This is a genomic window from Nonomuraea sp. H19, assembly GCF_052068215.1.
Taxonomy (GTDB): domain Bacteria; phylum Actinomycetota; class Actinomycetes; order Streptosporangiales; family Streptosporangiaceae; genus Nonomuraea.
The window spans coordinates 1-54,092 of the sequence record NZ_JBQHCV010000031.1 but is presented as its reverse complement, the minus strand read 5'-3'; the positions used below and the strand labels follow the sequence as shown (position 1 = coordinate 54,092).

General features: G+C 70.7%; 60 protein-coding genes, 1 tRNA gene and 1 pseudogene (1 of these 62 running past the window's edge). 31 read left to right on the top strand and 31 right to left on the bottom strand.

Annotated features, from left to right (window positions below; all coding sequences use genetic code 11):
- Positions 1–1,198, bottom strand: the 5' portion of a protein-coding gene (locus tag ACTMTI_RS46475) for a cytochrome P450 (RefSeq protein ID WP_441127265.1). The gene continues 44 nt to the left of window position 1, outside the view; only the first 1,198 of its 1,242 coding nucleotides appear in the window; its start codon is at positions 1,196–1,198; its stop codon lies beyond the left edge, outside the window.
- A 231-nt stretch (positions 1,199–1,429) separates the two neighbouring features.
- Here ACTMTI_RS46475 and ACTMTI_RS46470 point away from each other — a divergent pair, with 231 nt between their 5' ends.
- A complete protein-coding gene (locus ACTMTI_RS46470; RefSeq protein WP_441127264.1) occupies positions 1,430–2,584 on the top strand; it encodes a methyltransferase domain-containing protein in 1,155 nt (384 codons plus the stop codon).
- Positions 2,585–2,607: 23 nt separating this feature from the next.
- On the opposite strand, the gene ACTMTI_RS46465 is transcribed toward ACTMTI_RS46470, so the two are convergent.
- Together ACTMTI_RS46465 and ACTMTI_RS46460 are read right to left on the bottom strand one after the other, a co-directional pair.
- Positions 2,608–3,447: an alpha/beta fold hydrolase gene (locus tag ACTMTI_RS46465; protein ID WP_441127263.1), complete on the bottom strand. Its 840-nt coding sequence runs from the start codon at positions 3,445–3,447 to the stop codon at positions 2,608–2,610.
- An 88-nt stretch (positions 3,448–3,535) separates the two neighbouring features.
- Entirely contained in the window at positions 3,536–4,222 is a 687-nt protein-coding gene (locus ACTMTI_RS46460; protein ID WP_441127262.1) for a TetR/AcrR family transcriptional regulator, read from the bottom strand.
- A gap of 49 nt (positions 4,223–4,271) precedes the next feature.
- On the opposite strand from ACTMTI_RS46460, the gene ACTMTI_RS46455 reads away from it, so the two are divergent.
- The gene (locus ACTMTI_RS46455) at positions 4,272–5,738 is read left to right on the top strand and encodes an FAD-dependent oxidoreductase (RefSeq protein WP_441127261.1); all 1,467 of its coding nucleotides are present in this window, start codon (positions 4,272–4,274) and stop codon (positions 5,736–5,738) included.
- On the opposite strand, the gene ACTMTI_RS46450 is transcribed toward ACTMTI_RS46455, so the two are convergent.
- Both ACTMTI_RS46450 and ACTMTI_RS46445 read right to left on the bottom strand, forming a co-directional pair.
- On the bottom strand, positions 5,713–6,966 hold the full coding sequence (locus ACTMTI_RS46450) for a cytochrome P450 (RefSeq protein ID WP_441127260.1): 1,254 nt from the start codon (positions 6,964–6,966) through the stop codon (positions 5,713–5,715). The two genes, ACTMTI_RS46455 and ACTMTI_RS46450, sit on opposite strands and share 26 nt — an antisense overlap.
- Before the next feature lie 28 nt (positions 6,967–6,994).
- Complete coding sequence (locus ACTMTI_RS46445; protein WP_441127259.1) at positions 6,995–8,539, bottom strand: GMC family oxidoreductase; 1,545 nt, start codon at positions 8,537–8,539, stop codon at positions 6,995–6,997.
- Between the two features lie 150 nt (positions 8,540–8,689).
- On the opposite strand from ACTMTI_RS46445, the gene ACTMTI_RS46440 reads away from it, so the two are divergent.
- Positions 8,690–10,225, top strand: coding sequence for a long-chain-fatty-acid--CoA ligase (locus ACTMTI_RS46440; protein WP_441127258.1), 1,536 nt, complete (start codon positions 8,690–8,692; stop codon positions 10,223–10,225).
- Here the strand turns inward: ACTMTI_RS46440 and ACTMTI_RS46435 are convergent.
- Entirely contained in the window at positions 10,222–10,437 is a 216-nt protein-coding gene (locus ACTMTI_RS46435; protein WP_441127257.1) for a hypothetical protein, read from the bottom strand. The genes ACTMTI_RS46440 and ACTMTI_RS46435 overlap by 4 nt on opposite strands.
- Before the next feature lie 5 nt (positions 10,438–10,442).
- Positions 10,443–11,033 (bottom strand): hypothetical protein, encoded by a 591-nt coding sequence (locus ACTMTI_RS46430; RefSeq protein WP_441127256.1) that lies wholly within the window; start codon positions 11,031–11,033, stop codon positions 10,443–10,445.
- A gap of 69 nt (positions 11,034–11,102) precedes the next feature.
- Here ACTMTI_RS46430 and ACTMTI_RS46425 point away from each other — a divergent pair, with 69 nt between their 5' ends.
- From ACTMTI_RS46425 to ACTMTI_RS46405, 5 genes are all read left to right on the top strand, one after another.
- Positions 11,103–11,303 (top strand): AAA family ATPase, encoded by a 201-nt coding sequence (locus ACTMTI_RS46425; RefSeq protein WP_441127312.1) that lies wholly within the window; start codon positions 11,103–11,105, stop codon positions 11,301–11,303.
- 10 nt (positions 11,304–11,313) lie between these two features.
- Positions 11,314–11,979: an HAD family hydrolase gene (locus tag ACTMTI_RS46420; protein WP_441127255.1), complete on the top strand. Its 666-nt coding sequence runs from the start codon at positions 11,314–11,316 to the stop codon at positions 11,977–11,979.
- Positions 11,980–11,989: 10 nt separating this feature from the next.
- Positions 11,990–12,922 (top strand): phosphotransferase, encoded by a 933-nt coding sequence (locus ACTMTI_RS46415; protein ID WP_441127254.1) that lies wholly within the window; start codon positions 11,990–11,992, stop codon positions 12,920–12,922.
- Between the two features lie 138 nt (positions 12,923–13,060).
- A complete protein-coding gene (locus ACTMTI_RS46410) occupies positions 13,061–13,210 on the top strand; it encodes a hypothetical protein (RefSeq protein ID WP_441127253.1) in 150 nt (49 codons plus the stop codon).
- Positions 13,211–13,265: 55 nt separating this feature from the next.
- A complete protein-coding gene (locus ACTMTI_RS46405; RefSeq protein ID WP_441127252.1) occupies positions 13,266–13,391 on the top strand; it encodes a hypothetical protein in 126 nt (41 codons plus the stop codon).
- Between the two features lies 1 nt (position 13,392).
- Here ACTMTI_RS46405 and ACTMTI_RS46400 read toward each other — a convergent pair whose 3' ends face one another.
- Both ACTMTI_RS46400 and ACTMTI_RS46395 read right to left on the bottom strand, forming a co-directional pair.
- Positions 13,393–13,629, bottom strand: a complete 237-nt coding sequence (locus ACTMTI_RS46400; RefSeq protein ID WP_441127251.1) for a hypothetical protein — start codon at positions 13,627–13,629, stop codon at positions 13,393–13,395.
- Positions 13,630–13,639: 10 nt separating this feature from the next.
- Positions 13,640–14,308 carry a TetR/AcrR family transcriptional regulator gene (locus ACTMTI_RS46395; RefSeq protein ID WP_441127250.1) on the bottom strand — a complete coding sequence of 223 codons (669 nt, stop codon included), beginning with the start codon at positions 14,306–14,308 and terminating at the stop codon, positions 13,640–13,642.
- 48 nt (positions 14,309–14,356) lie between these two features.
- Between ACTMTI_RS46395 and ACTMTI_RS46390 the strand changes: the two genes are divergently transcribed.
- Complete coding sequence (locus tag ACTMTI_RS46390; RefSeq protein ID WP_441127249.1) at positions 14,357–15,331, top strand: zinc-binding dehydrogenase; 975 nt, start codon at positions 14,357–14,359, stop codon at positions 15,329–15,331.
- A gap of 65 nt (positions 15,332–15,396) precedes the next feature.
- Here the strand turns inward: ACTMTI_RS46390 and ACTMTI_RS46385 are convergent, their stop codons facing one another.
- The 4 genes from ACTMTI_RS46385 to ACTMTI_RS46370 all read right to left on the bottom strand — a co-directional run bounded on the left by ACTMTI_RS46385 (position 15,397) and on the right by ACTMTI_RS46370 (position 20,652).
- The gene (locus ACTMTI_RS46385) at positions 15,397–16,656 is read right to left on the bottom strand and encodes a class I SAM-dependent methyltransferase (RefSeq protein ID WP_441127248.1); all 1,260 of its coding nucleotides are present in this window, start codon (positions 16,654–16,656) and stop codon (positions 15,397–15,399) included.
- A 9-nt stretch (positions 16,657–16,665) separates the two neighbouring features.
- A complete protein-coding gene (locus ACTMTI_RS46380) occupies positions 16,666–18,024 on the bottom strand; it encodes an FAD-binding oxidoreductase (RefSeq protein ID WP_441127247.1) in 1,359 nt (452 codons plus the stop codon).
- A gap of 130 nt (positions 18,025–18,154) precedes the next feature.
- On the bottom strand, positions 18,155–19,126 hold the full coding sequence (locus tag ACTMTI_RS46375) for an NAD(P)-dependent oxidoreductase (protein ID WP_441127246.1): 972 nt from the start codon (positions 19,124–19,126) through the stop codon (positions 18,155–18,157).
- Positions 19,123–20,652, bottom strand: a complete 1,530-nt coding sequence (locus ACTMTI_RS46370) for a protein kinase domain-containing protein (protein ID WP_441127245.1) — start codon at positions 20,650–20,652, stop codon at positions 19,123–19,125. The genes ACTMTI_RS46375 and ACTMTI_RS46370 overlap by 4 nt, the downstream gene beginning before the upstream one ends.
- A gap of 118 nt (positions 20,653–20,770) precedes the next feature.
- On the opposite strand from ACTMTI_RS46370, the gene ACTMTI_RS46365 reads away from it, so the two are divergent.
- Complete coding sequence (locus ACTMTI_RS46365; protein ID WP_441127244.1) at positions 20,771–21,892, top strand: CaiB/BaiF CoA transferase family protein; 1,122 nt, start codon at positions 20,771–20,773, stop codon at positions 21,890–21,892.
- Entirely contained in the window at positions 21,889–23,040 is a 1,152-nt protein-coding gene (locus ACTMTI_RS46360; RefSeq protein WP_441127243.1) for a cytochrome P450, read from the top strand. The genes ACTMTI_RS46365 and ACTMTI_RS46360 overlap by 4 nt, the downstream gene beginning before the upstream one ends.
- Here the strand turns inward: ACTMTI_RS46360 and ACTMTI_RS46355 are convergent.
- Complete coding sequence (locus ACTMTI_RS46355) at positions 23,018–23,170, bottom strand: hypothetical protein (protein ID WP_441127242.1); 153 nt, start codon at positions 23,168–23,170, stop codon at positions 23,018–23,020. The two genes, ACTMTI_RS46360 and ACTMTI_RS46355, sit on opposite strands and share 23 nt — an antisense overlap.
- Before the next feature lie 130 nt (positions 23,171–23,300).
- A complete protein-coding gene (locus ACTMTI_RS46350) occupies positions 23,301–23,753 on the bottom strand; it encodes a GyrI-like domain-containing protein (protein WP_441127241.1) in 453 nt (150 codons plus the stop codon).
- Between the two features lie 96 nt (positions 23,754–23,849).
- Here ACTMTI_RS46350 and ACTMTI_RS46345 point away from each other — a divergent pair, with 96 nt between their 5' ends.
- On the top strand, positions 23,850–25,289 hold the full coding sequence (locus ACTMTI_RS46345) for a GuaB1 family IMP dehydrogenase-related protein (RefSeq protein WP_441127240.1): 1,440 nt from the start codon (positions 23,850–23,852) through the stop codon (positions 25,287–25,289).
- A gap of 6 nt (positions 25,290–25,295) precedes the next feature.
- Here the strand turns inward: ACTMTI_RS46345 and ACTMTI_RS46340 are convergent, their stop codons facing one another.
- The gene (locus ACTMTI_RS46340; protein WP_441127239.1) at positions 25,296–26,051 is read right to left on the bottom strand and encodes an SDR family NAD(P)-dependent oxidoreductase; all 756 of its coding nucleotides are present in this window, start codon (positions 26,049–26,051) and stop codon (positions 25,296–25,298) included.
- A 75-nt stretch (positions 26,052–26,126) separates the two neighbouring features.
- Here ACTMTI_RS46340 and ACTMTI_RS46335 point away from each other — a divergent pair, with 75 nt between their 5' ends.
- The 3 genes from ACTMTI_RS46335 to ACTMTI_RS46325 all read left to right on the top strand — a co-directional run bounded on the left by ACTMTI_RS46335 (position 26,127) and on the right by ACTMTI_RS46325 (position 29,173).
- Positions 26,127–26,501 (top strand): FKBP-type peptidyl-prolyl cis-trans isomerase, encoded by a 375-nt coding sequence (locus ACTMTI_RS46335; RefSeq protein ID WP_441127238.1) that lies wholly within the window; start codon positions 26,127–26,129, stop codon positions 26,499–26,501.
- A 222-nt stretch (positions 26,502–26,723) separates the two neighbouring features.
- Entirely contained in the window at positions 26,724–28,247 is a 1,524-nt protein-coding gene (locus tag ACTMTI_RS46330) for an ATP-dependent DNA ligase (protein WP_441127237.1), read from the top strand.
- A gap of 242 nt (positions 28,248–28,489) precedes the next feature.
- Positions 28,490–29,173, top strand: a complete 684-nt coding sequence (locus tag ACTMTI_RS46325; RefSeq protein ID WP_441127236.1) for a septal ring lytic transglycosylase RlpA family protein — start codon at positions 28,490–28,492, stop codon at positions 29,171–29,173.
- 129 nt (positions 29,174–29,302) lie between these two features.
- Here ACTMTI_RS46325 and ACTMTI_RS46320 read toward each other — a convergent pair whose 3' ends face one another.
- Positions 29,303–29,896, bottom strand: a complete 594-nt coding sequence (locus ACTMTI_RS46320) for a DUF1707 and DUF4870 domain-containing protein (protein WP_441127235.1) — start codon at positions 29,894–29,896, stop codon at positions 29,303–29,305.
- Between the two features lie 133 nt (positions 29,897–30,029).
- On the opposite strand from ACTMTI_RS46320, the gene ACTMTI_RS46315 reads away from it, so the two are divergent.
- On the top strand, positions 30,030–30,374 hold the full coding sequence (locus ACTMTI_RS46315; protein WP_441127234.1) for a hypothetical protein: 345 nt from the start codon (positions 30,030–30,032) through the stop codon (positions 30,372–30,374).
- 69 nt (positions 30,375–30,443) lie between these two features.
- Here ACTMTI_RS46315 and ACTMTI_RS46310 read toward each other — a convergent pair whose 3' ends face one another.
- The 6 genes from ACTMTI_RS46310 to ACTMTI_RS46285 all read right to left on the bottom strand — a co-directional run bounded on the left by ACTMTI_RS46310 (position 30,444) and on the right by ACTMTI_RS46285 (position 36,316).
- The gene (locus tag ACTMTI_RS46310; protein ID WP_441127233.1) at positions 30,444–31,511 is read right to left on the bottom strand and encodes a DUF4192 domain-containing protein; all 1,068 of its coding nucleotides are present in this window, start codon (positions 31,509–31,511) and stop codon (positions 30,444–30,446) included.
- 125 nt (positions 31,512–31,636) lie between these two features.
- Positions 31,637–32,398 carry an EI24 domain-containing protein gene (locus ACTMTI_RS46305; protein ID WP_441127232.1) on the bottom strand — a complete coding sequence of 254 codons (762 nt, stop codon included), beginning with the start codon at positions 32,396–32,398 and terminating at the stop codon, positions 31,637–31,639.
- 10 nt (positions 32,399–32,408) lie between these two features.
- Positions 32,409–32,990 carry a Maf family protein gene (locus ACTMTI_RS46300; protein WP_441127231.1) on the bottom strand — a complete coding sequence of 194 codons (582 nt, stop codon included), beginning with the start codon at positions 32,988–32,990 and terminating at the stop codon, positions 32,409–32,411.
- A 16-nt stretch (positions 32,991–33,006) separates the two neighbouring features.
- A complete protein-coding gene (locus ACTMTI_RS46295) occupies positions 33,007–33,552 on the bottom strand; it encodes a DUF937 domain-containing protein (protein WP_441127230.1) in 546 nt (181 codons plus the stop codon).
- 68 nt (positions 33,553–33,620) lie between these two features.
- Positions 33,621–35,540 (bottom strand): ATP-dependent zinc metalloprotease FtsH, encoded by a 1,920-nt coding sequence (gene ftsH, locus ACTMTI_RS46290; protein WP_441127229.1) that lies wholly within the window; start codon positions 35,538–35,540, stop codon positions 33,621–33,623.
- Positions 35,541–35,566: 26 nt separating this feature from the next.
- Positions 35,567–36,316, bottom strand: a complete 750-nt coding sequence (locus ACTMTI_RS46285) for a hypothetical protein (RefSeq protein ID WP_441127228.1) — start codon at positions 36,314–36,316, stop codon at positions 35,567–35,569.
- 170 nt (positions 36,317–36,486) lie between these two features.
- Between ACTMTI_RS46285 and ACTMTI_RS46280 the strand changes: the two genes are divergently transcribed.
- Positions 36,487–37,449 (top strand): DUF3616 domain-containing protein, encoded by a 963-nt coding sequence (locus ACTMTI_RS46280; RefSeq protein ID WP_441127227.1) that lies wholly within the window; start codon positions 36,487–36,489, stop codon positions 37,447–37,449.
- Here ACTMTI_RS46280 and ACTMTI_RS46275 read toward each other — a convergent pair.
- Positions 37,439–38,092, bottom strand: a complete 654-nt coding sequence (locus ACTMTI_RS46275; protein ID WP_441127226.1) for a peptidyl-tRNA hydrolase — start codon at positions 38,090–38,092, stop codon at positions 37,439–37,441. The two genes, ACTMTI_RS46280 and ACTMTI_RS46275, sit on opposite strands and share 11 nt — an antisense overlap.
- Positions 38,089–39,399, bottom strand: coding sequence for an MFS transporter (locus ACTMTI_RS46270; protein ID WP_441127225.1), 1,311 nt, complete (start codon positions 39,397–39,399; stop codon positions 38,089–38,091). The genes ACTMTI_RS46275 and ACTMTI_RS46270 overlap by 4 nt, the downstream gene beginning before the upstream one ends.
- Before the next feature lie 71 nt (positions 39,400–39,470).
- On the opposite strand from ACTMTI_RS46270, the gene ACTMTI_RS46265 reads away from it, so the two are divergent.
- Both ACTMTI_RS46265 and ACTMTI_RS46260 read left to right on the top strand, forming a co-directional pair.
- Positions 39,471–40,421 (top strand): GlxA family transcriptional regulator, encoded by a 951-nt coding sequence (locus ACTMTI_RS46265; RefSeq protein WP_441127224.1) that lies wholly within the window; start codon positions 39,471–39,473, stop codon positions 40,419–40,421.
- Between the two features lie 277 nt (positions 40,422–40,698).
- On the top strand, positions 40,699–41,526 hold the full coding sequence (locus ACTMTI_RS46260; RefSeq protein WP_441127223.1) for an SAM-dependent methyltransferase: 828 nt from the start codon (positions 40,699–40,701) through the stop codon (positions 41,524–41,526).
- 1 nt (position 41,527) lies between these two features.
- Here ACTMTI_RS46260 and ACTMTI_RS46255 read toward each other — a convergent pair whose 3' ends face one another.
- On the bottom strand, positions 41,528–41,707 hold the full coding sequence (locus ACTMTI_RS46255; RefSeq protein WP_441127222.1) for a hypothetical protein: 180 nt from the start codon (positions 41,705–41,707) through the stop codon (positions 41,528–41,530).
- Positions 41,708–41,721: 14 nt separating this feature from the next.
- Between ACTMTI_RS46255 and ACTMTI_RS46250 the strand changes: the two are divergent.
- Positions 41,722–41,970, top strand: a pseudogene (locus ACTMTI_RS46250) (TetR family transcriptional regulator C-terminal domain-containing protein); the annotation flags it as partial.
- Here ACTMTI_RS46250 and ACTMTI_RS46245 read toward each other — a convergent pair.
- A complete protein-coding gene (locus tag ACTMTI_RS46245) occupies positions 41,959–42,153 on the bottom strand; it encodes an aromatic-ring hydroxylase C-terminal domain-containing protein (RefSeq protein WP_441127311.1) in 195 nt (64 codons plus the stop codon). The pseudogene ACTMTI_RS46250 and the gene ACTMTI_RS46245 sit on opposite strands and share 12 nt — an antisense overlap.
- Before the next feature lie 12 nt (positions 42,154–42,165).
- Here ACTMTI_RS46245 and ACTMTI_RS46240 point away from each other — a divergent pair, with 12 nt between their 5' ends.
- The 3 genes from ACTMTI_RS46240 (at position 42,166) to ACTMTI_RS46230 (ending at position 44,135) form a co-directional block, all read left to right on the top strand.
- Positions 42,166–42,735 carry a CGNR zinc finger domain-containing protein gene (locus tag ACTMTI_RS46240; protein ID WP_441127221.1) on the top strand — a complete coding sequence of 190 codons (570 nt, stop codon included), beginning with the start codon at positions 42,166–42,168 and terminating at the stop codon, positions 42,733–42,735.
- An 83-nt stretch (positions 42,736–42,818) separates the two neighbouring features.
- A complete protein-coding gene (locus ACTMTI_RS46235; RefSeq protein ID WP_441127220.1) occupies positions 42,819–43,262 on the top strand; it encodes a VOC family protein in 444 nt (147 codons plus the stop codon).
- A gap of 24 nt (positions 43,263–43,286) precedes the next feature.
- Entirely contained in the window at positions 43,287–44,135 is an 849-nt protein-coding gene (locus ACTMTI_RS46230) for a pyridoxamine 5'-phosphate oxidase family protein (protein ID WP_441127219.1), read from the top strand.
- Positions 44,136–44,310: 175 nt separating this feature from the next.
- Here ACTMTI_RS46230 and ACTMTI_RS46225 read toward each other — a convergent pair whose 3' ends face one another.
- A complete protein-coding gene (locus ACTMTI_RS46225; RefSeq protein ID WP_441127218.1) occupies positions 44,311–44,736 on the bottom strand; it encodes an SDR family NAD(P)-dependent oxidoreductase in 426 nt (141 codons plus the stop codon).
- Positions 44,737–44,786: 50 nt separating this feature from the next.
- Between ACTMTI_RS46225 and ACTMTI_RS46220 the strand changes: the two genes are divergently transcribed.
- Positions 44,787–45,221, top strand: coding sequence for a TetR/AcrR family transcriptional regulator (locus ACTMTI_RS46220; RefSeq protein WP_441127217.1), 435 nt, complete (start codon positions 44,787–44,789; stop codon positions 45,219–45,221).
- On the opposite strand, the gene ACTMTI_RS46215 is transcribed toward ACTMTI_RS46220, so the two are convergent.
- Both ACTMTI_RS46215 and ACTMTI_RS46210 read right to left on the bottom strand, forming a co-directional pair.
- Positions 45,218–45,637: a hemerythrin domain-containing protein gene (locus ACTMTI_RS46215; RefSeq protein WP_441127216.1), complete on the bottom strand. Its 420-nt coding sequence runs from the start codon at positions 45,635–45,637 to the stop codon at positions 45,218–45,220. The genes ACTMTI_RS46220 and ACTMTI_RS46215 overlap by 4 nt on opposite strands.
- Complete coding sequence (locus ACTMTI_RS46210; RefSeq protein WP_441127215.1) at positions 45,634–46,962, bottom strand: MFS transporter; 1,329 nt, start codon at positions 46,960–46,962, stop codon at positions 45,634–45,636. The genes ACTMTI_RS46215 and ACTMTI_RS46210 overlap by 4 nt, the downstream gene beginning before the upstream one ends.
- 22 nt (positions 46,963–46,984) lie before the next feature.
- Here ACTMTI_RS46210 and ACTMTI_RS46205 point away from each other — a divergent pair, with 22 nt between their 5' ends.
- The 7 genes from ACTMTI_RS46205 (at position 46,985) to ACTMTI_RS46175 (ending at position 53,086) form a co-directional block, all read left to right on the top strand.
- Positions 46,985–47,623: a TetR/AcrR family transcriptional regulator gene (locus tag ACTMTI_RS46205; RefSeq protein ID WP_441127214.1), complete on the top strand. Its 639-nt coding sequence runs from the start codon at positions 46,985–46,987 to the stop codon at positions 47,621–47,623.
- A gap of 44 nt (positions 47,624–47,667) precedes the next feature.
- Positions 47,668–48,753, top strand: a complete 1,086-nt coding sequence (locus ACTMTI_RS46200) for a methyltransferase (protein ID WP_441127213.1) — start codon at positions 47,668–47,670, stop codon at positions 48,751–48,753.
- 117 nt (positions 48,754–48,870) lie between these two features.
- Positions 48,871–49,869 (top strand): type III polyketide synthase, encoded by a 999-nt coding sequence (locus ACTMTI_RS46195; RefSeq protein WP_441127212.1) that lies wholly within the window; start codon positions 48,871–48,873, stop codon positions 49,867–49,869.
- The gene (locus tag ACTMTI_RS46190) at positions 49,863–50,369 is read left to right on the top strand and encodes an isoprenylcysteine carboxyl methyltransferase family protein (protein WP_441127211.1); all 507 of its coding nucleotides are present in this window, start codon (positions 49,863–49,865) and stop codon (positions 50,367–50,369) included. Before ACTMTI_RS46195 ends, ACTMTI_RS46190 begins: the two co-directional genes overlap by 7 nt.
- Positions 50,370–50,459: 90 nt before the next feature.
- Positions 50,460–51,950 carry a YfbK domain-containing protein gene (locus ACTMTI_RS46185; RefSeq protein ID WP_441127210.1) on the top strand — a complete coding sequence of 497 codons (1,491 nt, stop codon included), beginning with the start codon at positions 50,460–50,462 and terminating at the stop codon, positions 51,948–51,950.
- A 151-nt stretch (positions 51,951–52,101) separates the two neighbouring features.
- Complete coding sequence (locus tag ACTMTI_RS46180) at positions 52,102–52,941, top strand: alpha/beta fold hydrolase (RefSeq protein WP_441127209.1); 840 nt, start codon at positions 52,102–52,104, stop codon at positions 52,939–52,941.
- Positions 52,942–53,013: 72 nt separating this feature from the next.
- A tRNA-Ala gene (locus ACTMTI_RS46175) sits at positions 53,014–53,086 on the top strand.
- Between the two features lie 91 nt (positions 53,087–53,177).
- Here the strand turns inward: ACTMTI_RS46175 and ACTMTI_RS46170 are convergent.
- Positions 53,178–53,804, bottom strand: coding sequence for a DUF6069 family protein (locus ACTMTI_RS46170; protein WP_441127208.1), 627 nt, complete (start codon positions 53,802–53,804; stop codon positions 53,178–53,180).
- Between the last annotated feature and the right edge of the window lie 288 nt (positions 53,805–54,092).

Here is a 54,092-nt window from a genome sequence, read left to right as displayed (position 1 = left end):
ACTGCAGGCGGTCGGGCTTGCCGCCCTCGATCTGGGGGACGCGGCGCAGCAGCTCGCGGAACATCACCGTGATCTCCCGTCTGGCCAGGTGCGCGCCCAGGCAGAAGTGCGGTCCGGGCCCGCCGAACCCGACGTGCGGGTTGGGGTCGCGGGTGATGTCGAAGCGGTACGGGTCGTCGAACACGGCCCCGTCCCTGTTCGCCGCCCAGTAGAACAGGACGGCCTTTTCGCCCTTGCGGTAGAGGTGGCCGTTCATCTCGAAGTCCCGGGTGACCTTGCGGCGCATGAAGTTCACCGGGGACGCCAGGCGGACGATCTCCTCCACGGCCCGGGGGGCGCGGCCGTCGATGTCCTCCAGCCACAGGGCGCGCTGGCCGGGGTTCTTGGTGAGCAGGCGCAGGCCGTAGGAGATGACGTTCCTCGTGGTCTCGTTGCCGGCCACCACCAGCAGGATGAAGAACGAGCCCAGCTCCTGCAGCGTCAGCCGCTCGCCGTCGATGTTGGCGTTGACGAGTGCGGACGTCAGGTCGTCGGTGGGGTTCTCGGCCCGGTGGGCGGCCAGGTCCTGCACCAGTTGCTGCAGCTCCATGCCGGCGTTGAGCAGTCGCGTGGCGTACTGGTCGAGGTCGCCGCCGCTGTATTCGGGGTCGAAGCCGCCGAGGATCTGGTTGGAGCGTTCGTAGACGAACTGGTAGTCGGCCTCGGGGATGCCCATCATGTCGCAGATGATCTTCAAGGGCAGGCGGGCGGCCACCTCGGCCACGAAGTCGCAGCCAGGCCCCTTGGCCAGGAGGTCGTCCACGATGCGGCCGGCCGCGGCCTCCACGTCCGCCTCGAACTTCTTGATCATCTTGGGCGTGAACGCGCGGGAGACGATCCTGCGGAGCCTGGCGTGCCGCGGGTCGTCCATATTGATCATCGAGCCGAAGTATTCGGCGAACTCCGCGGGCATGTCGGGGATGTTCGTGGCGCCGCCGTCACCCGAGCAGAAGATCTCCGCGTTGCGGCTGGCCTCGAGGATGTCGGCGTGCTTGACCAGCGCGTAGTAGCCCGGCCCTTTGGGCGCGAAGCCGACCTCCATCTCCTCGAAGAAGACGGGGGCCGCGCGGGAGCGCAGACGGTCGAACGCCTCCTCGCGTTCTTCCATCGGTCTGGCCCAGAAGTCACGGTCCGACAAGTCGAAGTCGAGGACGCTCATAAGCCCATCATTGGGAAAAGCGCCCTCTCACGTCAATGGTTGTTGCGTACACCGTACGTCCGTGACCGGAAAACTTGTGGCGGCTGATTCCCGCAGGGCTCTAGCATGATCTTCATGACGTTCTTCTACCGACGTTAGCGAGCCGCCGGCGGGTTCGCGGACAACCCACCGCCGGCGATGCGGGACGGCTGAGCGACCGCCGTCCCGGGTCGCGACGTGGGAGAAGGACACGTGCATACTTTTGCCGTGGCCAGGGCGGTGCGTGGCATCGAGCCCCTGGTGGCCACGGAGATTCGGCGTTCCCGGCTGGGCGTGGTCCGCGCGCTGCGGCATCGCGAGGTGTGGTTCGAGGCCACGGATTCGGCCGGGCTCCTGGACTTGCGCACGGCGGACGACGTCCTGCTGGCCGCCGCCGTGGTGGACGGGATCGGCCACGACCGGGCGGCGCTGCGCCGGCTGGCCGGTGCCGTCCGCGAACTGGACGCACGCGGGCTGGCGCGCCTGCGCGGCGGGGTGCCGAACGCGGACGCGCCGGGCCGGCCCGGCGCGGGACGGGGCAAGGGCGGGCCGGACAGCGGGCTGGAGGTGTCGGCGTCGTTCGTCGGGCGGCGTAACTACACCCGCTTCGACATCGAGGATGCCGTCGGCGTGGAGCTCGCCCGGCCGCTGCGCCTGCGCTACCACTCCAGGAGGGATGGCGGGACTCCACCGGCGGGCGCGATGTCGTGGCGGGTCACGATCGAGGGCGATCAGGCCGTCATCGCGTTACGGGTGGCCGGGCGGCCCATGCATCGCAGGCCGTACAAGAGGGCCTCGGTCGCGGGCACGCTGCACCCGCCGCTGGCCGCCGCGATGGCGGTGCTGGCCCGGCTGGACGGCGGGCGCACGGTGCTCGACCCGTGCTGCGGCGCGGGAACGACCCTCATCGAGGCGTACGCGCTGATGACCGGAGCACGAGCGGACAGTGGGGCGCGGGTCCGGCCGGACCGCGCGCCGCGGGCACCGGTGGAGCCCCGGCTGCTCGGCCTGGACCACAACCCGGCGGCGATCGAAGCCGCGGCCGGCAACGCGCGGGCGGCGTGCGCCGTCCGCAGGTCGCCGTTCGGGTGGGCCGTGGCGGACGCCGGGCGGATTCCGGTGCCCACGGGCAGTGTGGACCGGGTGCTGGTGAATCCGCCCTGGGACCGTCAGGTGCCGCCGAGCGGGCTGCTCCGGAGGGACCCCGGCCTGCTGTGGCGCGAGGTACGGCGGGTGCTGGCCGCCGACGGGCTCGCCGTGGCGCTGGTCCACGACGAGATCCCTCGCGGGTTCGCCGTGGAGCGGGCCATCCGGGTGAGCCTGTCAGGCCGCCACCCGCTGATCGCCGTGCTCACCGAAGGCCGCTGAGCCGGCCGGCTCAGCGGCGGCGGTCAGGAGGCGGGGCCGAGCCAGTCAAGGATGAGGCGGTTGACCTCGTCGGGCCGTTCGAGGTGGAGGAAGTGTCCGGCGCCTTCCACCTGTTCGGCCCGCGAGCCCGCCGGCAGGTGACTCCGCACGTCCTTGGCCAGCTCGGCCGCCAGACATCCGTCCTGCGCCCCGTGCAGGTACAGGACCGGGCCCGCCGGCCCGGGGTCGACGTCGGGGTAGCGGCCCGAGGGCGGCGTCGTGCCGAGCATGGCCCGGTAGTAGCCGATGGCCGCGCCCAGGTTGGCGGGCTCGCCGATGCTCCGCCGGACGAACTCCAGGTCCTGGCCAGGGTCGTAGCCCGGCGACCAGTCTCGCCACAGCCCCTGGATGAATTCCGGGCTGGAGGCCGCGGACTCGGCCAGCGGCGTCTGGAAGAGAAAGATGTAGAACGAGCGCTTGAGCTGCTCGTACTCCAGGAACCTGGCCGCGATCCCCTTGACCGGAGGCGCCGCGAGCGCCACGGCCCTGCGGAAGCGGTCGGCCGTGGCGTAGACGGGGAAGGCGCCCCAGTCGTGCCCGATGACGACGGCGTCGTCGCCGCCGCCGAGCTCCTCGTGCAGCGCGCGGACGTCGGCGACCAGCGCGGCGCCCTCGTACGCCCCGTCGGCCGGGATCTCGGTGGGCGCGTAACCGCGCATGAAGGGCGCGACCGCGCGGTAGCCGCGCGCGGCCAGCTCCGGCATCAGGTGCCGCCAGGTGTGCGCGGTGTCGGGGAACCCGTGCAGGCACAGGGCCAGCGGCCCCTCTCCCACGGTCAGATACGCGAACTCCACACCATTGGCGTGGATAGTCCTGATCTCCATGACTGCGAAACCTAGCATTCGACCCGTCCCCGGAGTGCGACTATTCAAAGCCCCCTCATCACGCGGAGAAGGCGCTTCGCCGCCCCGCTCAGCGGACTTGCTCAGCGCACCCCGTCAGCAGGCACGCCAGCCCGAACTCGAACCGATCGCCGAAGCTCAGGTCGTCCGCCTCCACCACCTGCCGGCTGAACTGCGGGTAGGCCCCGCTCGCCACCACCTCGCGGATGTAGGGGCCGACCGCGGCGCGCCACTCATCCTCCGACAGCCCGGTACGGCGCCGCGCCTCCTGCTCGGCCAGTTCCTTCGCCACGGCGCCGAGCACGTAATCGCCGATCATGCCGATCACGGCGGCCGCCCGTGTGATGTCCGCGGTCAGCGCGGCCGCAGCGGCGAGCGCGTGCTCGAGACGCCGCAGCGAGTTGGGCCCCAGTGCGGGCCTGCTCGCCATCAGTCCGGCCAGCCACGGATGGCGCAGCACCATCGCCCGCTGGTCGCGCGCCACCTCTGCCAGGTCGGCCCGCCAGTCGCCGGTCAGCGGCTCGGGCGCTCCCTCGCCCCACACCGCGTCCACCATCAGATCCAGCAGCTCATCGCGGTTTTCCAGGTAGCGATAGAGCGAGGTGGTGCCCGACTTGACCTCGGCCGCCACCCGCCGCATGGACACCGCGTCCAGTCCTTCGGCGTCGGCGACCGCGATGGCCGCGTGCACGATCCGCTCGACGCTCATCGCCTGACGCTTCGGCGCGTACGGCTCGCGGCTCCATACCAGTGACATCGGCAACCCCCTCTGGCCGATATCGTACGCCTTTGGCTACAGTGTTCCCATGACGGCAACAGTGTTCCCGCATGATGTTCTCATCGTCGGAGGCGGCAGCGTCGGCCTGAGCGCCGCCGTGTTCCTGGCCCGCCACGGCGTCCACGCCCTCATGGTCGAGCGGGAGCCGGGCCCCCGGATCCACCCGCGCGCCACCGGCCTCGGCCTGCGTACCGTCGAGCTGCTACGCGAGGCCGGCCTGGAGGAGGCCGTGAACGAGGTGGCCATCGACATGACGGGCGCCACCCTCGGCAAGATCACCGTGGACCGGCTCGCGGGCGCCGACCTCGCCGCCCTGGCCGCGGCCAGGCCCACCCGCGCGCAGACACTCGACGACATCTCCTACAGCCCCGCGAGGTTGCGCGGCGTCTGCCCGCAGAACCGCCTGGACCGGGTGCTCCTCGACGCCGCACGGGAGCGGGGCGCGCGCGTGGCCTACGACACCGAGCTGGTCTCCCTGGAGCAGGACGCGGACGGGGTGACGGCCGTGGTGTCGGGTCCCGGCGGCACGCGCGACCTCCGGGCGCGGTACGTGATCGCCGCCGACGGGGCCCGCGGCTCCGTACGCGACCTGCTGGGGATCGGCCTGTCGGGGCCTGGCACGCTCGGACCCGAGCTGCACAACATCATGTTCCGTGCCGACCTGAGCCACCTGACCGGCCCATACGGCTTCGCGCTCTGCGAGATCACCGGCCCGCAGGCGCCCGGGATGCTCATGGCGATCGACGGCAAGAGCGAGTGGGTCTTCCACACCGCCCAGGAGCCCGGCACCGACCTGATCAGGACCGCGATCGGCGACCCCGCGCTGGAGGTCGAGATCCTGAGCGTGCTGGGCTGGCGAGCCCGCGGCCAGGTCGCCGACCGGTTCTCGCTGGGCCGCGTGTTCCTGGCCGGCGACGCGGCGCACGCCGTCCCGCCGACGGGTGCCTTCGGGCTCAACACCGGCGTCGCCGACGCGCACAACCTGGCGTGGAAACTCGCCTGCGTGCTCTCCGGCAGGTCCGCCCCCGGCCTGCTCGGCACCTACCACGACGAGCGCCGGCCGGTCGCGCTGCTGGCGCTGGAGCAGTCGCTGCTCAGGATGCGGGACCTGCGGCTGCACTTCGACGACGGCCCGGACGCCGCCGAGCTCAGGGCGCGGGCGGGCGCGGTGAACGCGCCGATCGTGCACCTCGGCTACCGCTACGGGGCGACGGTCGAGGACCTGCCCTCGACGGAGGACGTGGCGCTCTGCCTCGACGGCTCGCCGGGATCGCGGGTCCCCCATGTCTGGATCGGCGACCGCTCCACGCTCGACCTGGTCGACGCGGAGTTCTGCGTGTTCGCCGAGCACCCCGTGCCGGGCCTGGACGTGCCGGTGCACGTGATCGACGGCTGGCCCTACGGGACACTGCTGGTGCGGCCCGATGGGTTCGTCGCCTGGCGGGGCGAAGAAGGGCTGGCCGAGGCCCTCAGAACGTATAGCGCAGGCGCTTGACGCCGTTGATGAAGTTGGACAGCAGGAAGTCGGGCTCGCCCACGGACCTGATGCCCGGCAGGCGGGTGTACAGCTCCCGGAACATCACGGTCATCTCCCTGCGCGCCAGGTGCGCGCCCAGGCAGTAGTGCGGTCCGGGCCCGCCGAAGCCGACGTGCGGGTTCGGATCGCGGGTGATGTCGAACGCGTCCGGATCGTCGAAGACCGACTCGTCGCGGTTGGCCGAGTTGTAGAAGAGCAGCACCTTGTCACCCTTCCGGTACGCGGTGCCGTTCAGCTCGTGATCCCGCGTGAGCGTGCGCCGGAACTGGATCACCGGCGTGGCGTAGCGGATGATCTCATCGCAGGCCGGGACGATGTGGCCGTCGAAGTCGCCGAGCAGCAGCTCCCGCTGGTCCGGGTGGTCGGTGAGGAGCTTGAGCCCGTACGCGATCGCGTTGCGGGTGGTCTCGCTGCCGGCCACCACCAGCAGGATGAAGAACGAGCCCAGCTCCTGCGAGCTGAGCCGCTCATCCCCGTTGACCAGCAGGCTGACCAGGTCGCCCGTGGGCCGCTTGCGCCGCTCGTCACCCAGGCGGGCGGCCAGCCGGTTGAGCGAGAATCCGGCGTGGAGCAGCTTGGCCAGGCCGCGGGCGACCTTGGCGCGGCTGAGCTCCTGGCCGACGCCGGTGTATTCGGGGTCGGCGTTGCCGAGGATGACGTTGGTCCGCCGCAACACCATGTCATGAAATTTCGGTGGAATCCCCATCATGTCGCAGATGACCCGTACGGGGAGCCTGGCCGCCACCTGGGCGACGAAGTCCCCCGGCCCCTCCGCGATGGCCTCGTCCACGATCTCCGCGGCCGCCCTCGCCAGGTCCTCCTCCATCTTCGACAGGATGCGCGGCGTGAACACCCTGGAGACGATCCGCCGCAGCCTGGCGTGCCGCGGATCGTCTATGTTGATCATGGAGCCGAAGTAGACGCTCAGCCAGCGCGGCATGTCGGGGATGCTGTTGGAGCACGGCTCGCTGCTGAACACGGCCGCGTTCCTGCTGGCCGCGGTCACGTCGGCGTGGCGTACGAGCGCGTAGTAGCCGGGGCCGCCGCCGACGAACGGCACGGTCTGCTCCGGCACGAACACCGGTTGCTCCAGCTGGCGGAGCTTGCGGAAGGCTTCCATACGCTCGGCCTGCGGCAGCGCCCAGAACGGGAGCTGCGACAGGTCCAGGTCCGCAGTCAACGTCATACCCTTAAAGCCTTGTGCAAGTGGCCACTTACGTCAAGCCCTTGATCAGATCGGCGCCCTTCTCGCCGATCATGATGGCGGGGGCGTGGGTGTGGCCGCGGTTCAGGGTCGGCATGATCGACACATCCACGACCCGGAGCGCCTCGACGCCGCGTACCCGCAGGGAGGGGTCCACGACCGAGGCGTCGTCCACGCCCATCCGGCAGGTGCCGACCGGGTGATAGAGCGTCTCGCCGCGCTCGCGTACCCACTGGGCGAGCTCCTCGTCGCTCTCCGGCGCCCAGTAGGGCGCCATCGGGCCGCCCGCGTACGGCTTCATCGCGGTGCTCGCGACCACCTGCTTGGCCGTCTTGAGCCCGGCGATCAACCGTTTGACGTCGGCCTCCGCGGTCAGGTAGGCGGGGTCGATCAGCACGTCCCTGCCGTTGAGGCCGATCCTGCCGCGGCTTTCCGGCTGCAGCAGCACGACGCCGACGGTGAGCCCGTGGCCGGTCGGCGGGGTGAGGCCGTGGTCGATGAACGGCCCGGGCGCGAAGATCAGCTCGATGTCGGGCGCGGGCTCCTCGGCCGAGGTCCTGATGAACGCGACCGCCTCGCCCACGTTCGTGGTCAGCATGCCGGAGCGCAGCACGATGTAGCGCAGCAGATTGGCGATCGACTCGGCCTTGGTCAGCGTCACCGGCTGCCTGCACTCGACGTACACACCGGTCGAGAGGTGATCCTGCAGGTTCTTGCCGACCTCAGGCAGGTCGTGCACGATCTCGATCCCGGCGTCGCGCAGCTCGTCGGCCGCGCCCACACCCGAGCGCATGAGCAGGTACGGCGAGCCGATCGCGCCCGCGGACAGGACGACCTCGCCCCTGGCCCTGACCTGGGCGCCGCCGCTGTGCTCGATGCCGACCGCGCGCCTGCCGTCGAACAGCACCCGCTCCACGGCGGCCGCAGTGATCACGGTGAGGTTGGGCCGCGCGGCGGCCGGGCGCAGGTAGGCGTCGGCGGAGCTCCACCTGCGGCCGCGGTTCTGGGTGACGGGGGTGGGGCTGTAACCCTCGTTGGAGGGTCCGTTGAGCTCGCCGAGCCGCTCGATGCCGAGCTCCTCGCACGCCTTCAGGAAGGCGGCGGTGGTGACGTTGGGGCTGCGCAGCTCGGAGATGTAGAGCGGCCCCGACGTGCCGTAGACCTCGCCCCGGTTGCTGCCGACGCGGTGCTCCGCCCTGGTGAAGTACGGCAGGACGTCGTCATAGGACCAGCCGGGCACGCCCCACTGGTCGTAGTCCAGGCGGCAGCCGCGCACCCACATCTGGGCGTTGAGCGAGGACGAGCCGCCGATCACGCGGCCGCGCGGCCAGTAGAGCTCGCGGCCGGACATCTCGCTCTGTTTGGCCGTGGTGTAGTTCCAGTCGCAATCGGTCTTGAACAGCTTCGCGAAGCCCGCCGGCATGCGGATCTCGAGCTTGTCGTCCTGCCCGCCCGCTTCGACCAGCGCCACCGTCACACCCGGATCCGCCGACAGCCTGTTGGCCAGCACACAGCCGGCGGATCCCGCGCCGACGATCACGTAGTCGTACTCCATGGCCCCTCCAAGGGGGAAGTAACTTGCTACTTGCTTACTCCAGCGTGGGTAGGCGCGTCCATATCCACTTGTTACTCCGGTTACCTACCGGTCGGTTTGCTCTGTGCTGCAAGATGGCGCTTAAAGCGGACTCAGGAGGAGGAAGTCGTCATGCTCAATCTGTCGATCGTCCTGGAGGACAGCGCCAGGAACGCCCCGGACGGCACGGCCATCGTCTTCGGTGACATGCGGCTGCCATTCTCGATGATCGACACTGTGGCCAACCAGGTCGCGAACCTGCTGGTGACGCGGGGTATCGGCAAGGGGGACAAGGTCGCGCTGGCGTGCCCGAACCTGCCGTACTTCCCGTTCGTCTACTTCGGCATCCTGAAGGCCGGCGCGACGGTGGTGCCGCTCAACGTGCTGCTCCAGTCGCGCGAGATCGCCTACCACCTCGACGACAGTGACGCCAAGGCGCTGTTCTGCTTCGAGGGCACGCCGGAGCTGCCGCTCGGCGAGCGCGGCAAGAGCGGCTTCGAGGCCGCGGCGGGCTGCGAGCACTTCTTCGTGCTCCCGGCCACCCCGCTCGCCACCGAATCCGAGTACGGCGAGTCGATCTGGGCCGCGCTCGGCGGGATGGCGAGCGAGTTCGAGACCGTGCAGACCGCACCCGACGACACCGCCGTGATCCTCTACACCTCCGGCACCACGGGCCAGCCCAAGGGTGCCGAGCTCAGCCACCAGAACATGCTGCTGAACGCCATGGTCAACGACAAGATGTTCCCCAGCTCCGACGGCGGGGACACGTTCCTGGCGGTGCTGCCGCTGTTCCACTCCTTCGGCCAGTCGGTCGTCATGAACACGGGCTTCCTGCGCGGCGCCACCGTCGTGCTGATGCCGCGCTTCGACCCGGGCGAGGCCCTCGCGGTCATGGCCAAGGAGAACGTCACGTTCTTCGCCGGTGTGCCGACGATGTACTGGGGCCTGCTCACCAAGATCCACGCGGAGGGCGCGGAGGTGCCCCGCTCGCTGGCAGTGGCCGTGGCGGGCGGCTCGTCGTCGCCGGTCGAGGTGCTCAAGGACTTCGAGCAGACCTTCGGCCTCGGCATCCTGGAGGGGTACGGGCTGTCGGAGACCTCGCCGGTGGCCAGCTTCAACCAGCCCGGCCGGGTCACCAAGCCCGGCACGATCGGCACCCCGATCTGGGGCGTGCAGATGAAGCTGATCGACGGCGACTGGAAGACCGTCGAGGGCGAGGGCCCCGGCGAGATCGCCATCCGCGGCCACAACGTCATGAAGGGCTACTACGGCCGCGCGGAGGCGACTTCCGAGGTCATGCGGGACGGCTGGTTCCGCACCGGCGACATCGCCACGCGGGACGCGGACGGCTACTACGCCATCATCGACCGGGCTAAGGACATGATCATCCGTGGTGGGTTCAACGTCTATCCGCGGGAGCTCGAAGAGGTCCTGGTGACCCACGAGGCCGTGTCGCTCGCCGCCGTGGTGGGAGTTCCGCACGAATCCCACGGCGAGGAGATCAAGGCGTACATCATCAGGACGCCGGGCGCGACGATCACCGAGGACGAGCTGATCGCCTGGGCCAAGGACAACATGGCGGCCTACAAATACCCCCGGATCGTCGAGTTCCGCGATTCCCTGCCGATGACGGCCACAGGCAAGATCCTCAAGCGCGAGCTCCGCTAGGACAACCACCAGGCGCGGGCGGCACCCGCGCCTGGCGCGGCGTCATAGAGAAGCTGGTACGCGCCAGTGGGGTCGGTGGCAGCGCCGCTGCGGGCCAATTCGAGGTGCCGCTCGGCCTGGACGAGAAGCAGATCAGCGTGTTGGCGGCTGGGAGGCACCCGTTGCAGTTGCCCGGCCGACAGCATCGCTTCGATCTCATCGCGTCCTTGCATCCACCTCATACTTCGCCTTCCTGGATCAAGGGATACAAAGGCTTGCCGCGTACGGACGCGACGAAGGGATCGGGACCATCCTGGCGCCAGGACGCCGAACTGATCCGGTGGATGTTGACCTCACGTCCCAGGGCGCGCTCAGCCGTGCGCGCAGCAGTGTATAGGTCGTCGTCGTCCGCTGTGCCGATCACGAGAACATCGACATCTTTTGGCGGCGGGCCGGGATGATTGGCGAATCTCGCGGCCCAGGATCCATAGATGTACGCCTCCTCGATCCCTGGGATGTCGCGCAGCAGGGGCTCCAGGACGGCGGCGGGACCGTACGTCACGGCCAGCAGATCCGTGAGCGGTTTCGCCATGATGGTGTCCGTGTTGGCACGGAGCAGCCGAAGGTTGCCGCGTCTCCGTTCGATCAGCAATCCCGCTGCCACCAGACGATCCGCCTCGCGACTCAGCGTGGGCTGTGTCGCCCCGAGGAGTTTGACCAACTCAGCGATCGAGTATTCATCATCGGGATGGAGATAGGTCCAGGCCAGGAACTCTCCCACGGTGTTGGAGCGGAAGAGGGGCAGGAGCGAGGGCGCGTTACTCCTCATAAGTGAATTGTATCATTCAGTTATGACATAGATACTGCGTAGCGGGCTGGGCCGTGGCAACCCTGCCTCATATCCGAAGACAACGAGCACGACGTAGCTCTCACCGGAGGGCCGGGCTCCGGGAAGGGCACGCTGGTCGAGCATCTGCGCCGCTCGCTGGGGTTCCATACCCGGCCAGAGGCCGGACCCGCGATCATCCGGGATTGGGTGGCGAGCTCCGGTCGGGCGTTGCCGTGGGTGGTCCCCGGGTTGTTCGCCGAGCGGACATAGACTCCCGATCATGATGCGCCCCCTGGCCCTCTTCGACCTGGACAACACGCTGATCGACCGGCTGGCCGCGTTCGAGCGGTGGGCCGCCGAGTTCGCCGCGGAGCGGGAGCTGGGCGATGGGGCGGCGTCCTGGCTGGTGGAGACGGACGCGGACGGGTCGATGCCCATGGACGCGTTCTTCGGTCTGGTACGCGAGCGGTTCGGGCTGGCCGAATCGGTGGACGAGCTGTGGCGGGCCTACCGTGCGCGGCTGCCGTACCTGGTCACGTGCCGTGATGAGGTGTTGGACGGGCTCGATCGCTTACGGGCGGCCGGGTGGGCGGTCGGGATCGTGACGAACGGGATGACCGACAACCAGACGGGCAAGATTGAGCGTACGGGGCTGGCCGCGCGCGTGGACGGGTGGGCGATCTCCGACGCCGAAGGCGTGCGGAAGCCCGATGTGCGGCTGTTCGAAATCGGCGCCAGGCGGTGTGGCACGTCGTTGCGCGGTGGCGGATGGATGGTCGGGGACGACCCGGTGAAGGACGTCGCAGGTGGGCGGGACGCGGGGCTGCGGACGATCTGGATCGACCGCGGGATGGTCACCGGGGGCGGAGCCGATCACGTCGTGACCGATGTGATCGCGGCTTTCGAGCTGTTAATCCGGATGAGGCGGGCCGATCGGGCTCGATAGCGTGATCGTCATGCGAGATCGACCGGAGGAATTCGACCAAGGACTGCTGCGGCCCGCGCTGCGCGAGTGGGGCATCGACGCGGACCGGCTCGACTACGCGCCGGTGGGGTTCGGCGACTATCACTGGGTCGCCGACGAGCGGTGGTTCGTCACCGTCGCGGACGTGCGGCGCAAGTCGTACGACGAGCTCGGGCGGGCCATGGACACGGCGGCGGCGCTGAGCGAGGAGGCGGGGCTGGACTTCGTCGTGGCGCCGCTGCGCGCGGCCGACGGCGCGACGCTCCGGCGGCTCGACCGCCACCGCTACGCCATGAGCGTCTTCCCGCTCCTCGGCGGCGCCGCCGGCCATTTCGGCGAGGAGCAGGCCCCGGACGAGCGCGCCATCGTCATCGACCTGCTGGCCGAGCTGCATCGTACGCCTGCGCCGCTCTCCACTCCCGTCCGCCCGGTCGAGCTGGCGAATCGGGCCTGGCTGGAGGACGCGATCCAGGAGACGAACCGGCCCTGGCTGGGCGGCCCGTACGCCGAGCCCGCCAGGGAGCTGATCGCGGAGCACGCCGGAGTGCTGCGCCGCCGCCTGGCCGACCTCGACCGGCTGGCAGACAAGACCGGCGAGTCCGTCGTCACGCACGGCGAGCCGCACCCGGGCAACCTGCTGCGGGCGGGCGAACGGCGGCTGCTGGTCGACTGGGACACGGTGGGGCTGGCCGTCCCCGAGCGCGACCTGTGGCTGGTCGCCCGGGATCCCGCCGACCTCGCCCGGTACGCCGACGCCACCGGCCACACCCCGGACCCGACCGCGCTGGAGCTCTACCGGCTGCGGTGGGCCCTGGACGACGTGGCCGAGTTCGTGGCGTGGTTCCGCTCGCCGCACGGGCGCACGCCGGATGCCGAGCAGAGCTGGGACGGACTCTCGGGCACCCTGGAAGGGCTGGCGCGGTAGGGCCGCCTTCGCACGCACCCCTCCGCCGACGTCGGCCGGGACGCCGGACTCGCGGCTCGCGGATGGCGGCGCGCGCCCGCGGCCCCGCACCGCAGCCCGTCACGGCCGACCTCGACGCCACCCCCGCCGATCGTGGTGATGAGCCGCCTCCCCGGCGGGCGCGCCGGCCCGGCACACGTCCACGCGCTGGCCGCCGCCCTCACCCGCCTGCACCGGGCCGTACCGGAAGCAGACCTGCCCGAGCCGGCCTGCTTGACAACTGACCTGCGCGTTCACACCGAGAGCTGACTGATTGTAATCTATCAGTCACGATAAGCGATCAGGTGAGGCAAGAGGAGGTCGCGTGGGCAGGCATGAGAAGCCCCACAGCCCCAAGGACACGCCCGAGGAGCCGCAAGAAGGCCCCAACCGTGACGAGCACCAGGTGAGCCGCGGCAAGCACGCCGCCCCGCCCAAGGACGGGAAGTAGTTCACCTGGTGAAGAGGTAGTTGCGCCGTCGCGTGCTCACCTCTTCCGTCCGGTTCCAGCGGCGCCCGTGCCATACGTGCATGCGGTAGCCGCGCTCGATCAGCGAGCCCGCCACCTCGGCGGAGGTCCTGCCGTACTTGTCGAGGTGGCGGTCCTCGATCTCCAGCAGAGCATCGGGTGGTCCGTGCCCGGTGTAGTGGGCACCCGGACGCCGTACGCATCCTTGAGTGCCCCCCATGTCTCCCACCTTATGGGGTTCGGACCTCGCCCCCGGCCTCGGAAAGAAGGGCCACGGCCATCCCCTGGACGGAACGGGTGAAGCGGCGCGGATCGCCGGGCGGGGTCAGGTGGCGGATGAGGTCGCCGTCGAAGACCGCGAGGATGGCGTGGGCGAGGAACTCGGCGTCGAGGTCGGGGCGTGCGGCGGCGAGCAGGGTGCCGAGGTGGCGGTGCCAGGACAGGTAGCTCGGGTCGGCGTACTTGTCCTCGGCGCAGGCCTGCTCGTGCGCGGCCAGCAGGACGGCGTTGCCCTCGGCGATCGCGCCGAGCCCGTCGAGGAACGCGAGCAGCCGCTCCCGGGCGGGCGCGCCGGGGCCCAGCGGCGGCGGGCCGTGCGTGACGGCGTCGCGCAGCTCGCGCGACCTCTCCTCCAGCAGTGCCTGCAGGAGCCCGGCGCGACTTCCGAAACGGCGGAACACCGTACCTTTCCCCACCCCGGCCAGGGCGGCGACGCGATCGAGCGACACGTGATCGCCACCGCCCTCGGCCAGGAGCTGCTCCGTCGCACGCAGGACGGCCTGGCGGTTGCGAACCGCATCGGCGCGCTCGGTGCGGCGTTCGGTCCGCTGGGTGCTATGGGCGCGCCCCGCCCCTTCGGCGCGCTCCGCCCTTCGGACGCGGTCTGCGCCCTCCGCCATGGCGGTCCTCATTTCCCTGTTGCGGACTGTTGGTCCGAATATGCTAGCGTGCCACACGAAGCGGACCGACAGTCCGGATACTTTTTTCTGCATCCCTGGAGATGGTCATGCACGCTCTGGTCGTCGATCCCGACGCCCCCCGGTTCCCTGCGTCTCACCACGGCCCCCGAGCCCGAGCCCGCGCCCCACCAGCTTGTCCTCGACGTCCGCCATATCTCGCTCAACCGCGGCGAGGTCGCCTTCGCCGGCCGGCGGCCGCCCGGGACCGTGCACGGCTACGACGCCGCGGGAGTCGTGGCACGTGCCGCGGCGGATGGCACCGGACCGGCCGCGGGAACAAGGGTCGCGGCGTTCGGCCCCGGCGCCTGGGCGCAGCGGATGGCGGTGGACACCACAGCCGTGGCGGAGGTCCCCGACCGGGTCGATCTGGCCGACGCCGCCGCCCTGCCGATGGCCGGCATCACCGCGCTCCGCACCCTGCGTTCCCGCTCCATCCTTGGCCGCCGAGTGCTGATCACCGGCGCGGCCGGCGGCGTAGGCCGGTACGCGGTCCAGCTCGCGGCCCTGGGCGGCGCCCACGTCATCGCCTCGGTAGGCTCGCCGGCCCGCGCCGAGGGCCTGGCCGAGCTGGGCGCCCACGAGGTGGTGATCGGCCTGGACAGCATCGATCAGCCGGTCGACCTCATCCTCGACAACGTGGGCGGACCCCAGCTGGCCGCCGCCTGGGAGTTGCTCGCGCCAGGCGGGGGCGTGCAGAACATCGGCTGGGCGTCCGGCGAGCCGGTGGTGTTCGCGCCGTACTCGCTGTTCTCCATCGGCGCCGCGAAGACGATGAGCACGTTCGGCGACGTCCACGAGGTCGGACCCGACCTCGCCACGCTGCTCGGCTTCGTCGCGGCCGGCAAGCTGTCACCGGAGGTGGACTGGCGGGGCCCGTGGGAGCGGGTCGCCGAGGCCGCCCGGGCGCTGATCGATCGCAAAATCGCGGGCAAGGCGGTCGTGGACGTCGGTTGGCTTGCGTGAACCGCAAACTCCATCGCGGTTCACGCAAGCGCACAGGTCCTTGGGAGTCCCTGGAAGGGCTGGGCTCAGGGCCAGTTGAGGGCTGGGCGGAGAGGGACGCTGGAGCGGCCGTTCTGGTCCAGTTTGACGCCGAGCACCTGGTGGAGCTGGATCTTGTTGCGTTCGAAGCCCACGATGCAGCCGGCCATGTAAAGAGCCCACACCCTCGCGGTGCCCATGCCGACCTCCTGGACCGCGTCCTCCCAGTTGGCGTCCAGGTTGTCGCACCAGTGCCTGAGCGTCTTGGCGTAGTGCTCGCGGAGGTTCTCCTCGTGGCGGATCTCGAAGCCCGTGTCCTCCATCTGCCTGACCAGCCAGCCCACCGACTCCAGCTCGCCGTCGGGGAAGACGTACTTGTTGATGAAGCCGCCCTTGTTGAACGTCTTCTCCTTGCCGGTCGGCCTGGTGATGCAGTGGTTCAGCAGCCGGCCGCCGGTCTTCAGCTTGCCGTACAGGAAGGAGAAGTACGACGGGAGGTTCGCCTTGCCGATGTGCTCGGTCAGGCCGATGGAGCTGACCGCGTCGAACCCGGTCTCCTCGACGTCGCGGTAGTCCATGTGGCGCACCTCGGCCAGGTCCTGCAAGCCCGCGTCGGCGATGGCCTTCTGTGCCCATTCCGCCTGCTGCTTGCTCAGGGTCACGCCGAGCGCCTTGACGCCGTAGTGCTTGGCGGCGTGCATGACCATGCCGCCCCAGCCGCAGCCCACGTCGAGCAGGCGCATGCCGGGCTTGAGGTCCAGCTTGCGGGCCACCAGGTCGAACTTGGCGTATTGGGCCTCTTCCAGCGTCGCGTCCTCCCCCGGGAAGACGGCGCAGGTGTAGGCCATGGACGGGCCCAGGACCCACTCGTAGAAGCGGTTGGAGACGTCGTAGTGGTGGTGGATGGCCTCGGCGTCGCGCTGCTTGGCGTGGCGGGAGCCCAGCCTGGCCAGGGTGCTGTGCCGGACTTCCTGCGGGGGTGGGGGCACGCGCATGAGGAGCGGCTTGACGCCCAGCGAGCGGACCGCGGCGATCTTCTCGGAGGTGGTCAGGTCGTTGGTGGTGATGTTCCACATGCGGTCGAGCAACGTGTAGAGGTCACCGTGCACGTCGATGTGACCGGCGATGTACGCCCTGGCCAGGCCCAGCTCCCCCGGGGCTTGGGCCAGGTACGCCACCGCGATCGGGGATTTGACCTCGAGGGCGAGGTCGGCCCCGTCCGGACCTGCCTTACTGCCGTCATAGGCCATGAACGCGATGTTCGCGTCAGCGCCGACGATCTTCTCAAAGATGGTTGCGAGAGCCATCGACTCAACTCACCTTCCCCGCACACATTTGTCGTACAGGTCCAGCAGGCGACCGTTCCGGTCGTATTCCCGCTTTACCGGCCAGTAGGCGTCGCCGTTGTACAGCTGCCAGAACTGCTCGCGAGCGTAGAAAGAGGTGGAGTAGAGCGACTTGTGACCGTCGAGCTCGTGCACCGTACGCTCGATGAGCTGGTTGTAGTAGCCGTCGAACTGTCCGCGTGGCAGCGGCACCATTCCCCAGAAGCCGAAGTTGACGTAGAGCTTGCCAGGCTCCAGCGGGTAGAGCGGCCAGCGGGAGGCGGCCCGCAGCGGGCACATCCACACCGGCGTCATGCCGACTTTGTCGTGGAAGAGCTCCAGGAACTCCGCGCCGCGCTCGATGGGCGTCTCGACGTCCTGGATGACCGACTCCTGCACCGGCTGGCCGCGCCAGCGGTCGATGCGGGCCGTCACGCCGAGCTTCCGATCCAGGGCGACCAGGCGGCGGTAGACGTCGGATCGCATCCAGCGGCGGGGCATGAGCGAGCGGACCACCGGCTGCTGCACGCCGAAGGCGCGCGAGCACCAGAACCAGTCGGTGTCCCAGCGCCACAGGTAGTCGCGGATCGTCAGCCAGTCGCGGTTGCGCTGCCTGATCGACTGGTAGTAAATGCGCATGCCGGTGTAGTCGGAGATGTAGGGGGCGCGGTCGGAGAAGCGGCCGACCGTGATGTACATCTCGCCCGGCTCGAAGAAGACCCCGTCCACGAAGTCGACGCTCTCGCCGTCGTGCACCATGCTGTCGCAGATCTCCTGCATGGCGAGCATGCATTTGGCCGCGTCGGTGAACTTGACGTGCGTGAGGTGCACGTACGGCTGGACCTGGCGCAGCTTGATCTTGATGCGCAGCGCGTAGCCGAGGGTGCCGTAGGAGTTGGGGAAGGCGCGGAAGAGGTCGCGGTGCTCGTTGTCGTCGCGGGCCACGACGACGCGGCCGTCGCCGGTGAGGATCTCGAGCTCCTCCACCGACTCGTGCGGCAGGCCGTCCCTGAAGCTGGTGGACTCGATGCCCAGCCCGGTCACAGCGCCACCCAGAGTGATGGTCTTGAGCTGCGGCACGACGTACGGCATGAGCCCGTGCGGGAGTGTGGCGTCGACCAGGTGCTCGTAGGTGGTCATGCCCTGGACCTCGGCCGTCATGGTCTCGGGGTCGACACTGATGACCTCGTCGAGATCTTTGGCCGAGAGCTTGGCCGTTTTCGCGGAGTCACGGAACCTGAAGAGGTTGGACGTCGATTTGGCCAGCCGGGGCGCGGCATCACCCGGGATCTCGGCGTACGACTGCCGGATCTGCTCTACTGCCCGTTGGTGTGTCGACAGCGTCGTCACGAAAGCACCCCCTTGAGCTGGTAGAGATCGTCCAGAAGACGTTATCTCTCGCGGGCGACCTCGACCAGACCGGGGTCGTTAAAGACACGAAAACTGTTCATAGTGCCAGGTGAAATGCGCATACAACGGGTTATTCCGTAAACTTTCTACAGATAGTGGCAGATGCGCCGTTGAGCACGCCGTCCACTTCGCGGCCCTCGATCGCGGCGGTGAGATTGTCGAGCGTGGCCGCGAGCAACCGGCCCGTGGCCTCCGGGGTGACGCCGGCGACGTGCGGGGACAGCAGGACGTTCGGCAGCTCGCGCAGCGGGTCGTCGGCGGGCGGCGGCTCGATGTCGAACACGTCCAGCGCGGCCCCGGCCAGCTGCCCCTGACGCAACGATGCGACCAGGGCCCGCTGGTTCACGACGCCGCCGCGTGCGGCGTTCACGAGCAGGGCGCCCGGCTTCATGCGGGCCGGGTCGATGAGGTCGCGGGTCTCGTCCGACAACGCGATGACGACCACCACGACGTCACTGTTCGCGACCAGCGTCGCCAGGTCCTCGAAGGCGGGGTCTTCGCGGGGCGTGCGGGTCCAGAACGACACCTGGCAGCCGAGGGCGCGGAACATCTCGGCGCAGGTCACACCGATCGGGCCGTAACCGACGACGCCGACCCGGCGGCCGCGCAGTTCGTGAGGTTGCAGGCCCTGCTGCGGCCATTCGCCCGCGCGTACGGCGGCGTCGGCGGCGACCAGCTTGCGCGACAGCGCCAGCGTGGCGGCCAGGCACCACTCCGCGACCGCGACGGCGCTGACGCCCGGCGTGTTGGCCAGTGGCACCCCGGCCGCGGCCAGGGCGGCGAGGTCGTGCCCGTCCACGCCCACGGAGGGCTGCTGGACGAAGGCCAGCCGGGGCGCGGCCTTGACCGCCTCGGCGTCCAGCGCCAGTGTGCCCGTCCAGTCGCCGAGCACGATCTCCGCCTCCGGCAGCGCCGCGAGCATGGCGTCTTTGTCGCGGGCCGCGGGCACGTGGACGTCCACCCGGTCGCCGAGCGGCGCCAGCAGGTGGCGCATCACGTCCTCGGGGAGCGGCGGCAGCGCGAGCAGGTTCCAGGGGCTCATGTCCCCACAGTAAAGCTGTTGATCACCTGCCGCATCAGTCCTCTGCTACGGAGCCACTGGTTCTCGGCGACCGTCCAGGACAGGATGTACGCGGTGTCGCCGATGGCCAGCGCCCTGCGTACCTCGCGGTAGCGCGTGCCCGGCGTGGCCCACGGCGCGTCGCCGGCCGCGCCGGCGGTCCAGGAGAACTGCCATTCCACGGCTCTGACGCCCTGGTGCGTGACGGTCCTGCGGCCGCGGTTGACGACGTTCTCGGCATTCTGCGAGAGCGTTTCCCCCGAGTCGCGCATGATCTCGTTCGGGTCGAGTTTGGAGTAGATTGCCTGGACTCCGAGATGCGCGTTCCCGTCCCGGCGCGTCCACTCGGTGTAGGCCTCCTGCCGCGCGCCCTTCCAGCCGATCGGCCGCATGATCGACCAGCCGTCGGGCGACGTCCACGCCCGTACGGCGGGAGCCGCCCGCGTCACGCTCGGCGTGGGCGTCGCGCTGGGCGCCGGCGTCTGGGCCGCGCTCGGCGTGAGCGGACTGGTCGCCGCGGCCGGCTGGGCGCTCGCGCGGGGGGTGCCTTCGGCGGGAGAGGCGAACTTGAAGTAGCCCGCCGCGCCAACGGCGACGACCAGCGCCGCCGCCGCGCCCCCGGCGATCAGCGCCCGGCCGCGGCCGCCGCCCTTCTTGTCGGGCACGTCCCGGTCGTCGGCGGCGGGCTTGGTCGCGGCGATGGCCTCGAGCAGCCGGTCGGCCTCCTCGGCGTCCACCCGGTCCTCGGGTTCCTTCCGCAGCAGGCCGCGCAGCACCGGGTGCATGATCGGCGGGATGCGCCGGTAGTCGGGCTCCTCGCTGAGCAGCGCGTTGAGCGTGGCCATGGGGTCGCCCCGCTCGAACGGCGAGCGCCCCACCATGCACGCGTACAGCGTGGCGCCCAGCGACCACAGGTCGGAGGCCGGGCCCGCGTCGGCGGCGCGGACCCGTTCCGGAGCCAGGAAGCTCGGCGAGCCCGTGACCATGCCGGTGCTGGTGAGCGACGAGTCGCCCTCGACGGTGGCGATGCCGAAGTCGGTGAGCACGGCCCGGCCGTCCTCGGTCATGAGGATGTTGCTGGGCTTGACGTCCCGGTGCAGGATCCCCGCCTCGTGGGCGGTCCTCAGCGCCGACAGCACCTGCCTGCCCACGGCGGCCGCCTCGCGCACCGGCAGCGCGCCCGTGCTGAGCACGACCTCCTCGATCGTCGGGCAGCGCAGCAGCTCCATGACGATCCACGGGCGGCCGTCTTCCTCGACGACGTCGTAGATGCCGACGACGGACGGGTGGTTGAGCTTGGCCGCCGTACGGGCCTCGCGGACGGTACGCATGAGATGGCGTTCCTGGTCGCCCGGCGACAGCCCGTCCGGCAGCACCACTTCCTTGATGGCGACCTGCCGGTTGAGCAGCGTGTCCCGGCCTTCCCAGACCACGCCCATTCCCCCGCGGCCCAGCTCGCGCACTAACTCGTAGCGTCTGGCGATGAGCCGGTTGCTTTCCGAAACCATGTCCGTCCCCTGTAGAACACCACGAACAGTGGGCAAGTTTCCCATACCTCGTACAACTTCGTCCGAAGGTCACGAAGCCGGGTTGCCACAGGTCACCGAATGTTGTTCTACTGTGGGCATGTCTGAAGTTCGCCAGGGTCCGCTGGCCGGGGTACGTGTGCTGGAGCTCGCCGGGCTGGCTCCCGGTCCGTTCGCGGGGATGATGCTGGCCGATCACGGCGCCGAGGTGCTGCGGGTGGACCGGGTCAAGGCGGTCTCCGACCGGCCGCGTACCGATGTCATGGACCGCGGCAAGCGCACGATCGGGCTGGATCTGAAGGCGGCTGAGGGCGTGGCGGCGTTCAAGGAGCTGGCGCGGCACGCCGACGTGGTCATCGAGGTGTTCCGGCCGGGCGTGGCCGAACGGCTCGGAATCGGGCCCGACGATCTGCTCGCGGTGAACGAGCGCCTGGTCTACGGGCGGATGACCGGCTGGGGGCAGGACGGGCCGCTGGCGCCCAGGGCCGGGCACGACATCGACTACATCGCGATCTCCGGCATCCTGTCGATGCTGGGCCGCGCGGGGGACAAGCCGACGCCGCCGATCAACATCCTGGGAGACTTCGCCGGCGGCGGGCTCATGCTCGCGTACGGCGTGCTGCTCGCCCTGTTCGAGCGCGAGCGCACCGGGAAGGGCCGGGTGATCGACGCGGCCATGGTGGACGGGGCGGCGATCCTGTTCTCGATGTTCTACCACGCCGTGCAGAGCGGGTTCTGGGGGCCGCGCGGCACGAACCTGCTGGACACCGGGGCTCCGCAGTACGACACGTACGAGACCGCCGACGGGCGGTTCGTCGCGGTGGGAGCGCTGGAGCCACAGTTCTGGGACGCGATGGTGACGCTGATGGGCCTGACCGACCTGCCCGACAGGAACGACAGTAGCCAGTGGCCCGCGCTGAAGGCCCGCCTGGCGGCGGAGTTCAGGACCAGGACGCGGGCCGAGTGGGAGGCGATCTTCGAGGGCTCGGACGCGTGCGTGTCGCCGGTGCTGTCCATGGACGAGGCCGCCGCCCATCCGCACAACGTCGCCCGCGGCTCCTTCACCGAGGTCGGGGACGTCAGGCAGCCGCTGCCCGCGCCCCGCCTGCTGGGCACGCCCGCACCGGACCTCTCCCCCGCCACCCGGCTGACCGACCTGTCCGGCTGGGGCCTGTCCCAAGAGGACGCCGACAAGCTGCGCGACCAGGGGGTGCTCGCATGATCGACTTACTCGACGGCGACCTGTACGCCGGCGACCCGACCCCCGTCTACGCCTGGCTCCGCGAGCACGCCCCCGCCTACCACGACGCGGCCAACGGCCTGTGGGGCATCTCCCGCCACGCCGACATCTCGGCCATCGAACGCGACCAGAGACTGTGGACCAGCACCGTCGGTTACCGCCCCCAGCTGCCGTCCGACCCCTCGATGATCGGCATGGACGATCCCGAGCACGCCGAGCGCCGGCGTCTCGTCTACCGCCGCTTCACGCCCCGCCACGTGCGCGAGCAGTACGCCGCCCGGATCCGCGCGGTCGTCGTCGAGCAGATCGATCGGGCGCTGGAGCGGGGCCGGGTGGACGCGGTGACCGAACTGGCCGCACCGCTGCCGGCCCGCGTGATCGGCTGGCTGCTGGGGTTCCCCGACGAGGAATGGGCGCGGCTCAAGCACTGGTCCGAGACCACGATCGTGGCCGGCGGCGGGCTGCGGTACGTCACGCACGAGGCCGCCGTCGCCGCCGGCGAGTACGGGCAGGCCGTGCTGGACCTGGCCGCCGAGCGCCGCGCCTGCCCGCGCGACGACCTGCTGTCCCTGTGGTGCGCCAGCCCCGACTACGACGACGACCACCTGGCGAACGAGGCGCTGCTGCTGCTCGACGGCGGCGCCGAGACCACCAGGACGGTCATCGCCACCGCGATCGACGCGCTGATCCGCCATCCGGGTCAGTGGCGGCTGCTGCGCGACGAGCGGGGGCTGATGGAGGGGGCGGTGGAGGAGTTCATCCGGTGGACCACGCCGATACTCAACATGTGCCGCGCCGCCACCCGTGACACCGCGCTGCACGGGCAGGCGATCGCGAAGGGGCAGCAGGTGCTGCTCATGTACGGATCGGCGAACCGGGATCCCGAGGTGTTCGCCGACCCGGACGTGTTCGACGTGACCAGGAAGCCGGGCGGGCACATCGCCTTCGGCCTGGGCACCCACTTCTGCCTGGGTGCCGCGCTGGCCCGGCTGGAGCTGCGAATCTTCTTCGAGGAGTGGCTCGACCGGGTGGCGGAGGCGGCCTGGGCGGACGACGCCGGGCCGCGGATCCTGCCCAACGCCTTCGTCCGCGGCGTGACGTCGTTCCCTATCGAACTGCGGCCGCGCTGAAGGCCGAGTAGTCCTTCAGCGCGATCGAGTCGTGCAGGCGCACGCCCTTGCTGCTGATCTTGGCGGCGGCCCTGGTGACCCCGGCCGGCAGGCGGTCGATCAGCCACACCGCCGAGGCGAGCGCCCACAAGTCGAAGCCGGTGCCGGGGACGATGCGCTTGGCCGCGTTGACGGCGCGCGGTGGAATACGCCCACCTGCCGATGGAGCAGGTCAAGCCGGCGGCCACCGAAGCGGCGGCCGCCGCGCTCGGATTTCCTGGTCAGACGGCGATGTAGAGGTCCACGCCCTCCGGGTGGTGCACCTCGAGATCCGTCGTGAACGCGCGGGACGGGGTGCCGCCCGACTCGGTGTGCTTCCGCACCTGCTGCCACGCCTCGGCGAGCGCCTGCGGCAGCTGGCCGCGGGCCTGGACCTTCAGCACCTGCGCGGCCGGCACGCGCACGGCCACCATGCCCTCGGGCAGCCGCGGCACGGTCCGCACGGCGATGCCGACGATCTCCGTGTAAGCGCCGTTGTGGTCGCTCTCGTAGTCGGTCAGCACGGCGTAGAGGTTCTCGTCGACGCGTCCGGGCACGTGCGCGAAGGCCCCCGGCGCCCCCGCCCGCTGCCACAGCGTGGGCAGTTTGGCCCGCGCCGGATCCATTTCATCGGCGTTGGTGGTCCGTATTGCGAAGCCGACCACTGTCAGCTCAGCCCGATCAGCGATGTCCACAGGCCCTCCCTCCCCAAATGTGTCCCGGCCGATCATAAGCCCCCGAGAAACGGGGAAACCCCTTGTTGACCCTGTCCCCACATAAGATGGTTGAACGTGAAGTTTCTTAATGACCTCGAGCCGCACCACGATCTGACCTACAGCGACGTTTTCATGGTGCCGTCGCGCTCCTCGGTCGGTTCGCGGCTCGCGGTCGACCTCTCCACCCATGACGGCACGGGCACCACCATCCCCATCGTCGTCGCCAACATGACCGCGGTCGCGGGCCGTCGCATGGCCGAGACCGTGGCGCGGCGGGGCGGCATCGCCGTCATCCCGCAGGACATACCGCTGGACGTGGTGGCGAACGTGGTCGACTGGGTCAAGAAGCGCGACCTCGTCCACGACACGCCGCTGACGCTGACTCCCCACGAGACCGTCGGTGAGGCCATGCAGCTGCTGCCCAAGCGGGCGCACGGCGCGGTCATCGTCGTCGACTGGGAAAACCGGCCCGTCGGGGTCGTCACCGAGGCCGACTGCCAGGGCGTGGACATGTTCACGCAGCTGTCGCAGGTCATGTCGAGCGAGCTGCTGACGCTGCCGGCCGGGCTCGACCCGCGCACGGCGTTCGACCGGCTGCACGAGGGCCGGCACCGGCTGGCGCCCATTGTGGACGGCGGCGGCCGCCTGGTCGGCATCCTCACCCGTACGGGCGCCCTGCGCGCCACCCTTTACCAGCCCGCGGTCGACGCCCAGCGCCGCCTGCGCATCGCCGCGGCGGTCGGCGTGAACGGCGACGTGGCCGCCAAGGCCAAGGAGCTCCTGGAGGCCGGGATCGACTGCCTGGTCGTGGACACCGCGCACGGCCACCAGGAGAAGATGATCTCGGCTCTGCAGGCCGTCAAGGCGCTGGATCCCGGCGTGCCCGTCGCGGCGGGCAACGTGGTGACCGCGGAGGGCGTACGCGACCTCGTGGCCGCCGGCGCCGACATCCTCAAGGTCGGCGTCGGGCCCGGGGCCATGTGCACCACGCGGATGATGACCGGCGTGGGGCGCCCGCAGTTCTCCGCCGTCCTGGAGTGCGCCGCCGAGGCCCGCCGCCTGGGCCGGCACGCGTGGGCGGACGGCGGCGTGCGGCACCCGCGCGACGTCGCCCTGGCGCTGGCCGCCGGGGCCTCGAACGTGATGATCGGGTCCTGGTTCGCCGGCACGTACGAGTCGCCGGGTGACACCCACACCGACGCCAACGGGCGCAAGTACAAAGAGAACTACGGCATGGCCTCCGCGCGCGCCGTGCGGCTCAGGACGGCCGAGGACTCGGCGTTCGAGCGGGCCAGGAAGGCGCTGTTCGAGGAGGGCATCTCCACGTCCAGGATGTACCTGGATCCGAAGCGGCCCAGCGTGGAGGACCAGATCGACGCGATCGTGGCGGGGCTGCGGTCCGCGTGCACGTACGCGGGGGCGTCGAGCCTGGAGGAGCTCCACCAGCAGGCGGTCGTGGGGATCCAGAGCACGTCCGGCTACACCGAGGGCATGCCGCTGCACCAGAGCTGGTGATCTTCTTCAGGTGCGCCGCCAGCCGCCGGCCGCGTTGATCCCGCCGTCCACGTGCACCGTCGTCCCCGTGACGAACCTGGCCAGATCGCCGGCCAGGAACACGGCCGCGCCTGCCGCCTCCCCTGGGTCGCCGAGACGGCCGAGCGGCGGCACGCGTACCGGCTCATAAGGCAGCGGGCGGGCCAGCATGCGCTCGCGCACGCCCTCCTCGCCCTCGGTCCGGAGGGCGTCGGGCGCGATCGCGTTCACCCTGATGCCCCTCGGCGCCAGCTCCAGGGCCAGCGATCGCGTCAGGCTCTCCAGAGCGGCCTTCATCGCCGCGTACACCGCGAACCCCGGCGCGGCCTGGTGCGCCTCGCTCGAGGTCACGTTGATGATCGAGGACCCGGGCGACATCAACGGCAGCAGCCGCCGGATCATGCCGGTGACCTGCGTGAAGTTCTCCTCGATGAGGACCTGCTCGCCGCGCGGCGAGGTGTCGGCGAACGCGGCGTGGAAGGTGCCGCCCGCATTGTTGACCAGCACGTCGACGCGGCCCCAGCGCTCGCGTACGGCCTGGGCGAACACCTCCACGGCCATCTCGTCGCGCACGTCGAGCGTCATCGCCAGCTCGGCGTCCGGCTTGTCGCGGTCGCAGACCGCGACGTGGGCGCCGAACGCGGCGAACGCCTCCGCGATCGCCAGCCCGATGCCTCGCGCCGCCCCGGTGACGACGGCCACGCGCCCGGTGAGCAGAATCGCGTCGGGAGTAAGGGCGGCCATGAACGATGACGATATCCCGAGAGCATAGAGTCGTCGGGTCAATCTCATCGTCGACAATCGCAATTGGAGCACTTCGTGGCACTCGAGAAGCCCGAGATCGACTTCCCCGAGGGCAACCCGCCCGCCGACCTGGAGATCGTCGACCTGATCGAAGGCGACGGTCCCGAGGCCAAGCCCGGCCACCAGGTTCGCGTCCACTACGTGGGCGTCGCCTTCTCGACCGGGGAGGAGTTCGACGCGTCGTGGAACCGCGGCGACGCGTTCGAATTCCCGCTCGGCGGCGGACGCGTCATCGCGGGCTGGGACCAGGGGGTCGCGGGCATGAAGGTCGGCGGCCGGCGCAAGCTGGTCATCCCGCCGCACCTCGGCTACGGCAGCCGGGGCGCGGGCGCCCGCATCAAGCCGAACGAGACCCTCATCTTCGTGGTCGACCTGCTCGGCGTGCGCTGAGAAGGCGTCGGCACACGTCAGCTGACGGACACCGATCTCGTGGACGTCGGCTGGCGTGTGCCACCTCGCGGGATCCGCGGGCATCCGCGGAACGGGGACATCGGGCGTGCGCCTCCTTCCGGCCTGTGCGTCGGACGGACATCGCCGAAGGCGCGGCACGACCTCGACACACTGCGCTGATATCGGATAGGGAATGTCGGCGGCGTGAGGCACGATAGGCGTGTGCTTCTGATCGACGTGGTCCGAGTTTCCGAGGCGGTGACGCGCACGTCCGCCAGGCTTGGCAAGATCGCCCATCTGGCGGAGCTGCTGGGCCGGGTCGGCCCGGACGAGGCGGAGATCGCGATCTCCTACCTCTCGGGCGAGCTGCCCCAGCGGCAGGTGGGCGTGGGCTGGCGCACGCTGGAGGACATCCCCCAGCCCAAACTGCTCGCCACCGCCACGCTGACCACCGTCGACGAGCTGCTGACCAGGATCAAGTCGGTCGCGGGCCCCGGCTCGCAGGCGGCGCGCAAGGCGCTGGTGGCCGAGCTGTTCGCGGGGCTGACGAGCCAGGAGCAGCAGTTCATGCTCCGGCTGCTGCAGGGCGAGCTGCGCCAGGGCGCGCTCGACGGCGTCATGATCGAAGCGGTGGCCAAGGCGTCCGGCGCGCCGGCGGCGGACGTGCGGCGGGCGCTCACGTTGCGCGGCTGGCTGCCGGCCGTCGGGGCGGCGGCGCTGATCGGCGGGGTGGCGGCGCTGCACGCGTTCCGCCTCGAGGTGGGCCGGGCGGTCTCTCCCATGCTGGCCGGCAGCGCGCCCAATGTCGCCGCGGCCCTGGAGAAGGCCGGCGGGCCGGCGGCGCTGGAGTGGAAGCTCGACGGCGTCCGCGTGCAGGCCCATCGCTCCGGCTCCGAGGTCAGGGTCTTCACTCGTACGCTCGACGACATCACGCCGCAGGTCCCCGAACTGGTCGAGGCCGTCCTGGGGCTGCCGTCCGAGGACCTGGTGCTGGACGGCGAGGTGATCGCGCTTCGCCCGGACGGCCGGCCGCACCCGTTCCAGGTCACGGCGAGCCGGGTGAGCAGCAGGAGCAACGTCGCCCACCTGCGCGAGCAGACGCCGCTGAGCGTGTTCTTCTTCGACGCGCTGCAGGTCGACGGCGAAGACCTGCTCGACCTGCCTTACGCGCGACGCCAGGAGATCCTGGCCCGCGCGGTCCCCCAGGGGCTGCTGACGCCGCGGCTCGTCACGGGTGACGTGGCGGAGGCGGAGAAGTTCTTCACCGACGTGGTGCGGGCCGGGCACGAGGGCCTGGTGGTCAAATCGCTGTCCTCGCCGTACGCGGCGGGCCGCCGGGGCGCCGGCTGGATCAAGGTCAAGCCCCGCCACACCCTCGACCTGGTGGTCCTGGCCGCCGAGTGGGGCCATGGCCGCCGCCAGGGCAAGCTCTCCAACCTGCACCTGGGCGCGCGCGACCCGGAGGGCGGGTTCGTGATGCTCGGCAAGACCTTCAAGGGCCTGACGGACGAGCTGCTGGCCTGGCAGACCGAGCGCTTCCTGGAACTGGCCGAGGGGCCGACCGACGCCTGGACGGTCAACCTGCGGCCCGAGCTCGTCGTGGAGATCGCCTTCGACGGCGTGCAGCGCTCGCCCCGCTATCCCGGCGGCATGGCCCTCCGCTTCGCCCGCGTCCTGCGCTACCGCCTGGACAAGCGGGTCGAGGACGCCGACACGGTGGACACGGTCCGCTCCCTCATGTTCTGACGCTGATCGGATACGTCAGCGGGACGCGGATCCGTCCCAGGTCGTCATGGGCATCTCGTGACCAAAGTGAGATGTATCACCGAATGTCCCATTAAGTTGCCTTTACTTCCCCTTTGTCGCATATGTTCGTCCTCACCGTGCGGGATCCCCCATCCCGTCCCCGGATCGGCCGGCTGCGACTCCTCCAACCCCGTGGCCTGGCCTTTCCCTGCCCTATCCCCTAGCCAGGACCGTGGTTCACCTTGGGTCAGCACTCTCAGAAACCGTCCCCCTCCGGCAGGCGCCGCTGGGCTGCCATCGCGGCGGGCGCCGCCATCATCGCCACCGGCTCGACCGCCGCCTGGGCGGCCATCTCCGGCGACGACTCCCCCAAGAGCGCCGCCGCTCCGAACCCGGCCCCCACCCAGACCACCGCCGCCAAGCCCGCCGAAACCACCGGCCGGCCCGCGACCCCCAACGAGGCCGCCCGGCAGTCCAGCCCGAAAACGCCCTCCCCCGCCCCGAAGCCTCTGGCGGCCGCGCCCGCGAAGACCACCAAGCCTCCGCAGCAGCCTGCCGAGGCCAGGACGGAGACCGCGAAGAAACCGGTCGAAGCCACGAAGCAGCCGGTCGAGGCTAAGAAGTCCAGGGTCCGCGTGCTGTCGTCCGGTGCGTGCGGCGCCTCGTTCTACGACGAACCCCAGATGACGGCCAGCGGTGAGCGCTTCAACCCCTCCGCCATGACCGCCGCGCACAAGACCCTCCCGCTGGGCAGCAAGGTCCGCGTGATCAACCCCAACACCGGCGAATCGGTCACCGTCCGCATCAACGACCGCGGCCCGTACGTCGGCGGCCGCTGCCTCGACCTGTCCGCCGCCGCCTTCTCCGCCATCGGTAACACGAGCGCGGGCGTCATGAGGGTCAAGTATGAGGTTCTCGCCCGCTGAGCCACCGGTCGGCGGGCATTCGCCGCGCGCCTCGCAAAGCCCGGATGACCTCCGAAAACCGCCGCCCCGCGGAGGTCATGGTCTCGGCGCAGGGCGGGGGTGATCTGCCGGGACATCGAGCCTATGGCGTCATTTCACCAGGCGGAGGGTCATGGGATAGCGGAAGCTGCTTTCGGACAGGGCCGAGACGCCGCCGACGACGCCGAGGACGACCGCCGCGACCCAGATGAACGGGATCAGAATGACGCCCACGACGGTGAACGGCAGCAGGATCGTCGCCCCCAGCACCGTGAGCTGGAAATTGAGCGCCTCCACGGCATGCCTGCGAATGTAGGGGGACGTCTTGCCCATCGCCAGGAGCAGAACGAGCGGGCCGGCGATCGGGAAGCCGAGGAGGGTCAGCAGGTGGGCGGCGGCTGCGCCGAGCCGTTCGTTGCTCTCCGGCGCGCGCTCAGAGCGCACCGGCGGCGGCAGCGGAGCGAGCCGGGGCACGGCCTGAGCGCCGTACAGCTCGGTCATGATGGGCATCAGGTCACCGTGGGTGCGCGCCGTCATCGCGCGCTCCAGCCGGTCGTCGAACTCGAGCTTGTCGAAGCGGCCCTCCGCGTAAGCGGCCTTGACGTGCTCGACCACGTGCTCTCGGTCCTGGTTGGTGACGCGCAGTTGAGCTGGCGGCACCTGTCCCGGCCCAGGGGTTGTCGGTACCCCAGCCATAATCGCCATGCCTCTCCTTAGTGAGTCGGGCAGTCACCTCTCATACTGCGTCCTGGAATTCGACGGCGGTATCGGGAGAATCCCCGATCTGTCCCCTAGATCATCCCCGACGCAAGCGCGCCAGACGGTATAAAAAGGATTCATGAGATGGCGAGACCGCTACGGCCTTCGTCGGCGACGCGGCCCTAAAATCGCGAAGTTCGACCGTGAGGCGACAGACGCCGACATCGAAGCGCTTATCGCCTTTGCCCGTTCGCGGCGTGGCGTCGAGTTTTATGTCGAGCCAGAGACTTTTGCCACCGACACGACCGCCGTGGCGGTGGCCGACGACGGCGAATGGACCAGGCGCAGGGTCGGCTCCCCCGCAGTGATTCACAAGGTCGCCCGCGATCTTGCCTTGCCGGTGTACGACGTTCAGCTCACCGGTTATCCCCAACGCATGCGCGCCTACAACGAGCGCCGCCGCCGTGAGGAGGGCAGCCTCTAGCCCGCACCCCCAGGTCATACGTGTCACCCCCCCGCCAGCCCGCTTGGTCGCCGTGCGCCGGCCGGGCGGTCATGCCCGTGGGTCCTCCTCGTCCAGGAGGTTGACCAGGGGCAGCAGCCAGCCACTGTGAGCCGCGCCCATCGCCGCGTCGAGTTCGGCCGGGGTGGGGAGGCGGCCGCGCATGATGGCGGGCGAGAGCAGGTTCTGGAGTGCGTGCATGAGCAGATTGGCCATCGAGTAGCCGGGGTCGATCGACAGGGCGCGTTCGAGGGCGATGGTGGCCTGGACGCTGTCTCCCGCTCGCCAGGCGGCCATGGCCAGCAGGGCCGCGGCGGGTGGCGTGAAGCGGGGCTCCAGCCTGCGGGTCAGGTCCTTCCACAGTGAGACGTGGGACTCGTGCATGAGGGTCCAGCCCTCGTCGCGGACCCTGATGATCGTCAGGTCCAGGCCCAGTCTCGCCGCCTCCGCGTCACTCAGGCGGCCGCCTTCGGTTTGCGTGGTCAGGGCCGAGCGGATCCTGGCCAGGCCTTCGGCCACGAACTGCGCGGCGAAGGCGTCCAGGTCCGTGGCGGCCGCGAGCCGGGCGCGGGTCTCGGCGATCGCGTCGGCCGTGGCGCGGCGCATCGCCATCCGCACGGGGCCGGTGACGGGAGCGATGGTGCCTTCCAGGGCCTCGCGGTCGGGGAGCGCCACCATGCCGCGCACCGTGGCCTCGGCGGCGATCTGGCTGCTGGAAGGGTCGTACGGGGTCCCGTCCGCCGGGCAGCACATCGGCAGGTCGCAGACGTATGACCAGTAGCGGCCCTCGTGGGCCCGCAGCGCCTCGCTGACGCGGACGCCGGCCTCGGCCGCCACGAGCCGGGCCTCGTCGACCGCCGGGGTGACCAACTCGCCCGGCCCATAGCCGATGACGACGGCCTGCGTGACGCCTTCGCGGTCGAACAGGGGCGCCAGCGGGGCGAGGCTCCCCGGCGGGAGCGGCAGGCCCCATCTGACGACCATCTTGGCCTGGCCGCCGTCGAGGCCGATCACGATCAGGCTGCTGTTCGGGTGGAAGCCGACGAGGTAGGGGACGGCGGACAGGATGTCCGCGGGGCTGGTCAGGGTGAGGCAGGACTCGGAGGTGTTGGTCGTCATGGACGGCAAGGGTGCCGGAGGCGGGGGTCGCGCCGCGGGCCAGAAAGCGGTTCTGGGGATGAAGGAGGAGCGCCTGGCCGCGCTTGTGGACAACGTTCCTGCCGGACTCCTTGCCGGCCGGAGCGTCACGCGGGCGGCGGCGGGACCGGCCTGCGGGTGCCGGGGGCGAGGCGGGTGCGTACGAGCAGCGCGGCGCCCGCCACGGCGGCCGGCATGGCGATCACCGCCACGAACGGCACCAAGAACAGCAGGAACACCGCCACCCCGAAGCCCAGCGCACTGCCCTTGTTGGCGCGCAGCAGCGCGAACCGCTCCTTGCGCGCCATCCCCCGCCGCTCCAGCGCCAGGGTGGTCAGCTCTACTGTCAGGAAAAATCCAGACACTGCCGCTCCCAGCACCGGCACGACCGTCTGCCCGACCACGGGCACGAAGCCTAGGAAGAACAGCGGGATGGTGAAAAGGAGCACATAGAACAACGTGACGAGGCTGTCCCTGATCGAGCGCGGCAGCGTACGCCACCACGGCTGCTCATCCGCGTCCTCGAGCACGTCCACCGCCGCCGACAGCTTCTCGTAGAAGGGCTCCCCGATCGCCAGCGTCAGCGCGGCGAACGTCAGCACCGCCACCGCCAGCCCGCCGAGGACCACCGCGATGCCCACCAGCGTGCGGAACAGCTCCCGCCAGCTCCACGAGTCCGCGAACGGCGTCAGGAACTCGGCCAGCTCGGTGGCGTTCGTGACCAGAAAGACCAGCGCCGCCACGTAGACGGCGAACGCGATCAGCGCCGGGATCAGCCCGAACAGCCACCACCGGCCGTTCTTGGCGACCCATCCGACCCCCTGGAAGAAGAACCCGACGCCGGAGGTGAAATCACGCAGTGATCGCATGCCCGGAAGGCTAGCGCCAGAACGCCGTCACCGCGTAGCCCAGCTCCGCGAACAGCTCGCGAAGCAGCGGCAACGAGATGCCGAGCACGTTGCCGTGGTCGCCGTCGATGCCTTCGACGAACCACCCGCCGCGCCCGTCGATGCTGAACGCCCCAGCCAGGCCGAGGGGCTCACCGGTGGCGACGTAGGCGGCGATCTCCTCGTCGGACGGCTGGCCGAAGCGCACCACGGTGGTGGCCGTCTCCGCCACCTGCCGGCCCGTGGGCACGTCGATCAGGCAGTGGCCCGTCACCAGGCGCCCGGTGCGGCCGCGCATGAGCCGCCACCGCTCGGCGGCCTCCTCCTGCGTGGCGGGCTTGCCGTAGGGGCGGCCGTCGAGCTCGAGAATCGAATCGCAGCCGATGACCAGTCCCTCGTCGAGCCCGCTCGCGACCGCCTCCGCCTTCGCCTTGGCCAGCACCAGGCTGAGCGCGGCGGGAGAGTGCGCGGAGTAGGCGTCCTCGTCGACGCCGCTGACGATCACTTTGGGGTCGAGCCCGGCGCTGCGCAGGAGCGTCAGGCGGGCGGAGGAAGCAGAGGCCAGCACGATCACCGCACCAGCCTACCGGTCACCCGGGGGTCTCCTCGCGCGGCTCGAGGGCGCTGTACGCGGTGCCACCGAGCAGCCCCCCGAGCACCTCCCCCAGTTCGCCGGGCACCGCCGTCTGCTCCCTGGCGAGCTCGCCGGCCACGTCGCGGGCGTCCATGTCGTGCCGGGTGGCCCGATCGGCCAGCAACGCCAGGACCATGGGTGCGATCAACGGCATCAGCCGCATCATGGCCGCGCTGCCGGTCCCGAAGAGCCGCGCCAGCGCCACCGCGGCCTGCTCGGTCCCCTGCCCGCCCAGCACGTGGCTGAGGATGCTGTGCCCGTCGCGGGTCAGCGAGGCCACGTCACCGCTGAACGGGTCGGCGTCCACGTGGTCCTCCAGCGCGTCACGCAGGGCCTCGGCGCCGTCCGGGTGCTGGACGTTGTGGGCCAGGCCGCCGACGATGACGCCGGTCACGGCCTGGATGACGTCGCGGGCCGTGGCGGTGTCGGTGCCGAGCATCCCGGCGACCTGTTCAACTCCTGGGTCCCCGAGCTGGGCGACCAGCTCGTCGTGCAGCGTCACGGCAGTTCCCCCGATCGTCTCGGCGGGAGGCGTTCCCGCGACCCGACCGGGGCAACGCCCGCCTTGCGCTAATTCTCGGAAAAGCTTACGGACTGGCTGGTCAGGCCGGCGGCGGCGTACGCGCTCACCTCGTCGAGCGTCTCGTGTTCGAGCAGGGCCGCCACGATGCCGTCCAGCTTGTCGCGGTTGTTGGTCAGCACCTCGATCGCCCGTGCGTAGCACTCGTCCACGATCCGCCGCGCCTCCTCGTCGACCATGGCGAGCGTGACGGGCGAGGCCTGCGGCTGCTGGCCGTCGTTGGGCAGGATGGTCAGCGGGCCGATCTTCTCCGACATGCCCCAGCGGCCGACCATGCCACGGGCGATCATGGTGACCTGCTCGAGGTCGTTCTCCGCGCCGGTGGTGATGACGCCGAACACGACCTGCTCGGCCGCCATCCCGCCGAGCGCGCCGGTGATGCGGCCGCGGAGGTACTGCTCGTCGTAGGCGTAGCGGTCGTTGTCGGGGGTGGACAGCGTGACGCCGAGCGCCCGCCCACGCGGGATGATCGAGATCTTCCTGACCGGGTCGGCGCCCGGCTGGAGCATGCCGAGCAGCGCGTGACCGGCCTCGTGGAAGGCGGTCCTGGTCCGCTCCTCCGCGGGCATCACGATGCTGCGGGCCGCGCCGAGCTGCAGCTTCTCCAGCGCGTCGGCGAAGTCGGCCATGGTGACCTTCTCCTTGCCGCGCTTGGCGGCGAGCAGGGCGGCCTCGTTGACCAGGTTGGCCAGGTCGGCGCCGGTCATGCCGGGCGTGGTCTTGGCGAGCTGGTCGAGGCCGACCTCGCCGTCCAGCGGCACGCCGCGCGAGTGCACGCCGAGGATGGCGGTACGTCCCGCCGCGTCAGGCAGCCCCACCTGCACGGTACGGTCGAAGCGCCCCGGCCGCAGCAGCGCCGGGTCGAGGACCTCGGGCCGGTTCGTGGCCCCGATGACGATCACGCCCTCGGCGCCGGAGAAGCCGTCCATCTCGGTGAGGATCTGGTTGAGCGTCTGCTCGCGCTCGTCGTGCCCGCCGATGCCGCCGGCGCCGCCCCTGGCGCGCCCGATGGCGTCGATCTCGTCGATGAACACGATCGACGGCGCCACCTTCCGCGCCTCCTCGAACAGGTCACGCACCCGCGAGGCGCCGACGCCGACGATCATCTCGATGAACTCGGAGGCGGAGGCGGAGAAGTACGGCACCTTGGCCTCGCCGGCGACCGCCCTGGCCAGCAGCGTCTTGCCGGTGCCGGGCGGCCCGGCGAGCAGCACGCCCTTGGGCAGCTTGGCGCCGAGCCTGCGGTATTTGCCGGCGTCCTTGAGGTAGTCGACGATCTCGACGAGCTCGTTCTCCACCTCGTCGATGCCCGCGACGTCGTCGAACGTGACCCGCACCTTCGCGGCCTCGACCGGCTTGGCGGCCTTGGACTTGCCGAGCCCTCCCAAACCGCCGCCCATCATGCTGGCGCCACGCCGCATGATCCAGATCCACAGGCCGGCCAGCAGCAGCACGGGCAGCAGCGACAGCAGCAGGTTGGAGAAGAAGCCACGGGTGATGGGCTGGGAGGTGATCTCGACCTGCCCGGTGGCGAGCTGCTGGTCGAGCTGGTCGGTGTTGGCGAAGGCCGGGATCTCGGTGGCGAACTTGGTGTAGGAGGCGCCGCCCTCGGGGTTCTTCGCCGCGTTCCTCAGGTCGCCTTCGACCGACAGGCCCTGGGCGTAGATGTCTTTGACGTTCTTGGCGTTGACCTGCTTGGTGAACTCGGTGTACGAGATCGTCTCCACCGATCCGCTGTCAACGAACGACGACACGACGAAGAAGGCCGCGTACACCACGAGCAACGTGATGACGAACCGCCACCAGTTGATCTTCGGTCGCCCCCCCGGCGTGCCGGGCAGGCCTTCAGATCGCCAGGGCGGCTTGCCCTTGCCCTTGTTCGGCGCCTGCGGCGGTCCAGAGCGTTCCACGGCCCCTCACTCCCCAAATGATCTTTCTAGCCTAGAACACGCACCCCTGAGACCGCGCGGCCCATATCACGCCACTGCTTTCGCTGCGAGTCGGGCACTGTGACGAACGCCAGGCCGGGCTTGCTCATTCCCCCATCCACGACCACGACGGCCGCCCGGGAGGTGCGCTTGCCGTACGTGACCCGATAGACGAGCATCCAGCCGCGCTTGACCGGCTGCGAGGCGAGCCAGCTGATCTTGGCACCCTTGGGGTGGTGGTTGAGCGTCCAGCGGGCGGCCAGCAGCGCCGTGTCGCGCGGCTCCTGCTGTTCCAGGATCGGGAGCGGGCAGGTGACGAACATGCCGCGCAGGCTCGTGCCGCGGGTCCTGGGCAGCACCTGCTTGGTGGTGAACGGTGCCGCCCCGTGCGTCTTCCACGGCTTGGGCAGCTTCGGCACGGCCAGGCCCGAGCGCGTGTCCTTGACGACCTTCCGGGACGGAGCGGGCAGGGACATGCGTTTGACCGCGCGGGTCAGCCGGGGGACGCGCGGGTCGGCGTACAGGGCCTCCATCGCCGTGTAGCCGGGCGCGAGCGTCACGCCGGGGGACGGCGCCGCCGTCTCAGTAGGGCTGAGGGTGGGAGTGGGCGCGGGGCCGGACGAGGGCGGTGCGGCCGGCGGCGCGGTTACCGGCCCCGCCGCGACCTCGTCCGGCTCCGACGGGAGCACCACGACCAGCGTCACGGCCACGGCCACGACGATGGCGACCGCGGCGAGCCCCCGATACACCACCCGCATCCGGATGTCTCCGATACGGGAGCGTCTGGGCGGAGAAACAGGGGTTCCGGGCTTTGTTGCGGTTCTCACTCGGGAACCCTTGATCTCATCTTCCCCATCGAGCACGACGGGAGCGTACGGCATATCCCGCCATTCCGCCTATGACGCAACCGAAGTGCAATCATGGCTTCGTGGAACAGGTGGAGCTGCGATTCGACCACGCCTCGCAGGCGGCGCAAACGCATACGAATCTCTCGGCGATCCGGCAGAGCGCGACCGGCCTCTGGGTCGCCGGCGACGAGACCGCTACCTTCGAGCATCTGACCTGGACGGGCGATCACTTCGGCGACCAGCGCACGTTCCGGCTGGCCGACTACGTCGACCTCCCGGCGGGCCCGGAGGAGGAGGCCGACATCGAGGGCATGGCCCGCGCGGACGGCCACCTCTGGCTGGTCGGCTCGCACAGCCTCAAGCGCAGGAAGGTCAAGTCGAAGGACCCGGAGAAGGCGGCGGAGCGCCTGGCCACGGTGATCAGGGAGGAGAACCGCTTCATCCTGGTCCGCCTGCCGCTGCGCGAGGAGGCCCCCGGTCCGGGGGCGATCCTGGCCGGCGGGCAGAACCTCACCGCGCACCTGCGCGAAGACCGCCACCTGGGACCGTTCCTGGCGCTGCCGGGCAAGGACAACGGCTTGGACGTCGAAGGCATCGCCGTCGTGTCCGAGCGGGTCTACCTGGGGCTGCGCGGTCCCGTGCTGCGGGGCTGGGCGGTGATGCTGGAACTGCGGCTCGAGGACGCGGGCAAGGGACGGCTGCGGGTACGGGAGCCGTACCGCAAGCACTTCCTGGACCTGGGCGGGCTCGGCGTGCGGGACCTGTGCCCGGACGGCGACGCGCTGCTGCTGCTCGCCGGGCCGACCATGGACCTGGACGGGCCGGTACGCGTGCTGCGGTGGCGGCCGGGGCCCGCGCGGCAGGGCGTCATCCCGGCCGACGCGCTGGAAACGGTGCTGGAGCTGCCCTACGGCGTGGGCTGCGACCATCCCGAGGGCCTCGCGCGGCTGGCCGACGGCAGGCTCATGGTCGTGTACGACAGCCCGTCCCCGGCGCGCATCACCCCGGCCGGCGGCGTGCTGGCCGATGTGTTCACGATCTAGCGACCCGCCCACGTAGCCACGGCGCGTCCGCGACGAACGTGCACGAACCCGGCTCGATCTCGGTGAACCCGGCGTCGCGCACCACGGGCAGCCCGGCGCCGACCTTGGCGGCGAAATCCTCGCGCGAAGCCGTCCGGACGCAGACCGCCAGACCCTTCGCGCGCCAGGCCGCCCGCTCTTCCGCGTCGCTGGCCCACCAGGCGAGCTGGGCGGCGTGCCCGGCCTGCGCCATGGCCTTGCCCGCGGACATGTCCAGCTCCGGGTTGGCCCACAGGATCGGCGGCTCGGCCGGCGGCCGCTCGCGGGTGTCGGCCAGCTCGGTGCCCGACACCTGGAGCCGGGCGAGGTCTCTCGGCCAGTCGTCGAGCGGCACGGGCGGGTGCACCCGCACCTCGGCCGTACGGTGCTCGATCGTGCGCCCGGGCAACGCGATCGCCCGGCGCCACTCGGCGCCCCTGGCCCGGCGCACCACCTTGCGGATCTTGCCGGTGGATTGCCAGGCGTGCAGCTCGGCAGCCCACTCCCCCGAGTCGTCGAGCAGGCTCAGCACGGCCATCGCGGCGGCCTCGAGGGCGTCGGTGCGTTCGGGGGGCGTGGCCCGCTCGATCCTGACCACGAGCGGCAGCACATAAAGCTCGTTCATCGCCCTCTAGCATGCCCGATGGCCAGCGACATGCCGGCCGCCAGGAGACAGAGGGCGCCCGCGCCGTACCAGGCGAGGTCGTAGGCGCCCAGGTGGTCGCGGGTGAGACCGGCGCCGACGGCGGCGAACGCGGCCCCGACCTGGTGCGCGCCGAACACCCACCCGAACACCACGGCCCCGTCGGCGCCGTAGATCCGCCGGCACAGCGCCACCGTGGGCGGCACGGTCGCCACCCAGTCCAGGCCGTAGAACACGATGAAGATCAGCATGCTCGGCTCGGTCGTCGCCGCGAACAGGCCGGGCAGCACCATCAAGGAGAGCCCGCGCAGCCCGTAGTAGACGCCGAGCAGCACCTTGGGGTCGATTTTGTCGCTGAGCCAGCCGGAGGCGACCGTGCCCACGATGTCGAAGATCCCGATGACCGCGAGCAGGCCGGCGGCCATCGGCGCGGCCATGCCGTGATCGTGCGCGGCGGGGATGAAGTGGGTGCCGACCAGGCCGTTCGTGCTCGCTCCGCAGATCGCGAAGCCGCCCGCGAGCAGCCAGAACGGCCGCGTCCGCGCCGCCATGGCGAGCACGGTGACCGCCCTGACGGCCGCGTTCGCCGTCTTCCGCTCCTGAGTCGCTCCTCCTCCAGACGACGGCGCTCCCTCGCTGTGTTCATTTGCCTCACTCCGTGAGGCGGCTCGGTCGCCATATGCCGTCGTGCCCACGTCCTCCGGACGGTCGCGCAGGAGCCACCAGACGAACGGCACCACGGCCAGCGCCGCAGCGGCCACGGTGAGCGACGCGAACCGCCACCCCGGCCCCTCGGCGAGCTGGGCGAGCAGGGGCAGGAAGATCAGCTGCCCGGTGGCGCCGGCCGCGGTGAGGATGCCGGTGACCAGGCCGCGATGCCGCACGAACCACCGGTCGACCACGGTCGCGGCGAACACCAGCGCCATCGACCCCGTCCCGAGCCCCACGAGGACGCCCCAGAACAGCAGGAGCTGCCAGCTCGCGGTCATCAGCACGGTCAGGCCGCTGCCTGCGGCGATCAGCAACAGGGCGATGGCGACCACGCGGCGCATGCCGAAGCGGTCCATCAGGGCGGCGGCGAACGGGGCGGTCAGGCCGTAGAGCACCAGGTTGATCGACACGGCCAGCGAGATCGTGCCCGTGGACCAGCCGAACTCGTCCTGCAGCGGGGTGATCAGCACGCCGGGGGTGGCGCGGAACCCGGCGGCGCCCAGGATGGCCACGAAGGCGACGGCCGCCACATACCAGGCCCGGTGCACCCGGCGGCGGGTGGTGGTGCTCAACGACATGCGCCAATCCTGATTTATCTCCTTACAGGGCTGCGAGTGGCCGGAAAGCCAATATGTGCAAGAATCCAGCCATGACCCATCGCGTCGCCGTCGTGGTGCTCAACCACTTCGCCCCGCTCGACTTCGGCGTGCCCGGGCAGGTGTTCTGGGCCGCTGAGACCCCGGAGGGCGAGAAGCTGTACGAGGTGGTGACCTGCTCCGAGGGCCGCCGGCCGGTGCGCTGCTCGGCCGGCTACAGCGTCCTGCCCGACCACGACCTCGACGTGCTGGACACGGCCGACACGGTCCTGGTGCCGGGCATCCACGCGGGCCGGGCGATGAAGGACGGCACGATCTCGGACCGGCTCGGCGAGGCGCTGCAGGGGCGGCCGCGGACGATGTCGATCTGCACGGGTGCGTTCGTGCTGGCGGCGGCGGGCCTGCTGGACGGGCGCCCGGCCACCACGCACTGGCGCGAGACGGCCCGCTTCGCCGAACTGTTCCCGCAGGTGAAGCTGGATCCCGACGTGCTGTTCGTGGACGACGGCGACGTGCTGACCTCCGCCGGGGTGGCGTCGGGGATGGACTTGTGCGTGCACGTGATCAGGCGCGACCACGGCAGCGAGGTGGCCAACCGGGCGGCCCGCCGCTGCGTCATGCCGCCGTGGCGGGAGGGCGGCCAGGCTCAGTACGTGGAGCGCCCCCTGCCGTACGCGGGCACCGGCGGCACGGCGGCCACCCGCGAGTGGATGCTCGCCCGCCTGGACGCCCAACTCCACCTGAACGCGCTGGCCGAGCACGCCCGGATGAGCGTGCGCACGTTCACCAGGCGCTTTCGCGAGGAGACCGGCGTGAGCCCGGCCAAGTGGCTGACCGGTCAGCGGGTGCGGCACGCCAGGCACCTGCTGGAGACGACGGACCTCGGGGTGGAGGAGGTGGCCAGGCGGTCGGGCTTCGGCACGGCGGTCTCGCTGCGCCAGCACCTGCATGCGGCAGTGGGTGTGGCGCCCCTGGCCTACCGCCACACCTTCCGCCGCACCTGACCCCCGATCCCGCCTCCCCCCGGAGCGCCCTGCCGGCCCGAGCCCGCCAGGTCCTGCGCAGCGGCCGTGGTGAGCGCTGTTTCGTCCGGCTGGCTCAGCAAGGCGTCGTCCCGCACATGGGACGGCAGGCGATGAAACGGTTGGCGCGCGAGGGCCTCGGCCGCCCCTTCCCGACGTGCCGGCGCGGAAGCCTGGCGGGTGGGCCGGAATGTGTCGCAGTCGCGATATTTCCGATCTAGAATCGGCGCCAAAAGATCAACAACGAGAGGGTCGTCGCATGGCCGAGGCAGACCGCGTTCCTGCCGGGATCAACCCGAATGTGCCCAGCGTCGCCCGCATGTACGACTACTACCTCGGCGGCCGCGACAACTTCGCCGCCGACCGCGAGGCGGCCGAGAAGATGATCGAGATCGGTCGGCGGATGGGCAACGACGCCCGCGAGATCGCCCTGGCCAACCGCGGCTTCCTCGGCCGGGCCGTACGCCTGCTCGCCGAGGCCGGCGTGCGCCAGTTCATCGACATCGGCGCGGGCCTGCCCACCCAGGACAACGTCCACCAGGTGGCCCAGCGGTACGCCCCCGGCTCCCGGGTGGTGTACGTGGACAACGACCCCATCGTCATGACTCACGCCCGCGCGCTGCTGGCCAGGGATCCGGACGTCCTCGCGCTGGAGGGCGATCTCAAGGACCCGGACGCCATCCTGGACGACCCGCGCGTCACCGGGCACCTCGACCTCTCCCAGCCGTACGCCGTCCTGCTGGTCGCGGTGCTGCACTTCATCCCCGACAACGCCGAGGCCGGCCGGATCACCGCGCGCATCCGCGAGCGCCTGGCGCCCGGGGGGTTCCTGGTGCTGTCGCACCTGTACGCGGGCAACGCCACGGACGACCAGACCCAGGCCGGCCAGCAGGTCTACTCGGGCACGGCCTCGGGGGGCCTGGCGCGGCGCGGCTACGACGAGATCGTCTCCTTCTTCGACGGACTCGAACTGCTGGGCCCCGGCGTCGTGCCGGTGGCCGGCTGGACGGCCGACGCCTCCCCCGACGGCTCGTACGACTTCGTCAAGGGCGGCATCCTGGCCGGCGTTGGCCGCGTAAAGGCATAAATCACCTTTTGTCGGGCGCGAATGGCACGCCTGCCGTCCTCGACCGGACCCGGAGCACCGCCGCCTCGCCGAGCAGCCCGACGCCGATCGACAGCGGCATGGACCTGGCCTCGGCGTGCATGCCTGCGGCGACCGCCAACGCGCCCACACCCAAGCCGATGACGAACGTGACCACCCACATGACGAGGCCACGGTGTGGCTGGCGTTCACGACGGCCGCCCGCACCCACCCCGAGCTACAGCCGCTCGCCCAGGAGTCCTACGACGGCAGCGCACGCTGGTGCAGCGGATCATGGACGGCATCGCCAGGCATCGGCCGCCGGTCGCGGACGCCGCGTGGGAGACCGAGCGACTGTGCGCGCTGATCGACGGACTCACCCTGGAGGGTGTGCTCCACCCGGACCGGATGACGCCCGACCTGATGGTCCAGGCGCTACGCCGCCACCTCCGGACGCTCACCGAACCAGGTCGCGGACACCGCGTCCAGCGTCTCGTACGGATACATGCCCGCCCAGGGCACATACCCGTCGGGGCGTACCAGCACCGCGCCGGGGACCACATCGACCCACCCCGCAGGCCGCCGGCCGGGTGGAGCAGCCCTCTCACGGGTGCAGGCGCCTGCGCGCATTAGATTGGGGAGATGTCCCTGACCCTCGAATTCGTCAGCACGGTAGGGGCTGAGCGGTCCGGCTTGGTCGACCGCTTGTCCGATGCCGATGGCATGACGGCCTGGGTACGCGAGCACGCGGCCGCGCTCGACGTCGATCCCGGCTTCACCGCCACGGAGCAGCTGCGCGCGGAGACCGTGCAGCTGCGCCAGGCGGTACGCGCGCTGTTCGCCAGGGCCGTCGATCCGGATCCGCCGAGCCGGGCCGACGCGGCGAGCCTGCCAGGATTCGTGGAGTCGCTGGACCTGGTCAACGCCACCGCCCTGGCGGCGCCCACGGCTCCGCAGCTGTCCTGGGACGGCGAGCCGGCCCTGGTCACCGTGCCGGCCGTCGAGGCCGGCGCCTCCGCGTGGCTGCGCGGCAGGCTCGCCACGGCGGCCGTGGAGTTCCTGTCGGGACCGGAGTGCACGCACTTGCGCACCTGCCAGGCCCCCCGCTGCGTGCTCTATTTCATCAAGGAACACCCACGTCAGGAGTGGTGCTCGACAGCCTGCGGCAACCGCGCCCGAGCGGCCAGGCACTACCGGGAGCACAAAAAATGAGCCGCATCTAACGCCACAGGCCGACTCTTGCCGTTATAGTTTCTAACGGCAAGGGAGTCGTTCATGCGTTAGAGGAGAGTTGTATGTCATTCCAGACCGGGCACATCGGGCTCAACGTCACCGAACTCGACAAGTCCAAGGAGTTCTACGTCCGTGTCTTCGGGTTCACCGTGCTGGGCGAGTCGCAGGCGGAGGGGCGGCGTTACGCGTTCCTGGGCCAGGACGGGACGCTGGTGCTCACGCTGTGGCAGCAGAGCGAGGGCCGCTTCGCCACCGCCCTGCCGGGGCTGCACCACCTGTCGTTCCAGGTCGCCGACCTCGACGCGGTACGCCAGGCGGAGGCGATCATCAGGGAGATCGGGGCGACCCTGCACCACGACGGCGTCGTGCCGCACGGCGAAGGCGCCGCTTCGGGCGGCGTGTTCTTCGAGGACCCCGACGGCATCCGCCTGGAGATCTACGCCCCGGACGGCGCCGGCGACCGGCCCGCGCCCGCTTCCGACGCGCCGACCTGCGGGTTCTTCTAAATGAGACATCCAGGGGAAGTCGCCGTGCAGCTCCGTGCGGGGGTGCGGGCGGCGGACCTCGGCAGTGCGGGCACCCGCCCGGAGATCCCGGAGAAGGCGGCCGCGTTCCTGCGGCAGCAGCACCTGATCGTCGCGGGGGCGGCCGACGACCTCGGCCGCCTCTGGGCGAGCGTGCTGACAGGTCCCGAGGGCTTCGCGGAGGCCGAGGACGACCGCACGATCGTGGTCGACGCGCTGCCCGCCGGGCCGCTGCGCGAGCTGTTCTCGCAAGAGCGTGACATCGGCCTGCTGGCCATCGAGCCGCACACGCGGCGCAGGATGCGCGTGAACGGCACCGCCGTACAGGCCGGTGAGCGGCTGGTCATCTGGACCGAGCAGGTCTACTCCAACTGCCCCAAATATATCCAGACGCGCGAGCCCACCGCCAAACCCACCGGCTCCCCGGCGCGGCTCGGCAGCGGGACGGCCCTCACGGCACACCATCAGGCGTGGATCGGGGCGGCGGACACGTTCTTCATCGCCACCGGGGGCGAGGGGCTCGGCGCGGACGTGTCGCACCGCGGCGGCAATCCCGGATTCGTCAAGGTCACGGGGCCGGGGTCGCTGGTGTTCCCCGACTACGTGGGCAACTCGATGTACATGACGCTGGGGAATCTGGAGGTGAACCCGGCCGCTGGGCTGCTGTTCGTGGACTGGGCGCGCGGGGAGACGCTGCACCTGACCGGGAGTGCCCGGGTGGACTGGGATCCGGGGGACGTGCCGGGGGCGCAGCGGCTGGTGCGGTTCGAACTAAAGGAGTGGATCCACCTCGCCGACACTGTCTCGGCGGGCTGGACGGCTCCCGGCTACCACCGCTTCAACCCGCCCACCTAGGCTCCGGCAGTCGCTGGAATGCGGCGCCCCATCGGCCGTCGCCTCGCGACTGATCGCAAGCAACCGCCGAAGGCGGCGCTGTGCGAGCCTCTGCCCCCGTAGGGCGTCCGGGCCGGACGCTCTTCGGGTCAGAGCCGGCTGATCGCCGCCTGGACCGTGGCCAGGTCGCCGAGTATCACCTCGTTGCGGTCGCGGTCCGCGTGGAGGCGCCAGTGGGTCTCGGCCACGGCCTCCGGTGAAGCGGGAGAGCCGGGGGCGATGGCGGCGGCGATGGGGATGTGGCCGACGTGGATGCCGCGGTCGGCGAGCACCTGCGCCAGGGACCGAGCACCTGCGCCAGGGACAGGGCGTAGTTGCGCAGGCCTGACACCGCGATCCCGATGTTGCCGAGGAAGGCCAGCGGGTGGACCGCGGAGATGCCCGAGGTGAACAGCAGGGTGCCCGAGCCGCGCTCCAGCATCGCCGGGAGCATCGCGCGGACCGCCGTCACCGCGCCCAGCACCGCGCCGTCGAAGGCGTCCTGCGCGCTCTGCCTGCTCACCTCCAGCACCGGCGTGTGGGACTTGGCCGCCCCCGCGCCGTTGTAGAGCAGGACGTCCACCGGGCATCGGCCTGGCCGCCGCCCGCCGCTTCGGCAAGGAGGGCTTCGCGGTGTCCCTGGTGGCCCGTCCGCTCCGCCGCGATGCGCAGCGCAACCGTGACGCTCTGGTGGATGCGGCCAGGCAGGTGCTGGCCGAGCGCGGGGTCGACGCGCCCCTGGAGGCTGTGGCCAAGCGGGCCGGCGTCGCGATCGGCACCCTCTACCGGCATTTTCCGGAGCGCGGTGACCTGATCGACGCCATCCTGGACGAGAAGGTGACGGCCTGGACGGAGCTGGCCAGGCAGGCGCTGGCCGTGGACGACGCCTGGGAAGGGCTGGTGCGGTTCCTGGAGGAGACGTGCGAGCTGCAGGCGAAGGATCGGGCCTTCACCGAGTTGGCGTACTTCCTGATGGCCAACTCACGGGTGGCGGAGGCCGATCCCGAGCAGTGGCGGCGCCATTTCCGGCTCATGCTCGACGCCCTCCGCGCCCGGCCAGAGGGTTAGCCGCGTTCCGGGAGGGTGGTCATCTCGTTCAGGATGGGGACGAGGTGCGCCTCCTCGTAATCCAGGTGCGCCTCCAGTTCCCCGGCGAGCCGGCCCAGCTCGTCCTCGATCCCCTCTCCTCCCCCATCCAGCAGCTTCCGGATGCGTTCCATGAGCTGCGTCACCACTCGATGCTCCGCCCGGAGCCGGTCCAGCACCTCGGCCAGTGCCGGATGCTCGCCACCGAGGTGAGGGAAGAGCCCGGAGTCCTCGCCCTCGTGATGAGCATGGAGCGCGTCGCAGAACGCCAGGCAATGCGTACGCAGGTCCGCCCCGCCAACGCCTGAGACGCGGAGGTTCGCCAGGTCGAGCCGGAACGCGTCGTGCAGTTTGATCAACTCGTCACCCCAGGCGACAAGTCGCTGTTCGTCCGTCATGCCATGACCTTTCGCGCGGCGAGCTTCCCGTGAACGGCGGCGAAGATCGCCGAGAGAAGGGCTGCGGCGGCGGCGATGGCGAAGCTCCATCCGGCGCCCCCGCTCGACAGGACCGCTGCCCCCACCGCCCCGGCCAGGCTGCTCCCCACCACCCTGACCAGGGCGTTCACGCCTCCGGCCGCCGCGGTCTTGGCCGGTTCGACGTGTTCGACGGCCATCGTGCCGAGTGCCGCGTACCCGAGCCCGATCCCCAGGCCGAGTACCGCCGCGGCCGCGTACAGATCCTCGCCGCCGTCCCGGGAAACGGTCAGCCACAGGGCGGCCACCGTCACCAGCGCCGAGCCGCCGGATACCAGGGCTGCGGCGGTGAAGCGGCGCATCAGCGGGCCCGCCAGCACGGACACCACGAGCATCAGCACCGTCGTCGGCAGCAGATACAGCCCCACCTGGAGCACCGAGGCCCCGAACGGGCCCTGCGCGACCGCCGAGATCGTGGTGATCGTGCCGAACAACGCGAATCCGAGCAGGAACGACGCCACCGTCGCCCCTACGGTCCCCCTATGCAGGAGCATGGGGATCTCGATCAGCGGCGATGCGGTACGGCGGGCGGTCACCACCCACACCGCCCCCACCGCCGCCGCGGCGACCAGCAGGCCCAGTGTCAGCGGTGACGTCCAGCCCCAGGCCGCCCCCTTGCTGATCGCCAGCAGCAGGCAGACGAGCCACACCGAGACCAGCGCCGCGCCGGCCAGGTCGGGCCGCCCGGAGCCGCGGACCGGAGAGTCGCGGACGACCATTGCCACGAGCACGAAGCTCAACGCCCCCAACCCGGTCATGATCCAGAACATGGCCCGATAGTCCCCGCCGACCAATCCCGCGAGGATCATGCCTCCGCCGCTGCCGACGCCGATGGTCGCGCTGAGCGCCCCGATCGCCCCGGGCAGCCGGTGGCCGGGCAGCGCCTGCCTGACCAGCCCCACCGCCAGTGGGAGCAGCGGCGCGGCGGCGCCCTGCAGGACCCGGCCGGCGATCAGCAGGGAGAGCGTGCTCGACATGGCGCTCAGCGCGGATCCGGCGACGAGGAGCGCGAGCGCGGCCAGCGAGACCGTACGCCTGCCGTACATGTCCCCGAGCCGCGACAGCAGGGGGATCGCGACCGCGCCCGACAGCAGCCCGGCGGTGAGCGTCCACGACACGGAGCTGAGCGAGGCCCCCAGCCGGTGTTGGAGCAGCGGCAGAAGTGGCACGACCACGGTCATCTGCAGGGTCCCGACGGCGACCGCGAACGCCAGCACGCCCACGACCGGCCAGTAATTTTTATACATGTATAGAAAGTAACATGACGGGATGCCCGCTCGTAAAGGAAGGCCCGCCAGGATCTCCCGGGCGGAGATCGTGTCCGCCGCCCACCGCGTCATCGAGGAGGACGGCGTCGCCGGCCTGACCATGCGCAGGCTGGCGCGGGAGGTCGGGAGCACGCCGATGGCGCTGTACCACCACGTGCACGACAAGGAGGAGCTGCTCCTGCTGCTCCTCGACGACTACGCGGCCGCCATGCCGAGGCCCGAGCCGCCCGACGACCCGCGCGAGTGCGTTGTCATCGTGGCCATGGCCATGCGCGCGGCTCTGTCCGGGTGCCCGTGGATCGTGGACGTGCTCAGGGCCGACGACCTGCTCTCGGTGGGCGCGCTGTGGTACCCGGAGAAGATCATCGACGCGGCCGTACGCGCTGGGCTGACCATGGAGCGCGCCGTGGCCGTGTACCGGATCATCTGGCACTACACGGCGGGCGAGATCGGCGCGCGGGCGGCGGCGGGCAAGCGGCGAGCGGAAGGAGGGCCTACCTACCGGGAGCGGGTGTTCGCCGAGCTGGACGGGGCGGAGTTCCCGCGGCTCGCCGAAGTGGGGCGGCGCTGGGAGGAGCTGACCGCGCGCGACACCTACGAGCTGGGGCTGCGGGCGCTGGTGACGGGGCTCCTGACCTAAAATGGTTCGCGTAGAGGCGCGGACCGTGAAACGGTCGGGTTCTGATGATGCGATGGACCGAGGCAGGGCAGGATAGATCGGCGATCTGGCGTTCGGCGCTGGGCGCGCCACCGCCCGAGCGTGTCGTGGTGGCCGACGACCGCATGAATGCCGCCACCGCCTACCGCCTGGCCTGCGAGGGCACCGCGCTGCTGTGGCGCGGTGACTTCCACAACGCCCGCCAGCTCCTGAGCGCCATGGGCCGCCGCTGCAAGCCCGCCGCCCCCGGCTCCGGATTCCACCGCCACCGGCAGGCCCAGTTCCAGCGCGCCCGCACGCTCGGCATGCTGCTCATTCCCTACGACGCCGGCCACGTGGTGCCGCTGCCCAGGGCTCCGGACGTACGGGAGGCCTGCGCCGAGGTGTTCGGCCCCACCGCGCCCCCGGGGGTGGGCCAGCTCCGCGAGCTGCTCGGCCTGATCGGCGCCCACGAATGGCGCAGGAAAGGCGTCTACGTCCCCGCGCTCGGCGCCGCCATCCACCCGCACCACGGTGTGTTCTCCCCCATCAGGGGCGAATACGTGGACCTGGTCGCCGAGGCGCCGCTGCCCGCGGGCGAGCTGGCGTTCGACATCGGCACCGGCACCGGGGTGCTGGCCGCCGTGCTCGCCAGGCGCGGCGTCCGGCACGTCGTGGCCACCGACCTGGACCAGCGGGCCGTGGACTGCGCCGAGGACAACCTCGCGCGCCTGGGACTGGACGACCAGGTGGAGATCGTGCGGGCCGACCTGTTCCCGCCGGGGCGCGCCTCGCTCGTCGTCTGCAACCCGCCGTGGCTGCCCGCCAAGCCGGTCTCGCCCCTCGACCACGCCGTCTACGATCCCGGCGGGCGCATGCTGCACGGGTTCCTGGACGGGCTCGCCGAGCATCTGGAGCCCGCGGGCGAGGGCTGGCTCGTCCTGTCCGACCTGGCCGAGCACCTCGGGCTGCGCAGCCGGGCCGACCTGCTGGCCACGTTCGAGCGGGCGGGGCTGCGGGTGGCCGGGCGCCTGGACGTCGCGCCGCGCCACAACCGGGCGAAGGACGCGGCAGACCCGCTGCACGCGGCCCGAGCCGCCGAGGTGACGTCCCTGTGGCGGCTCACCCGCTGATCGGCCCTTGACCAGCGGCTCACCGCTGATCGGCTCTTGACCGCTGCTCGACGCCGCCGGATGTTAGCCGGGGCGTCTCCGCGGCAGGAGAGATGTATGCATATTGCGGGCGTACAGATGGTTTTGCCTGATCACCGCTACGAACAGGCGGAGATCACGGAGGCTTTCTCCCGGTTGACCGACTGCGACGAGGACCTGCTGCGGCGCTTCCACACCGCCACCGGCGTACGCGCCCGCAATCTCGCGCTCCCGCTGGAGGACTACGCCAAGCTCGACTCCTTCGCCCGCGCGAACGACACGTACGTCGACATCGCGCTCGACCTCGGCGAGCAGGCGTTGAGAGGCGCGTTCGACCGGGCCGGCGTGCGCCCGGAGAAGGTCGATCTCCTGATGTTCTGCTCGACGACGGGCCTGTCCACCCCGTCGCTCGACGCCAGGCTGGCCCAGCGAGTGGGGCTGCGCCCGGACGTCAAGCGGGTGCCGGTGTTCGGGCTCGGTTGTGCGGCGGGCGCGTCCGGGCTGGCCCGCCTGTTCGACTACCTGCGCGGCTGGCCCGACCATGTGGCGGTGCTGGTCTGCGTGGAGCTGTGCTCGCTGACGATCCAGCGCGACGACACCTCGATCGCGAACCTGGTGGCCAGCGGCCTGTTCGGGGACGGCGCAGCGGCCGTCGTGGCGACCGGGCGGGGCACCGGCCCCGAGGTCGTGGCCACCCGCAGCAGGCTCTATCCGGGCACCGAACACCTCATGGGCTGGGAGGTAGGCGATCACGGGTTTCGGATCGTGCTGGACCCCGAGCTGACCGGGTTCGTGGAGCAGGTGCTGGCCGCCGACATCAAGGAGTTCCTCGCCGACTACGGCCTGACCCCCGATCAGGTCGACACCTGGATCTGCCATCCCGGCGGCCCCAAGGTCATCGAGAAGATCGCGGCCACCCTCGCCCTGCCGCCCAAGGCGCTCGAGGTGACCTGGCGATCGCTGCGCGAGCACGGCAACCTGTCGTCGGTCTCGGTGCTTCACGTGCTGCAGCAGACCCGCGCCCGGCCCGGCGCTCCCGCCGTGCTGCTCGCCTTGGGTCCCGGTTTCTCCGCCGAGCTGCTCCTGCTCCATTGCTGAGCGCGTACGCGGTCCTGATCGGGCTGGTCGTGCTCGAACGGCTGGCCGAGCTGGTCGTGGCCCGCCGCAACCTGGCCTGGGCCAGGGCGAAGGGCGGCATCGAGTACGGCAGGCGGCACTACCCCTGGATCGTCGTCGCCCACGTCGCGCTCCTCGTGGCGGCGCCCGCCGAGGTGTGGCTGCTCGACCGCCCCTTCGTCCCCGCGCTCGGCTGGCCCATGCTCGCGATCGTGGTCCTGGCGCAGGCGCTGCGCTGGTGGTGCATCGGCACGCTGGGCCGGCAATGGAACACCCGCGTCGTCGTGGTGCCCGGCATGCCGCTGGTGGAGCGCGGGCCGTACCGGTGGCTGCGGCATCCCAACTACGTGGCCGTCGTCGCGGAGGGCGCCGCGCTGCCGCTGGTGCACACGGCCTGGCTCACCGCGCTGGCGTTCACCGCGGCCAACGCGGTGCTGCTGACGATCCGGATCAAGGTCGAGGACGCGGCGATCACGTATTGATCGCAGTTTGCGCTCGCTTGCGTCACCGGCCCGGCTGCGAGAGATCGAGTTCCGTCGTACGGCGTGGGAGCACACGGAGGTGGTTGAGAGATGAAATTTCGACCTTTAGCCGTCGGCGTCGGTCTTGCCGCGGTGCTGGCCCTGGCCGCGTGCGGCGGCTCGGGAAGCCCGACGAGCGGCGAGAGGGCAGCCCACCAAGCCGACTCGAACCGGCAGCCGGCCGTCCCGAGGCCGTCGCCGACCGAGGCTCGGGAGGACACGGAGAAGGACGCGGAGAAGGACACGACCACGGCCCAGATCTCCACGTTCGCGCTGGACGTGGACACCGCCTCGTACGGGTACGCCCGCCGTACCCTCGAGGAGGGCCGCTGGCCCGCGCCCGGCGAGATCCGCCCCGAGGAGTGGGTCAACGCCTTCCGTCAGGACTACGCGCAACCGCCGGACGACGGCTTCACCGTGCACGTGGACGGCGCGACACTGCCCGCCCGGGACGAGGCCGTCCTGCGCGTCGGCCTGCAGACGCGCGCATCCGACACCGCCTCGCGGCGCCCGGCCAATCTCACGTTCGTGGTGGACGTGTCCGGCTCGATGGCCGAGCCGGGCCGGCTGGACCTGGTCAAGTCGGCCCTGCTCACGCTGCTCGACCAGCTCGCGCCAGGCGACCAGGTGTCGATCGTGGCGTTCAGCGACGAGGCCGAGGTGCTGGCGTCGATGACCCCGCTGACCGCCAGGGATGAACTGAAGAGCGCGGTGGAGCGGCTGTCCATCGCCGGCGGCACGAACCTGGGGGCCGGTCTGGTCACTGGTTACCAGGAGGCGTCCAAGGCGTTCCGCCCGGCCGCCACGAACCGGGTCATCCTGCTCTCCGACGGCCTGGCCAACCAGGGCAACACCGAGTGGGAGGCCATCCTGGACCAGGTCAAGGAGTACGCCGGCAAGCAGGTCGCGCTCCTGACCGTCGGCGTCGGCAGGGACTACGGCGACGCGCTGATGGAGCAGCTGGCCGACAACGGCGACGGCATGGCCGTGTACGTCAGCAGCCAGGAGGAGGCCACCAAGATCTTCACCACCCAGTTGCCGGCCACCATCGAGCTGCGGGCGCGCGACGCCAAGGCACAGGTGGTGTTCAACCCGTCGGTCGTGGAGAGCTACCAGCTCATCGGGTACGAGAACCGGGCCCTCGCCACCGAGGAGTTCCGCGACGACAGCCGCGACGGCGGCGAGATCGGTCCCGGCCATTCGGTCACCGCGTTGTACGCGATCCGCCTCAAGCCCGGCGCGAAGGGGCAGCTCGCCCAGGCGACCGTACGCTGGCAGGACCCCGACACGCGAGAGGCGTCTGAGGCGAGCAGGTCGGTGCGGGCCGATGAGCTGGCCGCGTCCGTGTGGGACAAGGCGCCGGTCCGGTTGCAGGTGGACGTGGTCGTGGCCGCGTTCGCGGTGTACCTGCGGGACCGGAAGGCGTTCGGCATGGACCTGCCCGAGCTCGGCGAGCAGGCCACGCGGCTGGCCGCAGCCTCGGAGGACCCGATGGTGTCGGAGCTGGTCACGCTCATCGACAAGGCCCGCTCAGTGGGATGAGCGGCTCGGCGCCGATCGGCCGGGCCGGTGGGACGCTCGGCTCGGGGGCCGGCCGATCACGCCTGTGGGACGGCCGGCTCGGGGGCCGAGCGGCCGGGCCGGTGGAATAACGGTTTGCCGCTGACCGGCCAAGTCGATCAACCTGGAGGACATGAATGTGAGCGTCACGCCCCCGGCCCGGCTCGGGCGGACCCGGCTGCCGGACGGCCGGGCGCTCGGGTGGGCCGAGTGGGGACCCGCGGCGGGAACCCCGGTCGTGCTCTGCCCCGGTGCGGGCACGAGCCGGTGGCTGGGGTTCGGCGCCGAGGTCGTGGACGAGCTCGGCGTCCGGCTGATCTCGCTCGACCGGCCCGGGCTCGGGGCGTCGGACCCCGATCCCGGCCGCACGCTGGACTCCTGGCCCGCCGACGTGGCGGCGCTCGGGCTGGGTGACGTGCGGGTGGTCGGTTTCTCGCAGGGCGCGCCGTTCGCGCTGGCGTGCGCTTTCTCGCCGTTCGTCCGGCGGATCGCGATCGTGTCGGGGGCCGACGAGGTCGCCTCCATGCCGGACCTGCTGCCCGATCACCACCGCGACCTAGTGAAGAGCGTGGCCGCCGACCCTGCCTGGGCGGAGGCGTTCTTCGCCTCGCTCACGCCCGGCGCGCTCTGGGACATGATCGTGCCGAACAGCCCGGACGCCGATCGGGCGATCTACGAGCAGCCCGGCTTCGCGCGAGCCTACCGCCAGGCCATGTCAGAGGCCTTCGCGCAGGGATCTGGGGGCTATGCGAGGGACACCCTGCTGGCGATGGGGCGGTGGCCGTACTCACTGGAGAAGGTGCCCGTACCCGTCGATCTCTGGTACGGCGAACTGGACACCGGCCATTCGCCCGACCAGGGGTCCACGCTGGCCCTGCGCATCCCCGGAGCGCGCCGCCACCTCGTGCCCGGGGCCGGCGGGGCGGTGCTGTGGACGCACGCCGGGCCGATCCTGCGCACGCTCCTTTCCTGAGGTCAGGATTTTGCGGAACTCGGGGGCGTGCTTCAGGAGTCGTGGAATCGGCTAAACTCGTACACGCAACAAGGGGCTATAGCGCAGTTGGTAGCGCGCCTCCATGGCATGGAGGAGGTCTGGGGTTCGAATCCCCATAGCTCCACCCAGGTTTCAGCGCAGAGGTCTGGTCAACGGCGGTGTCCTTCGGGCACCGCCGTTTGCGCTGGACGAGGACGCTGGTGAAGTGGTCCAGATCAGTCGTATGGGTTGTGGTCTCGGCGCTCGTATCCGCGCTGCTCGTAGCCGCGCTGCTCGTACTCACGGGGGCGCTCATACCCGCGCTGCTCGTTTCCCCGGGGTTCGTATCCTCGTGGCTCATACCCGCGGGGCGGCTCGTACGGGTATGGCTCGGAGTCCGGCACCTCCTCGATGGCCGTGCGCCCGATCGACGTCAGCAGAGAAGCGATGGCTATGCCGATGACGAGGTTGATGGCGGCCGTGGCGACCTGCTTCACGAGGTCGGCGGAGTGCATGAACGGCAGGATCGTGATGATGACGGTGAAGAGCCCGGCGATCCAGGCGAAGAACTTGGCCGGCTCCGGCGTCGACAGCATGAGGACGTAGAGCAGAAGCGTGGCGACAAGAGCGGCGACAGCGGCCGAGATCGCATATCCCGTGGTCGCCGCGCTGCCGTAAGCGGAGGCGCCGTCGGGAGTGAGCACGCGGATGCCCAGGAGCCGATTGCTGATCATGACCCCGGCCACCACGATCAGTGCGGCCACCACGGCGGCGGCTACGCCACCTCCCCACACTCGCGCCGGGTTGACCCTCGCCGTGGACCCCGGGCGCCGACCATGGCCGTCATGGGACGGGTATGACATGCGAATCACCTTTGTCACGAATGCCGATCAAGCATTTACAGAACCCTACATGCGCTGTCAAGGGCGGAAGAGGGCGAAAACGATCATCAACATCCATGCCCCGGTGCCGGATCTTGGGTGCGCCGCACACCGCGCAGATCGCTGTCCGGGCCTCCAGGTTCGCGTACCGGCTACCAGCGCAGTGGAAGGGTGGCGGTCAACTACCACCGGTTGAAGCCGGTGGTTTGCTCTCACGGTCCCGTCTGGCTGAGGGGAGGCCGGTAGCGTGTGGCTGGTTGACAGCAGCCC

Coding starts and splice junctions, on each gene's coding strand:
- ACTMTI_RS46465 (WP_441127263.1), bottom strand. CDS start 3,447: ATGGAGATCAGGACTATCCACGCCAATGGTGTGGAGTTCGCGTATCTG.
- ACTMTI_RS46460 (WP_441127262.1), bottom strand. CDS start 4,222: ATGTCACTGGTATGGAGCCGCGAGCCGTACGCGCCGAAGCGTCAGGCG.
- ACTMTI_RS46455 (WP_441127261.1), top strand. CDS start 4,272: ATGACGGCAACAGTGTTCCCGCATGATGTTCTCATCGTCGGAGGCGGC.
- ACTMTI_RS46450 (WP_441127260.1), bottom strand. CDS start 6,966: ATGACGTTGACTGCGGACCTGGACCTGTCGCAGCTCCCGTTCTGGGCG.
- ACTMTI_RS46445 (WP_441127259.1), bottom strand. CDS start 8,539: ATGGAGTACGACTACGTGATCGTCGGCGCGGGATCCGCCGGCTGTGTG.
- ACTMTI_RS46440 (WP_441127258.1), top strand. CDS start 8,690: ATGCTCAATCTGTCGATCGTCCTGGAGGACAGCGCCAGGAACGCCCCG.
- ACTMTI_RS46435 (WP_441127257.1), bottom strand. CDS start 10,437: ATGCAAGGACGCGATGAGATCGAAGCGATGCTGTCGGCCGGGCAACTG.
- ACTMTI_RS46430 (WP_441127256.1), bottom strand. CDS start 11,033: ATGAGGAGTAACGCGCCCTCGCTCCTGCCCCTCTTCCGCTCCAACACC.
- ACTMTI_RS46420 (WP_441127255.1), top strand. CDS start 11,314: ATGATGCGCCCCCTGGCCCTCTTCGACCTGGACAACACGCTGATCGAC.
- ACTMTI_RS46415 (WP_441127254.1), top strand. CDS start 11,990: ATGCGAGATCGACCGGAGGAATTCGACCAAGGACTGCTGCGGCCCGCG.
- ACTMTI_RS46410 (WP_441127253.1), top strand. CDS start 13,061: ATGAGCCGCCTCCCCGGCGGGCGCGCCGGCCCGGCACACGTCCACGCG.
- ACTMTI_RS46400 (WP_441127251.1), bottom strand. CDS start 13,629: ATGGGGGGCACTCAAGGATGCGTACGGCGTCCGGGTGCCCACTACACC.
- ACTMTI_RS46395 (WP_441127250.1), bottom strand. CDS start 14,308: ATGGCGGAGGGCGCAGACCGCGTCCGAAGGGCGGAGCGCGCCGAAGGG.
- ACTMTI_RS46385 (WP_441127248.1), bottom strand. CDS start 16,656: ATGGCTCTCGCAACCATCTTTGAGAAGATCGTCGGCGCTGACGCGAAC.
- ACTMTI_RS46375 (WP_441127246.1), bottom strand. CDS start 19,126: ATGAGCCCCTGGAACCTGCTCGCGCTGCCGCCGCTCCCCGAGGACGTG.
- ACTMTI_RS46370 (WP_441127245.1), bottom strand. CDS start 20,652: ATGGTTTCGGAAAGCAACCGGCTCATCGCCAGACGCTACGAGTTAGTG.
- ACTMTI_RS46365 (WP_441127244.1), top strand. CDS start 20,771: ATGTCTGAAGTTCGCCAGGGTCCGCTGGCCGGGGTACGTGTGCTGGAG.
- ACTMTI_RS46360 (WP_441127243.1), top strand. CDS start 21,889: ATGATCGACTTACTCGACGGCGACCTGTACGCCGGCGACCCGACCCCC.
- ACTMTI_RS46340 (WP_441127239.1), bottom strand. CDS start 26,051: ATGGCCGCCCTTACTCCCGACGCGATTCTGCTCACCGGGCGCGTGGCC.
- ACTMTI_RS46320 (WP_441127235.1), bottom strand. CDS start 29,896: ATGGCGATTATGGCTGGGGTACCGACAACCCCTGGGCCGGGACAGGTG.
- ACTMTI_RS46315 (WP_441127234.1), top strand. CDS start 30,030: ATGAGATGGCGAGACCGCTACGGCCTTCGTCGGCGACGCGGCCCTAAA.
- ACTMTI_RS46310 (WP_441127233.1), bottom strand. CDS start 31,511: ATGACGACCAACACCTCCGAGTCCTGCCTCACCCTGACCAGCCCCGCG.
- ACTMTI_RS46305 (WP_441127232.1), bottom strand. CDS start 32,398: ATGCGATCACTGCGTGATTTCACCTCCGGCGTCGGGTTCTTCTTCCAG.
- ACTMTI_RS46285 (WP_441127228.1), bottom strand. CDS start 36,316: ATGCGGGTGGTGTATCGGGGGCTCGCCGCGGTCGCCATCGTCGTGGCC.
- ACTMTI_RS46275 (WP_441127226.1), bottom strand. CDS start 38,092: ATGAACGAGCTTTATGTGCTGCCGCTCGTGGTCAGGATCGAGCGGGCC.
- ACTMTI_RS46270 (WP_441127225.1), bottom strand. CDS start 39,399: ATGTCGTTGAGCACCACCACCCGCCGCCGGGTGCACCGGGCCTGGTAT.
- ACTMTI_RS46265 (WP_441127224.1), top strand. CDS start 39,471: ATGACCCATCGCGTCGCCGTCGTGGTGCTCAACCACTTCGCCCCGCTC.
- ACTMTI_RS46260 (WP_441127223.1), top strand. CDS start 40,699: ATGGCCGAGGCAGACCGCGTTCCTGCCGGGATCAACCCGAATGTGCCC.
- ACTMTI_RS46255 (WP_441127222.1), bottom strand. CDS start 41,707: ATGTGGGTGGTCACGTTCGTCATCGGCTTGGGTGTGGGCGCGTTGGCG.
- ACTMTI_RS46245 (WP_441127311.1), bottom strand. CDS start 42,153: ATGCGCGCAGGCGCCTGCACCCGTGAGAGGGCTGCTCCACCCGGCCGG.
- ACTMTI_RS46240 (WP_441127221.1), top strand. CDS start 42,166: ATGTCCCTGACCCTCGAATTCGTCAGCACGGTAGGGGCTGAGCGGTCC.
- ACTMTI_RS46235 (WP_441127220.1), top strand. CDS start 42,819: ATGTCATTCCAGACCGGGCACATCGGGCTCAACGTCACCGAACTCGAC.
- ACTMTI_RS46215 (WP_441127216.1), bottom strand. CDS start 45,637: ATGACGGACGAACAGCGACTTGTCGCCTGGGGTGACGAGTTGATCAAA.
- ACTMTI_RS46210 (WP_441127215.1), bottom strand. CDS start 46,962: ATGTATAAAAATTACTGGCCGGTCGTGGGCGTGCTGGCGTTCGCGGTC.
- ACTMTI_RS46205 (WP_441127214.1), top strand. CDS start 46,985: ATGCCCGCTCGTAAAGGAAGGCCCGCCAGGATCTCCCGGGCGGAGATC.
- ACTMTI_RS46200 (WP_441127213.1), top strand. CDS start 47,668: ATGATGCGATGGACCGAGGCAGGGCAGGATAGATCGGCGATCTGGCGT.
- ACTMTI_RS46195 (WP_441127212.1), top strand. CDS start 48,871: ATGGTTTTGCCTGATCACCGCTACGAACAGGCGGAGATCACGGAGGCT.
- ACTMTI_RS46185 (WP_441127210.1), top strand. CDS start 50,460: ATGAAATTTCGACCTTTAGCCGTCGGCGTCGGTCTTGCCGCGGTGCTG.
- ACTMTI_RS46180 (WP_441127209.1), top strand. CDS start 52,102: ATGAATGTGAGCGTCACGCCCCCGGCCCGGCTCGGGCGGACCCGGCTG.
- ACTMTI_RS46170 (WP_441127208.1), bottom strand. CDS start 53,804: ATGTCATACCCGTCCCATGACGGCCATGGTCGGCGCCCGGGGTCCACG.